The sequence below is a fragment of the Mycobacterium sp. E787 genome, assembly GCF_001668725.1.
Lineage (GTDB): Bacteria > Actinomycetota > Actinomycetes > Mycobacteriales > Mycobacteriaceae > Mycobacterium.
Map to the genome: position 1 here is coordinate 1 of NZ_LZKL01000050.1, position 56,008 is coordinate 56,008.

Consider the following 56,008-nt stretch of genomic DNA (forward strand, 5'->3'; position numbering starts at 1 on the left):
TTCTACAACCTGTACCCGGCGAGCGTCGCCAGCCGCCGCACCCCGCCGGTGCTGATGGGGGACACGGCCGGCGGCGTCGCGCTCGTGCTGGCGGGGGTCGGGTCCATGGCAGCGGCCGCGGTTGCGCGCCCGGCTGGCCGGGCGGCGGCGGTGGCGGTGGCGCCGGCGACGCGGGAGCGGGTTGGCCGCCCGGAGGTGCCGGTTGGCCGGGCGCCGGGCCGCCCTGTGGGGGCGCCTGGGCGGGTGGCTTGGGCGCGGCGCCCTGCGCCGGCATCGAGTTCAGCACCGGCCGGATGTACAGCCGCGCGGTCTGCCCGAGGTTGCGGGCCTCGCTGCCGTCGCTGCCGGGCACCGTGATCACCAGGTTGTCGCCGTCGACCACGACCTCCGACCCGGACACGCCGAGCCCGTTGACGCGGGCGCTGATGATCTGCTGCGCCTGCGCCAAGGCCTCCCGGCTCGGCCGCGAGCCGTCCGGCGTGCGGGCCGTCAGCGTGACGCGGGTGCCGCCCTGCAGGTCGATGCCCAGCTTCGGCGCGGCCCGCTTGTCGCCCGTGAGGAACACCAGCAGGTAGGCGCCGATCAGCAACAACAAGAAAACCGACAGGTAGCGGGCAGGGTGCACCGGCGCCGAAGACGATGCCACGTTCCTCGTATCTCCTTGAGATTCGGTTTCTTACCCCGACAGAGCCTAGTGTCGGCCGCCGTCCCGGTCGTCGACGCCCTCGTCGTCCAGGGTGTCGAGGGCGTCGTGCTCGGCGGGGTCGTCGGGCAGGATCTTGTCGCGCACGGCCAGTTTCATCCAGGTGGTCACGATGCCGGGCGAGATCTCCAGGTCGACGGTGTCGTCGGTGATCGCGACGACGGTGGCCTCCAGACCGGACGTGGTGTGCACCCGGTCGCCGGGCCGCAACGACTCCTGCAGGTCGATGGTGGCCTGCATCGCCCGGCGCTGGCGACGCTGCCCGAAATACATGATGCCGATCATGATGATCACGAACGGCAAGAACAGGATCAAGCTATTCATGCGGCCAGTCTGCCAGCATCGCAGGTCGCCACTTACTGACCCCGCTCACTCGCGCCCGAACGGATAGGCTTGAACGGCGACGTGACATGCGCGCCGCGGTGAGGAGGACGTCGTGGCCAGCCTCGAGCAGAGCCGCCAGCTGGTCACCGAAATCCCCGGGCCCACATCGCTGGAGCTGACCAAGCGCCGGGCCGCCGCGGTGTCGGGCGGCGTCAACATCTCCCTGCCGGTGTACGTCGCACGCGCCGGCGGCGGCATCGTCGAGGACGTCGACGGCAACCGGCTCATCGACCTGGGATCCGGGATCGCGGTCACCACCATCGGCAACTCCTCGCCCCGCGTGGTGGACGCGGTGCGCGCGCAGGTGGACGACTTCACCCACACCTGCTTCATGGTGACCCCGTACGAGGAGTACGTCGCCGTCGCCGAGCAGCTCAACCGCATCACCCCGGGCTCGGGCGAGAAGCGCTCGGTGCTGTTCAATTCCGGCGCCGAGGCGGTCGAGAACGCCGTCAAGGTCGCGCGCTGCCACACCCGCAAGCCCGCCGTCGTCGCGTTCAACCACGCCTATCACGGGCGCACCAACCTGGCGATGGCGCTCACCGCCAAATCCATGCCCTACAAGAGCGGCTTCGGCCCGTTCGCGCCGGAGGTCTACCGGGCGCCGCTCTCCTATCCCTATCGGGACGGGCTGCACGACAAGGAACTGGCCGCCGACGGGGAGAAGGCCGCCGCGCGCACCATCGGGATCATCGAGAACCAGGTCGGCGCCGACAGCCTGGCCGCCGTCATCATCGAGCCGATCGCCGGCGAGGGCGGATTCATCGTGCCCGCCGAGGGATTCCTGCCCGCGCTGCTCGACTGGTGCCGTCGCAACGACGTGGTGTTCATCGCCGACGAGGTGCAGACGGGGTTTGCGCGCACCGGCGCGATGTTCGCCTGCGAACACGAAGGGATCGTGCCTGACCTGATCTGCACCGCCAAGGGCATCGCCGACGGATTACCGCTGTCGGCGGTCACCGGCCGCGCCGAAATCATGGACGCATCGCATGTCGGCGGTTTGGGCGGCACCTTCGGCGGAAACCCCATCGCGTGTGCGGCGGCACTTGCCACCATCGCCACGATCGAGAGTGACGGACTCATCGAGCGGGCGCGGCAGCTGGAACGGCTGATCACAGAGCCGTTGTTGCGCCTGCAGGCCGCCGACGACCGGATCGGCGACGTGCGGGGCCGCGGCGCCATGATCGCGATCGAGTTGGTGAAGTCGGGCACCGCCGAGCCCGACGCGGAGCTGACCCGCAGGTTGTCCACCGCGGCCCACGCAGCCGGGGTGATCGTGTTGACGTGCGGCATGTTCGGCAACGTCATCCGGCTGCTGCCGCCGCTGACGATCAGCGACGAGCTGTTGATCGAGGGCATCGACATCCTGCGCCGCATCCTGGCCGACCTCTGATCCCGGGCCGCCGGAGGGTGCGCAACGTCACAACTTAGGTGTTCCGTTGAGGAATACCATTAGTTTAGCTAACGTTCTAGCCATCAGCACAGCGTCGCGCGATCGAGCTACTTACTCCTTAAACCAGTCAAGGGAAGCTGTATGTCGACTAACACCACCTCCGAAGAGCGGCTCGCACGCCGAGTCGACGACCTCACCGCCAAGGACCCCCAGTTCGCCGCCGCGCGGCCCGATCCCGCGGTGGCCGCGGCACTCGAACAGCCCGGTCTGCGACTGCCCCAGGTGATCCGGACCGTGCTGGAGGGTTACGCGGAGCGACCGGCGCTGGGCCAGCGCGTCGTGGAGTTCGTGAGGGACGCCAAGACGGGCCGCACCACGCTCGAGCTGCTCCCCCGCTACGAGACGTTCACCTTCCGCGAGGTCGGCGAGCGGGCCGGCGCGCTGACGCGCGCCCTGAGCCACGGCCTGCTGAGCGCCGGCGACCGCGTCTGCGTGCTGGGCTTCAACAGCGTCGACTACGCCACCATCGACATTGCGCTGGGCCTCGCCGGCGCGGTGTGCGTTCCGCTGCAGACCGGCGCCGCCGTTACACAGCTGCAGCCGATCGTCGCCGAGACGCAGCCGAGCCTGGTCGCGTCCAGCGTCAACCAGCTGCCCGAGGCCGTCGAGCTGCTCCTGAGCGGTCACGCGCCGGCCGAACTCCTCGTCTTCGACTACCACCCCGAGGTCGACGACCAGCGCGAGGCCGTCGAAGCCGCCCGCGCACGGCTGGCCGACGCCGACGTCGTCGTCGAGACCCTGGCCGACGTCCTCGACCGCGGGAGGTCGCTGCCCGACGCGCCGCTCCCGGCGCCCCAGGACGACGACCCGCTGGCGCTGCTGATCTACACCTCCGGCAGCACCGGCGCACCCAAGGGCGCGATGTACCCGGCGCGCAACGTCGGGAAGATGTGGCGCCGGTCGAGCCACAACTGGTTCGGCGAGACCCCCGCGTCGATCACCCTCAACTTCATGCCGATGAGCCACGTCATGGGCCGCGGCATCCTCTACGGCACCCTCGGCAACGGCGGCACCGCCTACTTCGCCGCCCGGAGCGACCTTTCGACCCTGCTCGAGGACCTCGAGCTGGTGCGACCGACCGAGCTGAACTTCGTGCCGCGGATCTGGGAGACCCTGTTCGGCGAATTCCAGCGCCAGGTCGACCGGCGGCTGCCCGATGGCGCCGGCCCCGACGAGCGCCGGGCCGTCGAGGCCGAGGTCCTCGACGAGCAGCGTCAGTACACCCTGGGCGGCCGGTTCATCTTCGCGATGACGGGCTCGGCGCCGACCTCACCCGAGCTGCGGAACTGGGTGGAGGCGCTGCTGGAGATGCCGTTGGTGGACGGCTACGGCTCCACCGAGGCCGGCATGGTCCTGTTCAACGGCGAGGTGCTGCGCCCACCGGTCGTCGACTACAAGCTGGTCGACGTGCCGGACCTGGGCTACTTCGCCACCGACCGGCCGTACCCGCGCGGTGAGTTGCTGCTCAAGACCGAGAACATGTTCCCCGGCTACTACAAGCGGGCCGAGACCACCGCGAACGTGTTCGACGAGGACGGCTTCTACCGGACCGGCGACGTCTTCGCCGAGGTCGCTCCCGACAAGCTGACCTACGTCGACCGCCGCAACAACGTGCTCAAGCTGGCGCAGGGCGAGTTCGTCACGCTGGCCAAGCTGGAGGCCGAGTTCGGCAACAGCCCGCTGGTCCGCCAGATCTACATCTACGGCAACAGCGCGCAGCCCTACCTGCTGGCCGTCGTGGTCCCCACCGAGGATGCGTTGCAGCGGTACGCGGTCGACGAGCTGAAGCCGCTGATCGCCGACTCGCTGCAGGGCGTGGCGCGAGACGCAGGACTGCAGTCCTACGAGGTGCCACGCGACTTCCTCATCGAGACCACGCCGTTCAGCCTGGAGAACGGCCTGCTGACCGGCATCCGCAAGCTGGCGTGGCCGAAGCTCAAGCAGCACTACGGCGAGCGGCTCGAGCAGCTCTACGCCGACCTGGCCGCCGGCCAGGCCAACGAGCTGAGCGAACTGCGCCGCAACGGCGCGGACCGCCCGGCGCTCGACACCGTCAGCCGCGCCGCGGCCGCCATGCTGGGCACCGCGGCCAGCGACCTGTCCGCCGACGCCCACTTCACCGATTTGGGCGGGGATTCGTTGTCCGCCTTGACATTCGGCAACCTGCTGCGCGAGATCTTCGACGTCGACGTGCCGGTGGGCGTCATCGTCAGCCCTGCCAACGACCTGCGGGCCATCGCCGACTACATCGAGGCCGAGCGCAAGGGCACCAAGCGGCCCACGTTCGCCCTGGTACATGGCGGGGGGCACGGCCGGGACGCCACCGAGGTGCGGGCGAGCGACCTGACGCTCGACAAGTTCCTCGAGACGTCGACGCTGGCCGCCGCGCCCGAGCTGCCCAAGCCCACCTCCGAGGTGCGCACGGTGCTGCTGACCGGCGCGACCGGGTTCCTCGGCCGCTACCTGGCGCTCGAGTGGCTCGAGCGGATGGACCTGGTCGACGGCAAGGTGATCGCCCTGGTGCGGGCCCGCTCCGATGAGGAGGCCCGAGCCCGGCTGGACAACACCTTCGATAGCGGCGACCCCGAGCTGCTCGCGCACTACCGCGAGCTGGCCGCCGGCCACCTGGAGGTGCTCGCCGGCGACAAGGGCGAGGCCAACCTCGGCCTGGACCAGGCGACGTGGCAGCGGCTGGCCGACACCGTCGACCTGATCGTCGACCCGGCGGCCCTGGTCAACCACGTGCTGCCGTACAGCGAGCTGTTCGGCCCCAACGCGCTGGGCACCGCCGAGCTGATCCGGATCGCGCTGACCAGCAAGCAGAAGCCGTACGTCTACGTGTCGACGATCGGTGTCGGCGATCAGATCGAGCCGGGCAAGTTCGTCGAGGACGCCGACATCCGGCAGATCAGCGCGACGCGGGCGGTCAACGACAACTACGCCAACGGCTACGGCAACAGCAAGTGGGCCGGCGAGGTGCTGCTGCGCGAGGCGCACGACCTGTGCGGGCTGCCCGTGGCGGTGTTCCGGTGCGACATGATCCTGGCCGACACCACCTACGCGGGCCAGCTCAACCTGCCGGACATGTTCACCCGGCTGATGCTGAGCCTGGTCGCGACCGGTGTGGCCCCCGGTTCGTTCTACGAGCTGGACGCCGAAGGCAACCGGCAGCGCGCGCACTACGACGGCCTGCCGGTGGAGTTCATCGCCGCGGCGATCTCCACCCTGGGGACGCAGGCGGACGGGTACCAGACGTACCACGTGATGAACCCGTACGACGACGGCATCGGCCTCGACGAATACGTCGACTGGCTCGTTGACGCCGGCTACCCGATCCAGCGCATCGCCGGCTACGGCGAGTGGTTGCGCCGGTTCGAGGGTGCGATGCGGGCCCTGCCGGAACGGCAGCGCCAGTACTCGCTGCTGCCGCTGCTGCACAACTATCAGCAGCCGGAGAAGCCGCTCCGCGGATCGTTCGCGCCGACCGACCGGTTCCGCGCCGCGGTGCAGGAGGCGAAAATCGGCCCGGACAAGGACATCCCGCACGTTTCGGCGCCGATCATCGTCAAGTACGTCACCGACCTGCAGTTGCTCGGACTGCTGTAAGGCACCGGCGCAATCGCCCAGCCCCCGCGGGGGCTGGGCGATCCGCTCTGGAGGCGGTTATTCAGCCCTGGGGGTGGGGCCAGCGCAGGTAGGCCGCGTTGGGCGACCCACCCTCCGGGCGCTGGCGGCGCCATCCCCGCTTCGGCTCGCCTTCCGACCCGTACCGATCCACCCGCGGTTGGGTCAGCGCACCCGAGGACACCTCGGCCGACGGCTCCGCGGGCGACACCTCGGCCGACGGCTCCGCCGGCCCCGGCGTGTACTTCGGCTCGGAATAGACCGGCTGGGCGTAAGCGGGGTCGGCGGTCCGCGCGGCACGTGCCTCGGCCACCCGCGTCAGGACCTCGACATCACGCGCGGATCGCACCGCCAGGCGCGCCACGGCGACGGCGCCCACGAAGATGATCAGCGCACCCAGACCGGAGAAATAGGAAACCTCGAGGACGGCCCGCTTGCGGTCGGATGCGGCGATCGGATCGCCGGCGGAACCGATGCGTAACATCGGGGCGACCTCGCCGCCGATCACGAACCACACGCCGGCGAGCACGGCCAGCCACCCGCCCACCATCGCGGTGATCCGGTTTCCGGAGAAGATCAGCAGCAGGCCGGCCAGCACCGCCGCGGCTCCGGGAAGCACCTCGAGCCAGCCCCGGCCGGTGGTCCATGCCCAGTCCTGGTCCGGCGTGTAGGCGAAATCGAAGTGGGGACCGACGAACGGTATCAACGCGCCCCAGGCACCCAGAACGACCAAGATCAATCCGCTGAGCGCGCCACGCGAGCGCGGCATCCACAACGCGCTGGGTCGGCCATTTCCTACGTCTGCCATCAATTTCCCCTCGATCGAAGCCGGACTACTTCAGCCCCGCAGGGGTACCCACGGCGCTGGCGGGTGTAACGCGGCCGATCGAGGTTGTGGCCAATGGGCCCGGTGTGTCTCGTGTTACCGGTAAAGCCCCAACACGACGAGCAGGATGGCGATCACCGGGAACGTGCCCTGGATGACGGCGGCCCGCGCCTTCTCCGGCGCGGACAGCAGCAGCACCACCGCGGCGGCTGCCATGGACCCGACCCCCGCCAGCACGAGCGCGACGCCGACGGCCGTGTCCCCCATCAGCACCGGCGGAATGCCGAGGCCGGTGACGATCGCCAGGAACAGGTTGTAGAAGCCCTGATTGAACGCGAGCAGCTTGGTGGCCTCGGCCTCTTCGGCCGACGTGCCGAACCTCGCGCGGGTGCGGGGCGACGTCCAGGTCAACGACTCCATCGTGAAGATGTAGACGTGCAGGAGGGCTGCCAGCGCGGCGAAGACCAACCCTGCGGTGAGCATCGCTCCTCCTCGCTCGTCGAACAGGCCCGGTTGCAGCGTCAAGAACAATACCGACCGGCGGTGGCCGGGACCGCTTGACGCGCAAAGGCGCCGGTAGCCAACCGTCGCAGCTGGGCTACCGGCGCCTTCGCGCGCCGGTCAGACGCCGGCGTGGTGGTGGCGTCGGCCGAAGAGGCCGCCACCGGCGCGCCGGCGGAACAGGCCGCCCCGGGCGGGCACGTCGGAGCGCGCCTCGCGGGGTGACTCGCTGTACATGGCCGGTTCCCCGGCGGGTGCGGCCGCCACGGGCGCCGGTTCGGTCACCACGACGTCCCGCGCGTGCCGAACCGCGGCGCGCGCCAGGGCCGCCCCGCCCAGGAACACGATCAGCGCGCCCAGGCCGGTGAAGTACGTGACCTCCAGCAGGGCCCGCTTCAGGTCGGTCGCGGCCGCCGGCTGACCGACGTCGCCGATACCCAGCGTCGGCGCGAACGCCCGGCCGACCACGAACCAGGCGCCCCCGAGGACCGCCAGCCAGCCGCCGAACACGGCGCTGCCCCGGTTCCCGGAGACCAGTAACAACAGGCCACCCAGGGCGGTGACCGCGCCGGGGAGCACCTCGAGCCAGCCCTTGGCGGTGGTCCACGTCCACGCCGGATCGCTCATGTACGCCCAATCGACGTTGGGCCCGAAGAAGGGGACCAACGCCCCCCACGCGCCCAACAGGATCAGGAGCAGCCCGCTCAGGGCGCCGCGGCTGCGTGGCATGTACGCACGCGGGCGTTCGTATTCGGGGCCTGTGTGCCTCATCAGAAACCTCCTACAGTAAGTACTGATGCAGCCTGGGGTACCCCGCCGACCGTGACGTAACACACAAGTGCCGCGGCGTAGCCGGGCGAAGCGGGTCGCCACCATGGGAACTAGTCGAAGAGGCCCTGTTGGCCCAGCCCGGCGGCGCCGGCCGGCGGGGTCAGGCCGAGGTGCGTCCACGCCTGCGCGGTGGCCACCCGTCCGCGCGGCGTGCGCGCGACCATGCCGGCCCGCACCAGGAACGGCTCGCACACCTCCTCGACGGTGGCGGCCTCCTCGCCCACCGCGACCGCCAGCGTCGAGACGCCGACCGGGCCGCCGCCGAAGCCGCGGGTGAGCGCCGACAGCACCGCCCGATCCAGCCGGTCCAGGCCCAGCTCGTCGACGTCGTAGACCGCCAGCGCGGACTTGGCGACGTCGCGGGTGATCACCCCGTCGGCGCGCACCTCGGCGAAGTCGCGGACCCGGCGCAGCAGCCGGTTGGCGATCCGCGGGGTGCCCCGCGAGCGCCGCGCGATCTCGGCGCCGGCCTCGGCGCCCAGCTCGATGCCGAGGATCCCGGCCGAGCGCGCCAGCACCCGCTCCAGCTCGGCGGGCTCGTAGAAGTCCATGTGCGCGGTGAAGCCGAACCGGTCGCGCAGCGGGCCGGTCAGCGCGCCCGACCGGGTGGTGGCGCCCACCAGGGTGAAGGGCGCCACCTCCAGCGGAATCGACGTCGCGCCGGGTCCCTTGCCCACCACCACGTCGACCCGGAAGTCCTCCATCGCCAGGTAGAGCATCTCCTCGGCGGGCCGCGCGATGCGATGGATCTCGTCGATGAACAGCACGTCGTGCTCGACCAGGTTGGACAGCATCGCGGCCAGGTCGCCCGCGCGTTCCAGCGCCGGGCCCGACGTCACCCGCAACGACGAGCCGAGCTCGGCCGCGATGATCATCGCCAGCGAGGTCTTGCCCAGCCCCGGCGGGCCGGACAGCAGGATGTGGTCCGGTGTGCCGCCGCGGTTCTTGGCGCCCTCGATCACCAACTGCAGCTGCTCGCGCACCCGCGGCTGGCCGATGAACTCCTCCAAAGTCCGGGGCCGCAGGCTGACGTCGATGTCGCCCTCACCCACGGTCAGCGCCGGGGAGACGTCACGGTCGGGGTAGTCGTCCGTCATCGCGACTTGCCCAGCAACGACAGGGCGGCCCGCAGCGCACCGGACGTCGTGGCCTCGTGTTCGGCGGCCAGCACCCTGTCGGTGGCCTCCTCGGCCTGCTTGGCGGCGAAACCCAGTCCGACCAGGGCCTCCACCACCGGGCCGCGGACCGCGTTGCCGTTGACGGCCGCGACGCCCGGGGTGGCACCGCCGGCGGGCGCCACCTTGTCCCGCAGTTCCAGCACCATCCGCTCGGCGCCGCGCTTGCCGATGCCGGGCACCCGGGTCAGCGCGGCGACGTCGCCGTCGTGCAGCGCGTGGCGCAGCGCCGCGGCGTCGTGCACGGCCAGCGTCGCCATCGCCAGCCGGGGCCCCACCCCCGACACCGACAGCAGCGTCAGGAACAGGTCGCGGGTGTCGGAGTCGGCGAACCCGTACAGCGTCTGCGAATCCTCACGGACGACCATCGCGGTGATCAGCCGGGCCTCGGTCCCGGTGCGCAGCGTCGCCAGCGTCGACGGCGTCGCGTTGACCCGGTAGCCGACGCCGGCGGCCTCGATCACCGCATGATCGAGCGCCACCTCGAGCACCTCCCCGCGCACCGAGGCGATCATCGGGTGGCCTTCAGCTCGGCCTGCAACCGCGCCCGGTAGGCGTGCCGCTGCTGGGCGGCCAGGGCCTCGGCGGCGGCCATCCGGGCGATCATCGGCGCCCGCCAGCAATGGCAGATCGCCAGCGCCAGCGCGTCGGCGGCGTCGGCCGGTGTCGGTTTGGCTTGCAGCGCAAGGATTCTGGTGACCATCGCGGTGACCTGCGCCTTGTCCGCGGCGCCGTTGCCGGTGACCGCGGCCTTCACCTCGGTGGGGGTGTGGAAGTGCACGTCGATGCCGCGGCGGGCCGCCGCCAGCGCGACGACGCCGCCGGCCTGGGCCGTGCCCATCACGGTCGTCACGTTCACCTGGGAGAACACCCGCTCGACGGCCACCACGTCCGGCTGATGGGTGGCCAGCCAGTGCTCGACGGCGTCGCTGATGGCCAGCAACCGCTTGGCCAGCGGCGCGTCCGACGGGGTGCGCACCACGTCGACGTCGAGCGCGACGACGTTGCGGCCACGACCGCTCTCCACGACCGACAGGCCACATCGGGTCAGTCCGGGGTCGACGCCCAGCACGCGCATTACCGGCTCCTTCATACGAACAGCTGTTCGAGAGCCTAGCGGGCGTGGCCGACGGGATCCGGTAGACACGCTGCGCCGGCCGAAAGCTGTTAACTTATAGCCCACGTTCGCTCCGGCACTGCGGCCGGCACTGTGGCATGGAAGGTTTGGTGTGGCAACACTCCTGCTCGTCCTCGCGGCCGTGCTGTTCATCGCCTCCATCGTGGTGCTGGTCATCGCTTTGCGGCGCCCGAAGAAGGCCGCCCGCCCCAGCGGACGCCAGGACCCCCTGTCCTTCAACGCGATGCCGCAGTTCGGGCCCCGCCAGCTAGGTCCGGGCGCCATCGTCAGTTACGGCGGCGTCGACTACGTGGTCCGCGGGTCGGTGACGTTTCGCGAGGGCCCGTTCGTGTGGTGGGAGCACCTGCTGGAAGGCGGCGACCAGCCGGTCTGGTTCAGCGTCGAGGAGGACGACGGGCGCCTGGAGCTGGCCATGTGGGTCACCCGCAAGGACCTCACGTTGCAGCCCGGCGACTCGTATGTCGTCGACGGCGTGGCGTTTCACGAGTCGGAGCGCGGCCACGCCTCCTACACCACCGAGGGCACCACCGGACTGCCGGCCGGCGGCGAGATGGAATTCCTCGACTGCACCAACGCCGACGAGACCGCCCTGCTGTCCTTCGAGCGCTGGGCCCCGGGCATGCCCTGGGAGATCTCGACGGGCAAGCCGGTGCTGACCGGCGAGCTCACCGTCTACCCCGCGCCCCCGCCCTCGGCCCCCTAGGTCGCGCACGGTGCCCCTCCATCGGCTCGCCGTGACCCCGGCGGACGTCTCCGGCGAGCGGCTGGGACTCGCGCTCAACGCGCCCGCGCCGGCGCCGCTGGCCACCTGCTGGCTGCGGCACCCCGACGGCGGCGCGCAGCGGCTCGGCGTCCTCGGCGCGTCGCACGTGGTCGCGGTCGAGCACGCGAAAGGCGGCTTCTCCGAGCAGGTCTCGTGCACGGCGCGGGCCGTGGGCGGCGACCTGCCGCGGCGGTCGGAGGCCCCCGGCTACCGCCTGCAATCCCGCACCGAAACGCACGACGAGGCGAGCTTCCGCCGGCTGGCGAGCGAACTGCGCGACCGGTGCGCGGGCCGCCCGGGTTGGCTCGGGGGCACCTTCCCCGGCGACGACGCGGCCCTGACCGCCCTGGCGGCCGAACCCGACGGCGCGGGCTGGCGATGGCAGACCTGGCACCTGTACCCGCGGCCGGGCTCCGGCGGCCTGGTGGTCCACACGGCGAGCAGGTGGCGGCCGTGAGCCGCAATCGCCTGTTCCTGATCTCCGGCGCGCTGGCCGTCGCGGCCGTCGCGTGCCTGGTGTTCGGAATCATCTTGCAGCAGAAGGACATCGGCTCGTACATCGCGGGCCACTACCACGAGTACTCGCGGGACGTGAACGGAACGCGCTACGTGTGCACCGGATCGCCCGAGCAGGTCGCCGACTCCCTCGCCGACTATCAGGAGCCCGAGGCGCGCGCCGCCAACGGCAGCAACCAGTACCTGCGCTACAGCAACAACATCGTGATCGTCGGTCCCGACGGCAACCAACCGTGCAGCATCCGCGTCGAACCCCTGAGCGCCGGATACAGCCACGGCTCGTTCATCTTTCTCGGCCCCGGCTTCTTCCCCGGATCCCCGTCGGGCGGCGCCGGCGGCACCCCGGGCGGCCCCGGCGGGACCAAGTGATGGCTTAGGCGATTAGAAAGCAAAGGAGACAACCATGTACCTCGCCGTCGAGATCGGAACCGTCGACGTCACTCCCGTCCTGAAGGGAGCGCTCGCGACGATCCTGTACTTCGCGGTCGGCATGGCCGTGCTGCTCATCGGCTTCTACATGGTCGACTGGCTGACCCCCGGAAGGCTGCGCCAACTGGTGTTCATCGATCGCCGCCCCAACGCCGTCGTCGTCGCGGGCGCCATGTACATATCGCTGACCGCCGTCATCATCAGCGCCATCACCAACAGCTACAGCCAACTGGGGCAGGGCCTGCTCGGCGTGGCGGTGTACGGGCTGATGGGCGTGATCCTGCTGGCGATCGCGCTGCTGGCGATGCACCTGCTGATCCCGGGCAGTTTCCACGAGCACGTCGACGAGCCGGAGCTGCATCCCGGATCGTTCGCGGTGGCGTTGATACTGCTCGCCGTGGGAGGGGTGACCGCCGCGGCGGTGTCATGACGGTCGTGGATGCTTCCCCGCGGTGGCGCGCCGTGCTGCTGGCCGCCGTCGCGGCGTGCGCGGCCTGCGGCATCATCTACGAGCTCGCGCTGCTGACGCTGTCGGCCAGCCTCAACGGCGGGGGCATCGTCGCCACGTCGCTGATCGTCGCGGGATACATCGCCGCGCTGGGCGCCGGGGCGCTGCTGGTCAAGCCGCTGCTGACGCACGCGGCGATCGCGTTCGTCGCCGTCGAGGCGGCCCTCGGCATCATCGGTGGGCTGTCCGCGGCGGCGCTGTACGTCGTGTTCGCGTTCCTGGACGGCTCGGTCGGCTCGACGTGGGTGCTGGCGGTCGGAACGGCGCTGATCGGCGGCCTGGTCGGCGCCGAGGTGCCGCTGCTGATGACGCTGCTGCAACGCGGGCGCACGGTGGACGCCTCCGATTCCGGCCGGGCGCTGGCCAACCTCAACGCCGCCGACTACCTGGGCGCGCTGCTGGGCGGGCTGGTGTGGCCGTTCCTGCTGCTGCCGCAGCTGGGCATGATCCGCGGCGCGGCGGCCACCGGCATCGTCAACCTCGCGGCGGCGGCCGTGGTGGCGCTCTTCCTGCTGCGGCGCGTCGTCTCGCCGCGGCAACTCGCGACGGCGCTGTGCGCCCTCACCGCCGCGCTCGGCCTGCTCGCCACCCTGCTGGCGCGCTCGGGCGACATCGAAACCACCAGCAGGCAACGGCTTTACGCCGACCCGATCGTCGCCTACCGGCACACGCCCTATCAGGAGATCGTGGTGACCCGGCGCGGCAACGACATGCGCCTGTACCTGGACGGCGGCCTGCAGTTCTCCACCCGCGACGAGTACCGCTACACCGAAAGCCTGGTCTACCCGGCGCTGGGCGGTGATTTCAACGGCGATTTCAAAGGCGCGCGCTCGGTGCTGGTGCTCGGCGGCGGCGACGGCCTGGCGGCCCGCGAACTGCTGCGCCAGCCCGGCGTCGGCAGGATCGTGCAGGTCGAGCTCGACCCCGCGGTGATCGAGCTGGCGCGCACCACCATGCGCGAAGCCAACGGCGGCGCGCTGGACAACCCGCGGGTGCAGGTGGTGATCGGCGACGCGATGACGTGGCTGCGCGGCGCCCCGGACCGGTTCGACGCGGTCATCGTCGACCTACCCGACCCCGACACGCCCACCCTGGGCCGGCTGTACTCGACCGAGTTCTACGCGCTCGCCGCCCGCGCGCTGGCCCCCGGCGGGCTGATGGTGGTGCAGGCGGGCAGCCCGTTCTCCACGCCGACGGCATTCTGGCGCACGGTCGCCACGGTCCGGGCCGCCGGCTACGCGGTCACGCCGTATCACGTGCACGTGCCGACGTTCGGCGACTGGGGCTTCGTCTTGGCGGCGCGAGGCGCCGACACCCCCGCCGCCGCGCCCGTGCCCACGATGCCGGCCGGCGCGCCCCCGCTGCGTTTCCTCAACCAGCAGGTGCTCGCGGCGGCCACCGTGTTCCCCGGTGACATCGGGCCCCGCGCCCTCGAGCCGTCGACGCTGGACAATCCGCGCGTGGTCGACGACATGCGGCGCGGCTACTACTAGGTGGCCGGGTCCGGCCGGACCGCCTGCACCACCCACGCCGATCCTCGGCCGCGGCGGTGCTCGTCCACCTGCACGCCGGCGAACCCGGCGGCGCGACACTGCGCCGCGAAGGACTCGACCTGCTGTTCGGTCCAGCCGTGGCTCGCCAAGCCCTTGGCGCCGGGCCGGACGGCGGCCCGCCCCGCATTGCCTGGGCCACAACCGATGTCGACGACGCGGTCGGTGCCCGACACGGAGGCCAGCTCGGCGGCAAAGCGCGCGTTACCGCGCCCCGTGGCGAGCATGCCGAGGGCGGCCATCAACCCGATCGCGCCGCTGAAGCCCTCGTGGTCGGCGTGATGGTTGACGATCATTCTTCGTCGAGGGCGGCCAACACCTCGTCCGAAAGGTCGACGTTGGTGTAGACGTTCTGCACGTCGTCGCTGTCCTCCAGCGCGTCGACGAGCTTGAACACCTTGCGGGCGCCGTCGACGTCGACGGGCACGCTGACCGACGGCTGAAAGCTGGCCTCGGCCGACTCGTAGTCGATGCCGGCGTCCTGCAGCGCGGTGCGCACCGCGACGAGATCGGTCGGCTCGGAGATGATCTCGAAGCTGTCGCCCAGGTCGTTGACGTCTTCCGCGCCGGCATCGAGCACCGCCGTCAGCACGTCGTCCTCGGTCAGGCCGTTCTTCTCCAGCGTGACCACGCCCTTGCGGGAGAACAGGTATGCCACCGAGCCGGGGTCGGCCATGGTGCCGCCGTTGCGCGTCATCGCGACCCGGACCTCGCTGGCGGCGCGGTTGCGGTTGTCGGTGAGGCACTCGATCAGCACCGCCACGCCGTTGGGCGCGTAGCCCTCGTAGGTGATGGTTTGCCAGTCCGCGCCGCCGGCCTCCTCGCCCGCCCCGCGCTTGCGGGCGCGCTCGATGTTGTCGTTGGGCACCGAGGTCTTCTTGGCCTTCTGAATCGCGTCGTAGAGCGTCGGGTTGCCGGCCGGGTCACCGCCGCCGGTGCGGGCCGCGACCTCGATGTTCTTGATCAGCCGGGCGAACTCCTTGCCGCGGCGGGCGTCTTTGACGGCCTTCTGGTGCTTGGTGGTGGCCCACTTGGAATGGCCGCTCATCGGTGTTTCTACCTCTTCTGTTGCTCCATAACTCGCCCAACGAGTCTACGTGTGCGCCGAGTGTGGGCCCTAAGCACGTGATCTGCATCGAATTCGTCCACAAGCCCCACGCTCGACGGGCCAGGGGTCAGGCCCCGACTAGCTGCGGCCCCTGACGATGTCGACGAACAGGTGGTGGATGCGGCGGTCGCCGGTCATCTCGGGGTGAAACGCCGTCGCCAGCATCGGTCCCTGCCGCACCGCGACGACGTGCCCGGCCGCGGTGGCCAGCACCCGCACCCCGTCCCCGGTCCGCTCCACCCACGGCGCGCGGATGAAAACGGCGCGCACCGGCTCGTCCAGGCCCGCGAACGGTATGTCGCCCTCGAACGAGTCGACCTGCCGCCCGAAAGCGTTGCGCCGCACCGTCATATCGATCGCACGCAGCGGCAGCGCCTGCCGCCCCCGGGCGCCGGCATCGAGGATCTCGCTGGCCAGCAGGATCATGCCGGCGCACGCGCCGTAGGCCGGCAGCCCCTCGGCCAGCCGCCCGCGCAGCGGCTCGAGCAGGTCCAGGTCGAGCAGCAGGTGGCTCATGGTGGTGGATTCGCCGCCGGGGATGACCAGCCCGTCCACCGCGTCCAGCTCGTCGCGGCGGCGCACCGGCATCGACTCGGCTCCCGCCTCGCGCAGCGCCGCCAGGTGCTCGCGGGTGTCGCCCTGCAGCGCCAGCACCCCGATGCGTGGCGCGCTCACGGCCGGTACCCGCGCTTGTAGCGGGTCAGCCCCTCCTGCATGACGGCCGCGACCATCTCGCCGGTCCGGGTGAAGATCTTGCCCTGGCACAGCGAGCGGCCGCCGCTGGCCGACGGCGACGACTGGTCGTAGAGCAGCCACTCGTCGGCACGGAACGCCCGCATGAACCACATCGCGTGGTCCAGCGACGCCACCTGCAGGTGCTCCCGCACGTCGAGATGGTTGACCTGCGCGGAGCCCAGCAGCGTCAGGTCGCTCATGTAGGCCAGCGCGCAGATGTGCAGCACCGGGTCGTCCGGCAACGGGTCGCGGTGGCGAAACCACACCTGCTGCTGGGAGGCCTTGCCCGGCGAGAGTTGCAGTTGCTCGCGCGGCACGATGCAGACGTCCCACTCCTCGAACTGCTTGAACCCGGCGTCGTCGAAGACCTTGATCGAGGTCAGCCCGGGCAGGCCGTCGGGGGGCGGCGCGGCCGGCATCGGGTCCTGGTGGTGGATGCCGTCCTGATCGGTCTGGAAGGACGCCCCCATGCTGAAGATGATCTCGCCGTGCTGGATGGCGTTGACGCGCCTGGTGGCGAACGAGCCGCCGTCGCGGGTGCGCTCGACGATGAAGACCGTGGGCTCGTTGGCGTCCCCGGGGCGCAGGAAGTAACCGTGCAGCGAGTGGACCTGGTAGTGCGGGTCGACGGTGCGCACGGCCGACACCAGCGACTGCCCCGCCACGTGGCCGCCGAACGTGCGCTGGAAATATCCCGACTCCGGGCTGAACACCCGACCGCGGTAGATGTTGACCTCGAGTTGCTCGAGATCGAGGATCTCTTCGATCGCCACCGACAGCCTTCGGCTTACCAGCCGCGTTCGGCCAGGCGATGCGGCTGCGGGAGCTGCTCCACGTTGATGCCCACCATCGCCTCGCCCAGCCCGCGCGACACCTTGGCCAGCACGTCCGGGTCGTCGTAGAAGGTGGTGGCCTTGACGATCGCGGCGGCCCGGTGCTCGGGCGCACCGGACTTGAAGATGCCCGAGCCGACGAACACGCCCTCGGCGCCGAGTTGCATCATCATCGCGGCATCGGCCGGCGTGGCGATCCCGCCGGCGGTGAACAGCGTCACCGGCAGCTTGCCCGCCCGGGCCACCTCGACGACCAGCTCGTACGGTGCCTGCAATTCCTTTGCCGCGACGTACAATTCGTCCTCGGACAGCGACGTCAGCCGACGGATCTCGCCGCTGATGGCGCGCATGTGGGTGGTGGCGTTGGAGACGTCGCCGGTGCCGGCCTCGCCCTTGGAGCGGATCATGGCCGCGCCCTCGCTGATGCGCCGCAGCGCCTCACCGAGGTTCGTCGCACCGCACACGAACGGCACGGTGAACTTCCACTTGTCGATGTGGTGGGTGTAGTCGGCCGGGGTCAGCACCTCGGATTCGTCGACGTAGTCCACACCGAGGCTCTGCAGGATCTGCGCCTCGACGAAATGCCCGATGCGCGCCTTGGCCATCACCGGAATGGTCACCGCCGAGATGATGCCCTCGATCATGTCGGGGTCGCTCATCCGCGACACCCCGCCCTGTGCGCGGATGTCGGCGGGCACCCGCTCCAGCGCCATCACCGCGACGGCGCCGGCGCCCTCGGCGATCCGGGCCTGCTCGGGGGTGACGACGTCCATGATGACGCCGCCCTTGAGCATCTCGGCCATGCCGCGCTTGACCCGCGCCGTGCCCGTCACGGCCTGGCCCGACTCCACTGGCTTGTTGTCTTCGTCCATTGCGCCTCCACTCTAGTGGTCGGCGACGAGCGAGTTTCCCCCTGATCAGCGGATCGACTCGAGCAGGCCGGGGTTGCGGTCGCCGTCGGCCAGCAGGTTGGCCGCGGGCAACAGTTCGCCCAGCTGCACGGGGTAGACCTGCTCGCCGGCGGCGGTCAAAACGGCGATGTCATTCGCGTCACACCAGCGGGCCGCGTGGATGTAGCTGCGTTCCAGCTCGGTCCGCCCCGCCAGGGACGGCTCGAACCGGCTGGTGCGGTGGACCAGGTAGAACTCCTCGCTGTCGATCAGCGAGCCGTTGAACTCGAAGACCTCGTCGCGCCGCCAGATCGGCCCGACCATGTCGGCCGGCGAGACGCGCAGGCCGGTTTCTTCGGCCAGTTCCCGCGCGGCCGCCTCGGCCAGCCGCTCGCCCTTGCCCACCTCGCCGCCGACGGTGAACCACCACCGGGGCGCCGCGCCGTCGGGAAACGCCGGGTTCGCCGGGTCGGACCCGCACAGCAACAGCACCGCGCCGCTCTCGTCGAGCAGCACCACCCGCGCCGAGGTGCGGTGGTCGGGCGTGCTCAAGCCCCCGTGCGCCAGCGCGTGCTGGCGCTCGACGATCTCGAAATAGCTTGGCAGCGCGGCGGTGCCGCCGAGTTTGAAGGCGCGCACCAGGGGGCGTTCGGCAAGCGCGAGGGTGTCCCGCACCGCGTCGTTGTGAAACCGGCGGGCCAGCACCACGCGGGCCTCGGCGTCGGCCAACTCGGCGATCAGGCCCGCCGGCAGCGACGCCGGATCCACCATCGCCAGCGCGGCCGAGAGCTCGTTCTCGGCGTTCTCGCGCGCCGGGCGGGGCGCGCGTTCCGCGGCGTCGGCCAGCGCCGCCAGCCGGCCGGCCTCCGGCGAACTCCCGTACGCGTCGATCGCGACGGCCCGCGCCACCACCGCGCGCCGCGCCAGCGCGCCGTCGAGCGCCTGCCACGACAGGTCGTAGCGGACATTGAGCCGGTCCAGCCGGTTGGCGGTCCGGTAGGCCCACGCGCCCAGCACGACGAGCAGGACTCCGAGCGCCGTCATGACGAGGATCGCCCACGACATCAGCTGGCCACCTGCACCTTGGCGCCCGAACCGGCGACCGTCTCGTACACCCGCATGATCTGGCTGGCCACCACCGACCAGTCGTAGCGACGCACCGCCGCCGCGGCGGCCGTCACGTAGCGCTCGCGCAGCGCGTCGTCGTCCAGCACCTCGATCAGCGCGTCGGCCAGGGCGGCGGCGTCATCGACGGGCACCAGCCGCCCGCATTCGCCGTCGCGCAGCACGCGCCGGAAGGCGTCCAGGTCGCTGGCCACCACCGGGGTGCCCGCGGCCATCGCCTCGACCAGGACGATGCCGAAGCTCTCCCCTCCGGTGTTGGGCGCGCAGTAGACGTCGGCGCTGCGCAGCGCCGACGCCTTCCCGGGGTCGTCGACCTGGCCGAGGAAGCGGATGTGGTCCGCCAATTCGCTTGCCTGAGCGCGCAATTCGTCCTCGTCACCGCGACCGACGATCAGCAGCTGCGCATCGGGGTAGCGCTCGACCACGCGGGGCAGCGCGTCGAGCAGCACCGCCATGCCCTTGCGGGGCTCGCCGTAGCGCCCGAGGAACAGCACCGTCTTGCCCGGCCGCGGGTAGCCGTCCAGCCGCGGCGCCTTTGCGAACGAGGTGACGTCGACCCCGTTGGGGATCTCCACCGCGTCGACGCCCAGCGCCTCCATCTGCCAGCGCCGCGCGAGGTCGGACACCGCGATGCGCCCGACGATCTTCTCGTGCATCGGCCGCAGGATGCCCTGAAAGACGGTCAGGGTCAGCGATTTGGTGGTCGAGGTGTGAAACGTCGCCACGATCGGGCCCTCGGCGATGTTCAGGGCCAGCATCGACAGGCTCGGCGCGTTGGGCTCGTGCAGGTGCAGCACATCAAAATCACCCAGCATGAGCCACCTCTTCACCTTGCGGTGGGTGGCCGGGCCGAACCGCAGCCGGGCCACCGACCCGTTGTAGGGAATCGGGACGGCCTTGCCCGCGGAGACGACGTAGTCGGGCAGGCGCGCGTGCGGCGAGGCCGGCGCGAGCACGCTGACGTCGTGCCCGCGGGCGCGCATCACCTCGGCCAGTTGCAGGACGTGGGACTGCACCCCGCCCGGCACGTCGAACGAGTACGGACAGACCATCCCGATCCGCATCAGGTCGCCCTCAGCCTCGCCTGCTTCGCCTCCGACAGGTCGGCCAGCCACTGCGGCTGCATCATGTGCCAGTCCTCGGGATACTCGGCGATGTTCTCGGCGAACCGATCGGCCAGCGCCTGGGTGATCGCTTGGACGTCGCCGCCGGCGCAGTCGAGTTGCGGGAACACGCGAAATCCCCATCCGTCGCCGTCGAACCAGCAGTGCACCGGAAGCAGGGCCGCCCCGGTCGCGATCGCCAGCTTCGCCGGTCCGGCGGGCATCCGGGTGGCTTCGCCGAAGAAGTCCACCTCGACACCGGTGCGGGTGAGGTCGCGATCGGCCATCAGGCAGACGAGCCGGTTGTCCCGCAGCCGGTCGCACAGCACCTCGAAGGGCGGGCGCTCGCCACCGGAGAGCGGCACCACCTCGAAGCCGAGGCTCTCGCGGTAGCGGACGAAACGCCGGTACAGCGACTCCGGTTCGAGCCGTTCCGCGACGGTGGTGAACGTGCCACGCGTCTGCGTGAACCACACCCCGGCCATATCCCAGTTGCCGCTGTGCGGCAACGCGCATATCGCGCCGTGGCCAGCGGTCAGCGCCGCATCCAGGTGTTCGGCGCCCCGGAAGGCGGCGTCGAGTTCGCCGGCCAGCGCGCGCAGGTCCATCGTCGGCAACCGGAACGCCTCCCGCCAATAGCGGCCATAGGAGGCCAGCGAGGCGCGCATCAGCGCGGCAGGCACGTCGCATGGCGCCACACCGATGACGCGGGCCAGGTTCTTGCGCAGCTGATCCGGGCCGCCGCGCCGGGCCGCATAGCGCGCGCCGGTGTCAAAGGCGTTGCGGGCCGCGAACTCCGGCAGCGCGCGCACGGCCAACCAGCCGGCCGCGTACGCCCAGTCGGTGGCCCTCCCGCCCACATCCAGGATCACGGCAGGGGCTCCGTCGCGCCGGGTGAGGTCCGCACCGTATGCAGTCGCTGCACGCAGGTGACCACGCTGGCCACCGCCAGCACCCACATCGCCACCGGCAGCGCAGGGTGCCACGCGACGTACGGAAAGTCCGACACCCCGGCGCCGACCAGCACGATGATCAGCCGTTCGGGCCGTTCGATGATGCCGCCGTCGCCGCGCAGCCCGCTGGCCTCGGCCCGGGCCTTGATGTAGGAGATCACCTGCGAGGTGACCAGGCAGATCAGCGTCGCCACCGCCAGCAGTTTGTCGTGCATGCCGAAGGCGATCCACCACAGCAGCCCGCAGAACACCGCGCCGTCGCTGACCCGGTCGCAGGTGGCGTCCAGCACCGCACCGAAGCGGGTGCCGCCGCCGCGCTCCCGGGCCATCGCGCCGTCGAGCATGTCGAAGAGCACGAAGAACCACACCACCAGCGTTCCGACGAACAGCTTGCCCATCGGGAACAGCGTCAGCGCGCCGGCCACCGCGACGACGGTGCCCAGGATCGTGACGGCGTCCGGCGTCAGCCCCATCCGCAGGCAGGCCCGGGCGGTCGGGGTGGTGAGCCGGGCGAACGCCGCCCGCGACAGGAACGGCACCTTACTCATGAGTTTCGAGCCCACTCCGTGGCCAGCAACCGCCGCGTGTCGCGCAGCAACTGCGGGATCACCTTCGACCCGCCGACGATGGTGATGAAATTCGCGTCGCCGCCCCAGCGCGGGACGACGTGCACGTGCAGATGCTCGGCCAGCGATCCGCCCGCCGACGTGCCCAGGTTGAGGCCGACGTTGAAGCCGTGCGGCCGCGACACGTTCTTGATGACGCGAATCGCCTTCTGGATGAAGGCCATCAGTTCCGCGCTTTCCGCGTCGGTCAGGTCCTCCAGCTCGGACACCCGCCGATAGGGCACCACCATCAGGTGCCCGGGGTTGTACGGGTACAGGTTGAGCACGGCGTAGACGAGTTCGCCGCGGGCGACCACCAGGCCGTCCTCGTCCGACAGCTGCGGGATGTCGGTGAACGGCTGGTCGGACTTGCCCGAAGAGTTGGAGTCGCGCTTCAGCGGCGCCTCGGCCAGGTAGTTCATCCGGTACGGCGTCCACAACCGCTGCAGGTGGTCCTGCTCGCCGACGCCCCGGTCGAGGATCGTGTCGTCGCGCTGCTCGTCAGTCACCGCCGACCACTTTCAGCGATTCCGCTGTGGGGGCGGTGTTTTCGCGGTCGGCGATCCACTTGACGATGGCGTCCACCGCGCTGTCGCGGGCCACGCCGTTGATCTGCGTGCGATCGCCGAAGCGGAAGCTCACCGCCCCGGCGGCCACGTCGCGGTCGCCGGCGAGCACCATGAACGGCACCTTCTGGTTGGTGTGGTGAACGATCTTTTTGGCCATCCGGTCGTCGCTGGCGTCCACCTCGACCCGCACACCGTGTGACTTCAACTGCGCCGCAACGCTTTCCAGGTAGGCCACGTGCTCGTCGGCGACCGGGATGCCGACCACCTGAACCGGCGCCAGCCACGCCGGGAACGCCCCCGCGTAGTGCTCGGTGAGGATGCCGAAGAACCGCTCGATCGACCCGAACAGCGCGCGGTGGATCATCACCGGGCGCTGACGGGATCCGTCCGGCGCGGTGTACTCCAGCTCGAAACGCTCGGGGAAGTTGAAGTCCACCTGGATCGTCGACATCTGCCAGCTGCGGCCCAGCGCGTCGCGGGCCTGCACAGAGATCTTCGGGCCGTAGAACGCCGCGCCGCCGGGATCGGGAACCAGCTCCAGGCCGGACTCGGCCGCCACTTCGGCCAGCGAGTTGGTGGCCTGCTCCCACATCTCATCGGAGCCGACGAACTTCTCCGGGTCCTTGGTGGACAGCTCCAGGTAGAAGTCCTCCAGCCCGTAGTCGCCGAGCAACTCGAGCACGAACCGCAGCAGCGAGGCGAGCTCGTCGTGCAGCTGTTCGCGGGTGCAGAAGATGTGCGAGTCGTCCATGGTGAACCCGCGCGCGCGGGTCAGCCCGTGCACCACACCGGACTTCTCGTAGCGGTACACGGTGCCGAACTCGAAGAGCCGCAACGGAAGCTCGCGATACGAACGCCCGCGCGCGGCGAAGATCAGCGTGTGCATCGGGCAGTTCATCGGCTTGAGGTAGTAGTCCTGGCCCGGCTTGCGCACCGTCCCGTCTTCGTTGTACTCGGCGTCGAGGTGCATCGGCGGGAACATGCCGTCGGCGTACCAGTCCAGGTGGCCCGACGTGTGGAACAGCTGCGCCTTGGTGATGTGCGGGGTGTTGACGAATTCGTACCCCGCCTCGATGTGCTTGCGCCGCGAGTACTCCTCCAGCTCCCTGCGCACGATGCCGCCCTTGGGGTGGAAAACCGCCAGGCCCGAACCGATTTCGTCGGGGAAGCTGAACAGGTCGAGTTCGGCGCCCAGCTTGCGGTGGTCGCGGCGCTGCGCCTCCTCGAGCAGCTCGAGGTGGCGGTCGAGGGCCTCCTGCGACTCCCACGCGGTGCCGTAGATGCGCTGCAGGCTGGCGTTCTTCTGGTCGCCACGCCAGTAGGCGGCGGAGCTCCGGGTCAGCTTGAACGCCGGGATGTGCTTGGTGGTCGGGATGTGCGGGCCCCGGCACAAATCGCCCCAAACCCGTTCCCGCGTGCGGGGATTGAGGTTGTCGTAGGCGGTGAGTTCGTCGCCGCCGACCTCCATGATTTCGGCGTCGCCGGACTTGTCGTCGACGAGTTCCAGCTTGTAAGGCTCGCCGGCCAGCTCGGCGCGCGCGGCGTCCTTGGACTCGTAGACGCGCCGGTCGAACAGCTGCCCGTCCTTGACGATCTGGCGCATCCGCTTTTCCAGCTTGTCCAGGTCTTCGGGCGTGAACGGCTCGGCGACGTCGAAGTCGTAGTAGAAGCCGTCGGTGATCGGCGGCCCGATGCCCAATTTGGCCTGCGGGAACAGGTCTTGGACGGCCTGGGCCAGCACGTGGGCGGTCGAGTGCCGGATGACGCTGCGGCCCTCATCGGTGTTGGCCGCCACCGGGATCACCTCGGCGTCGGCCTCGGGCGTCCAGCTCAGATCGCGCAGCTTGCCCTCGGCGTCGCGCACCACCACGATCGCGTCGGGCGCGCCGCGCCGCGGCAGCCCGGCCTCGCCGACCGCGGCGGCGGCCGTGGTCCCGGCGGGCACCCGGATCGGGGCTGCTGGGATTGGCTGTGCGGCGGCGCTCATCGGGTTGGTCTCCAACGTCTGGGTGTTTGGTCGTTGCAATGCTATCGGGGAAGGCGCACCTCAGGGCTGGCCAGGCTTGAGCCGCACGAACAGCGCGTCGGCCTCCGTCAGCACGGTGTCGCCGTCGGTCAGCCGGCCCGACACGAAGATCTTGCGCCCGTCCACCCGGTCGATTCCCGCGTCGAACTGCAATTCCTTCTCGATCGGCACGATCTGTCGGTAGTCGATCTTGAGGTAGGCGGTGCGCTGGCGGGGGTCGCCGGTGATCACCGAGGAGGTCAGCCCGAGGACGCTGTCGAACAGCATGCCCAGGGCCCCGCCGTGCACGGCGCCGTTGCGGCCCAGGTGATAGCGGGCGAAGCGCGCCCAGCCGTGGATGCGGCCGTCAGTGCCTTTGCTCGCCTTCATCGGGATGCTCAGGATGTTGCCGCGCATCGGCAGATCCATCCGGCGTCCGGACGGCGACTCCCATTCGTCGGTGTCGAAGGGAGCCAGCAACGCCGAAAGCTTCTCCAACTGGTCCGCGGCTTCGGTGATCACCTCGTCGGGCGCGTCGACGGCGCGGGCGTGGTCCTGCAGCTTGCGCACGGCGTCGATGAACCGGCCGTAGTCCGGGCCGCCCTTGCTCGTCGGATCCGGTGGGTTGAATCCCCCACCTGGGTGTCTGTGATGGTCGCCGGCCACCAGCACACCGTATTGCCCCCCGCGGCTACACCGTGCGCTGGGCTCCCGCGGCAGCCAGCGTCTCGAACTCCTCGTCGCTCAGCGCGATCTCGGCCGCGGCGACGTTCTCCTCCAGGTGCGCGACGCTGGACGTGCCGGGAATGGGCAGCATCACCGGCGAACGCTTCAGCAGCCAGGCCAGCGCCAGCTGCGACGGCGTCGCGTCGTGTTCGGCCGCGATGCGCTGCAGCGGGCCGTCGGGCGCCGCCAAGGGGCCGGCGGCCAGCGGGAACCACGGGATGAAGCCGATGCCCTGGCTGGTCACGGCGTCCAGCAGCGGCTCGGCCGCGCGCGACGCCAGGTTGTACATGTTCTGCACCGACACGATCTCGGTGACCTGCTGGGCCGCTTTAAGCTGCTCGACGTCGATCTCGGACAGGCCGATGTGGCGGATCTTCCCCTCGTTCTTCAGCTTGAGCAGCTCGCCCACCTGGTCGGCCAGCGGGAAGTTGGGGTCGATGCGGTGCAGCTGGAACAGGTCGATGGTGTCGACGCCGAGGCGGCGCAGGCTCATCTCGCATTCCTGGCGCAGGTAGCTCGGGTTGCCGAGCGGGGTCCAGACGTCCGGGCCGGTGCGCAGCAGCCCCGCCTTGGTCGCGATCACCAGGCCTTGATGAGACGAGTAGGGGTGCAGCGCCTCGTGGATGATCTCCTCGGAGATGTAGGGGCCGTAGGAGTCGGCGGTGTCGATGAAGTTGACGCCGAGCTCGACGGCGCGGCGCAGCACCCGCACGCATTCGGCGCGGTCGGCGGGCGGGCCCCAGACGCCCTTGCCGGTTATGCGCATGGCGCCGAAACCGAGCCGGTTGACGGTCAGGTCGCCGCCGAGGGTGAACGTTCCGGATGCTTCTGCAACTGTTTTTTGAGCGGTCACGCATACGACCGTACGCGCCGAAGGTGACCGCGCATCTCGGCGTGGCAAGCTGGGGCTGGTGGACTTGGAAACTCTCGAAGAACTTCCACTCACGTACAACGAGGTGGGCGCAACCGTCGACGGCGAGTTGCCCGCGGGGTACGACCATCAGCATGTCGAGCGCCGAATCGGCACGGGCCGAGAGCGTTTCGAACGGGCGGCGGACGCGGTCATGCACTGGGGCATGCAGCGGGGATCCGGGTTGCGCGTTCAGGCCAGCTCCGAGATCGCGGTCGTCGACGCGGTGCTGGTGGTGCGGATGGGCTTTCTGCCCGCGCCCTGCCGGGTGGTGTACGTCATCGACGAACCCGACATGCGCGGCTTCGCCTACGGCACCCTGCCGGGGCATCCGGAGTCCGGCGAGGAACGCTTCCTCGTGCGCCACGACCCGAACACCTCCGCGGTGTACGCGGAGGTGTCGGCGTTCTCGCGGCCGGCGGCCTGGTGGAGCAAGGCCGGTGGGCCGCTGGTGCGGGTAGCCCAGCGCGTCATCGCCCGCCGCTACCTGCGGGCGGTCTGAGGCTCGTTCACCAGCGGGCCAGCAAACGCTCCGCGCCCGCACACATCTCGTCGATCACCTCCGCCACCGACGCGTCGTCGCGGATCATCCCGACGCCCTCGCCGGCGTCGACGGGCGCGACGCGGCGATCGTCGGCGGCGATCGCGGTGGAGAGTTCGTCGCAGGCCGGCGCATCGAGGGCGTCCTCGCGGCCGGTCCAGCGCGCGACGAAGTCGTTGGCCAACACGCGCGACGGGAAACGCGCCGGCCACGGTAGCCGCTTGGCGACGTCGAAGACCCGGGTGACGACCGTGTCGGTGGCCCGGGCGGCGATCAGCGCGCGGCGGCTGCCGGCACCGGTGAGGGCCTCCGGGCACGCCGCCAGGCGGGTGCCGACCCACGCCCCGCTCGCGCCGGCGGCCAGCACGGCGGCCAGACTGCGCGGCGAGGCGATGCCGCCGCCGGCGAGGACCGGCACCGGCACGGCGTCCAGCACGGCGTCGAGCAACGGCAGCGTGCCGAGCTGCACCGCGCCGTGCCCGCCGCCCTCGGCCCCCCGCGCAACCAGGACGTCGACGCCCGCGTCGGCGGCCCGGCGGGCGCCCTCCCCGTCGTAAACCTGTGTGGCGGTGGGGATTCCGGCGTCGTGCGCCCGGGCGACCCACGACCAGTCGGTGCCGAAGCTGACCGACAACAGGGCGGGCCCGGCGGCCAGCGCGTCTTCGAGCAGACCCTCCTCGTTGCGCATCACCCAGTCCACCAGCCCGATCCCGACCCTCCCGCGCACGTGCCGCAGTTCGGCCCGCAGTAACTCTCGGCTCCCGTCGCTGCCCATGCCGACCATGCCCAGCCCCCCGGCGGCGGTGACGGCGGTGGCCAGCCGGCCGCCGGCCACCCCGCCCATCGGGGCGTTGACGATCGGCGCCCGCAGCCCGAACTCCCTCGACCAGGGCGTGGACAACATCCGGGCTAGTGGGCCGCTCCGGGCTGGCTCTTCAGCACGGTCAGCATCACCACCGAATCCTCGACCGCGTGCAGGGCATGCCGTTGCGCCGGGATCGCGACGTAGTCCCCGGCCTTGCCGTCCCAGGCGTCGCCGCCGGTCGTCAGGCGCACGTGGCCCTGCAGCACCTGCAGCGTCGCCTCGCCGGAGCTGTCGTGCTCGGACAGGTCATGGTCGGCGAGCAACGCCAGCACGGTCTGGCGCAGCTCGTGGGTGTGGCCGCCGTGAATGGTGTGCGCGGCGCGTCCGCTGTGCGACTTCCCCGCCTCGGCGAGCTTTTCGGCGGCGAGCGCGGTCAACGAGATGGATTCCATAATCGGCCCCTTCGGTTGTGACAGCCGCAATCAGACGGTCAGTAGCAGTATCCCCGCCACGAGCAGGGCCACCGTCTTGACCGCCTCCAAGCCGACGTAGGCGTAGTGGGCGTGGGACCGCGGTCCCTCGGACCCGGCGAGCACCTGATCGGACCGGCGGGTCAACCGCGGGCGCACCGCGATCAACTGGGCGGCCAGCGCGGCGATGGCGACGGCGAACGGCACGGCGGCGCGCGCGGGCATCGGCCCGCCGGGGGCCGACGCCAGGATCGCCACGATGACGAGGGCGAAGGCCACCTCGACGGTGTTGAGGGCGCGAAAGACCAAGCGCCCGATGCCGAGCCCTATCTGCAGCGTCACGTCGGGCGCGCGGAACTTCAGCGGGGCTTCCAGGAACGAGATCGCCAGCACCATGCCGAGCCAGACGAAGGTCACCGCGACGGCGATCGCCGACCCCGTGCTCACCGGCCGGCCCCGACCGGCTTGAGGTGCGCCAGGCAGAGATCCGGCTCGACGAACGCGTCGAGCCGATCGACGGTGACCGGCGCGGCCAGCGTCTCGAGGGCGCCCTGCATCAGCCCGAGGTGAATGGGACATACGACCGCGCCGCGGGTTTCGGCCAGTTCCAGAAACGGGCAATGGCGCAGCCCGACCAGTTGCCGCCCGTCGGATTCCCGGCGCTCCGGCGCGAATCCCAGCTCGTCGAGCACCCCGACGAGATAGTCGACGGCTTGCTCGGCGCTGGTGGCCCGCGCCGACGGCTGCGGGGCCGATTCCAGGTTGCGTCCCCACGCCCGGCCCGCGGCCATCGCCTTGCCGCGGGGATCGCGGTCGGCGGCCAGCGCCTCGGTCAGGATTTCGGCCAGCAGCCGGTAGTGGCGCGTCCCGCCGCGGTCCATCTGCCGGACCGCCTGGAACATCAGCGGCGGGCGCCCGGGCCCCCTGCGGCCGGGCTCGACCTGCTCGACCCGGCCGTCGCCGACCAGGCTGTCGAGATGGAAGCGCACGGTGTTGGGATGCACGCCGAGTTCTTCGGCGATCGCGATGATGCTCATCGGGGCGGCCGACGAACGCAACAACCGCAGCACCTCGCGGCGGCGATGACCGATGGGTTCTCCGACTGACGTAATCCGCCTCACGCTCCTTTGATCTCGTCGACCCCGGGCTGGCCGGCGACCAACGGTGTGTCGACACCGAGGGCACCGATCTTTGCCGCCCCGCCCGGCGACCCCAGCGGCTCGTCCCGACCGGGCAGCACTTCGGTGAAGAACGCCTCATTATCGGCCAGGTAGGGTCTCAGCTCCTCGGGCAGGTCGTCCTCGTAGTAGATCGCCTCCACCGGACACACCGGCTCGCACGCCCCGCAGTCCACGCACTCGTCGGGCTGGATGTACAGCGCCCTGCCGCCTTCGTAGATGCAGTCCACCGGGCACTCCTCGACGCAGGCCCGGTCCATCACGTCGATGCACGGCTTTCCGATCACGTACGTCATGCGATAAAGTTTACACAAAATCTTTTGTAGAAACCAAGGACTACGGAGAACCAGTGGCAGACAACGAACTTGACGTGTGCGGGCTGCGCAAGCCGGACAAGCACCCGACGATCTTTGCGGCGTTCGGCGCGCTGGCGGTCGGCGACTCCTTGGTGCTGGTGAACAACCACGACCCCAAGCACCTGCGGGACGAGTTCGACGCCGACCACCCCGGCGGCTACGGCTGGGAGTACCTCGACAAGGGGCCACGGGTCTGGCGGATCCGGATCACCAGGCTCACCTCCACCCCGTCGCCCCGAATCCTGGCCGACACCAACGACTTCGACACGAAAACCGGCCCCGACGGGCTGCGCCTCCCGCTGGAGCCGGTCGTGAAAACTTCTGCGCCACCGCCGCTCTGACGCCCGCCGCCAGGGGACCTCTGCTCGTCGAATCTGTGACAAACGGCTCTGCTGGCCGACGCGCCCGCGCCAATAGCGTCGTGCGTGAAAGACAGCCGATTGACACCGACGAACAGAGGACATGCCATGTCATCGCGCCATGCAGCTACGGGACCCATGGGGATCGTCGTCGGCATCGACGACTCTCCGGCCGCACGGGTTGCGGTGCAGTGGGCGGCACGCGAGGCCGAGCTGCGAAGAATCCCCCTGACACTCGTCTACGCGGTTTCGCCGGAGGTTTCGACCTGGCTGCGCACGCCGCCGCCGCCAGGCGTGATGCGCTGGCAACAGGATCACGGTCGCCGGCTCATCGACGGCGCGCTCAAGGTCGTCGAAGAGTCCACCGCGTCCGGCGGTCCCGCCGGCGTCCACACCGAAATCCTTTCGTCGGGCGCGGTTCCCGCGCTGGTCGACCTGTCCAAGGAAGCCGAGCTGGTGGTGGTGGGGGCACAGGGCAGCGGGCGCTGGCCCGGTCGGCTGCTCGGCTCGGTCAGTTCGGCCCTGCTGCGGCACGCGCATTGCCCGGTCGCGATCGTCCACGAGGAGGACTTGCCGGCGGCCGCCGCCGGTCAGTCGCCGGTGCTGGTCGGCATCGATGGTTCGCCGGCATCCGAGTCGGCCACCGCGATCGCCTTCGACGAAGCCTCGCGCCGCCACACCGGCCTGGTCGCCCTGCACGCGTGGAGCGACCTCGACATCTCGGAGTGGCCCGGAGTCGATTGGCCCGCAACGCAATCCATGGCCGAAGAGGTGCTGGCCGAGCGGCTGGCGGGTTGGCAGGAACAGTACCCCGACGTGCAGGTGGCGCGGGTCGTCGTGCAGGCCCAGCCCGCGCGCCGGCTCGTCGAGGCATCGCTGGATGCCCAGCTGGTCGTGGTCGGCAGCACGGGGCGCGGCGGATTCGCCGGGATGCTGGTGGGTTCGGTCGGCGAGACCGTCGCCCAGATGGCGCGGGTGCCGGTCGTCGTGGCGCGCGAGGCGCCGGCCTAGCTTTCGCGTCGAGCCGGTAAGTGCCGCGGATCCGCTGAGAATCAGTCAATCGGTGCTATGCCGCCCACGCGATCCACGAGGTCGGCGACCGCGGGATCGTTACGGACCACGTCGTGGGCGACGTCGGTCAACTTCCGGTCCTGACGACGGGCGTAGCGCCGCAACAATTCGGACGCCTCACCGACAGTGATGCGACCGCGTTCAGCCAGAATGCCTTTCGCCTGCTCGAAGCTCAGACGGTTGTTGAGCGCGGCCTGCAACTGTTCGGTCAGCAGATCCCGCTGACATATGACTCGTTGCTGCAGCAGCCCGATGGCAGCCACGTCGGTCAATGCCTGGGCAACGGTGCGTAATTGGGGATCAAGACCACCGCGCGTCTGCGTGAACAGGTTCATTCCGCCGATGACCTCCCCGCGCAACCGCATGGGCAGCGCGTGCACGGCCGCGAACCCGATGTCGAGGGCCTTCGGGACGAAATGCGGCCACCGGTCGGATTCGGTGGAAAGGTCCGGGCAATCGACGGGCCGCCCGGTCCGGTAGCAGTCCAGGCAAGGACCCTCGGCGTGTTGCAATTGGAACAACTCCAGCACGCGGGCCTGCTCACTGGATGCGGCGACGACGTTGAGGCCGCCGTGATTGTCGGCGACCAACAGCCCGACCGCCTCTACGCCCAGGGCCTGCTGCGTGCGCACCGACACCAGGTGGAAAAAGTCGACCAGGTCGAAGTCGGCGACGAGCGTGTCCGCCAGTTCGACAAACGAATCCGCGATGGCGGGCTGCGGGCCGGTCATGGCTGCACCCGGCTGCCCTGGCCCGCCGAAGGTTTCGCGTCGTCCGGCCGGAAGCGCAACCGGCGTTCCACCACGGCGCGTGCGACATCGGTGAGTCGCGCGTTGTGGCTGTAGGCGTACGCGCGCAGCCGCACCAACGCGTCGAGCACCGACGAGCCGAGTTGCACGGAGATCATGCCGGCCGCCTGGTGCACCTCCGCGTGCCACAGCACCGGACCGAGTCCATCGGGATCGTCACCGTCCACCGCGGTGGAGATGCCGCATTCGGCGTCGAGCACCAGCAGCAGCGCGGTGTCGGCGTAGACCAAGGCGTCCATCAGTTGTTCCCGGTCGAGGGGACCCGGCGTGTCGTGATAGAGGTCGAGCACTCCCACGCGGAGCGCGCCCAGCGCCAGCGGAAGGCTGTACATGGCGCGCACCCCGAGCCGACTCACGTCGGTTGCGAACATCGGCCATCGGTGGTTGCCCATCGGCGCGGCCATGTCCGCGACGAGAATCGGCCTGCCCGACTCGTGCGCGTCAATTCCCGGGCCCTCGCCCACGGTCGCTTGCAATTCTTCAACCGCACCGGCATGCGAATCGGTGACACAGAGCGGTTCGAGCGACCCCGTGCCGCTGGGCAAAATCAGGCCGGCGCCGCTGACGCCGACCGCCTCCACGCACGCCAGGCACGCGTGCCTCGGCGAGATCGTGGACCCCTCGCGCTGCGCGAGCATCGCGATCGAGGTCCAGATCCGGGAGGTGCGAGCACCGATCACCGCTGATCACCCTCCCCGACGGGCCATTTTGTTACCCGGTGATCATCGACTCGTCGCGGGCCGGGCGTAAGTGCCAAAGGTCACTTCTCAAGGGCGGCGCGCGGCCGTCAGCGCACGACGAGCACCGAGCATTCGGGGTGGCGGAAAAGTGGGTGCCCGTGCGGCCCGACGAGCCGCGCCAGCTGGTCGGCCTCGTCGCCGCCGATCACCGCGAGCAGGACCTGCTCGTCATTGGCTGTCAGGAAGCCGGAGATGGCGTCCTTCGTGGTGATCGGGTAGACGCGCACCTCGGGATGGCGCCGCCGCCAATCCTGCACACGCCGTTCGAACTGCCCGTCGGCGTGTTCGGTGAGATCCTCCGGCCGGCCCCCGAGCACGAGCATGGGCGCCCGGCGCAACTTCGCTTCCGCCACAGCGTATTTGACGACGATGTCGTTGCCGGGTGCGTCGGTCATCCGGACGACGATCCAATTGATGTCGGGCGGTGGCCGCTCGGTGCGCAGGACCGCGACCGGGCAATGCGCCTTCTCGGCGAGCTCGGTCGCCGTCGAACCCAGGATCGAGCGCGCGAAGCGCCCGATCCCCACCGATCCCACGCAGATCATCTCGGCATCCGAGGACGCCTCGACCAGCAGCGGCCCGGCGGGCCCCCGCAATATGTCGGTTTCGACGGTGACCGTGGCGCGGCCGGCCTCGATCGCGGATCGCGCCTCGCGAAGCGACTTCTCGGCGTGCACGAGGTCGCGGGCGTAGTCGTCGGTGGACGGGTGCGTCAGCTTCATGACCGCGACGAGGCGCAGCGGCGCACCACGGCTGATCGCCTCGTCGGCGGCCCACAGCGCGGCCGCGACGGCCGCCGCGGAGCCGTCGATGCCCACGATGATCGGTTTCATAAGCCCGCCAACATCTTTCGGCTCTCAGGAATGGCCTGTCAGGGCCGGTCCGGGCTGGGAGAGCCGATAGACGTCCATCAGCCGGGTGAGGTCGCTGGGCGTGACGATGCCGATCACGTCGCCGCCGTCGACCACCAGCGCGCGGCTGCGCGGGCCGACCGGTGTCATCCGCTCGAGCAGCGCCGTCAGGGGCTCCTGCGGTCCCGCGGTGGGCACCGCGTCCAGCGGCAGGGCGATGTCGACCACGTTGGTGGTGCCGCGCCGGCCCGGGGCGAGGTCGCGCAGCTGGCTCAGCGTGACCAGCCCGACGATCGACCCGTTTTGGTCGGCCACCGGGTACGCCGAGTGTCGGTCGCCCAGCACATAGCGCTGGATGAAATCGTCGACGGTGATCCACCCGGGTGCGGTGTGCGGCCGGGCGGTCATCGCGTCGGCCACGCGCACACCGGCGAAGAGCTGCTGGGTGGTTATCCGCATCTCCTCCTCGCGACTGGCGGCGAAGATGAACCAGCCGATGAACGCCAGCCAGACGCCGCCGACGACGCCGCCCGCCACGAACTCGGCCAGCCCCAAGGCGATCAGGACGAACGCGACGATCCGCCCGGCGTGCGCCGCGCCGATGCCGGCGCGCACGAGGTCGCCGTGGCGGCGCCACAGGTACGCCCGCAGGACCCGGCCGCCGTCCAGCGGGGCGCCCGGCAACAGGTTGAACAGGCCCAGCAGCAGGTTGATGCCGGCCAGCCAGGCGGCGACGCCGACGACGATCGGAGCGCCGCCGACGCTGCGCAGCGCCGCGACGAGGCCGCCGAACGTCGCGGCCAGCGCCAGGCTGGTGGCGGGGCCCGCGATGGCGATCCGGAAGGCGGCTTTGGGAGTCTTCGCCTCGCCGTCGAGCGTGGTCACCCCGCCGAACAGCCAGAGCGTCACACTGCCCACGCCTACCCCCGCGCGGCGGGCGACGATCGCATGCGCGAGTTCGTGCGCCAGCAGCGACGCCAGCAGCACCAGCGCGCCACAGGCGCCCGCGAGCCAATAGGCCGCGGTCGAATACCCTTTGGCGGTGCTCGGCAGCGTGGTCGCCAGGCTCCAGGTGAACAACCAGAGGATGACCAGCACGCTCCAGTGCACCTTCACCGGGAAACCGGCGACCCGTCCTAGCGGGATCGCGTCGTGCACTTCCAGAACCTCCAAAGTCGTTGGCCCGCGTGAGGCCACTCCACCCTGCAGCCGAAACTAAGGTGGCGCCGTGGCCGCGACTAGGGCCGTTGGACCTTGCGCCAGCGGCCAATGGACCTGCCCGGTCAGAACTCGCAGATGTGGCCCACGCAGCCGCCGCTGAAGGTGGGGTCGGCGGACACCGGCGCGTGTTCGGTAGCCGGGCCGGCATAGGTCAGCACCTGTCCGGGCCGACTGCCGTAACGGTAAACCGTGATGCCTTTGACCTTCGCTCTCCATGCGGCCAAATAGAGCGAGCGAACATCGTCGACGGTCGCATCGGCGGGCAGGTTGACGGTTTTGGACACCGCCGCATCGACGTGGCGCTGCACGGCGGCCTGCATCCGCAGGTGCCACTCCGGAGCGATTTCCGCCGCGGTCGGAAATGCGGCGCGGACCTCCGCGGGCAGGTGCGGGTACTGGCGCACGCCGCCACGGCGTGCGATCTCGGCGATCAACTCAGGACGATAGAAGCCCCGATCGCGGGCGAGCCGATCGAAGCACGGGTTGACCTCCAGGAGGCGCCGGCCGATGACCGAGCGCGTGTAGGCGATCGCGAACATCGGCTCGATCCCCGCGGTGGTGCCCGCAATCAGGGAGATCGTGCCGGTCGGGGCGATCGACGTGAGCTGGGCGTTGCGCCGCGGCGTCGAGCCCGCAAACCGGCTGTCGCCGAACGCCGGAAACGGTCCCCGCTCGTCGGCCAGGCGCGCCGACGCCGCCCGCGTCGCCTGCTCGATGCAGCGCGCGATCCGGCCGGCCAAACGGACCCCTCGCTCGCTGTCGTACGGAATCCCCAAGCCGGCCAACATCTCCGCCAATCCCATGACGCCCAGCCCGATCTTTCGGGTCGCCCGGGTGGCCGCCCCGATCTCCGCGACGGGATACCCGCTGACGTCGATCACATCGTCGAGAAAGCGCACGGCCAGCTCGGCGACCTGCGCCAGCCGATCCCAATCGACGCCGCCGCCGCTGACCATCCGGGCGAGGTTGATCGAGCCCAGGTTGCACGACTCGTACGGCAGCAATGGGACCTCCCCGCACGGGTTGGTTGCCTCGATCCGGCCCCGCGCCGGCGTGGGATTGGCGCGATTGATCGTGTCGAGGAACACCAATCCCGGGTCGCCGCACCGATGCGCGGCCGCGCAGATCGCCGTGAACAGGTCGGCGGCGGGCACTCGCGCGACCGTCTTGCCGGTTCGCGGGTTGACCAGACGGTGCTCACCGCCGCGCGTGACGGATCGCAAGAACGCGTCCGTCACGCCCACCGAGAGGTTGAACTGGGTCAGCGCGCTGTGGGAATCCGCTTTGGCGCTGACGAATTCGAAGATGTCGGGGTGTGAAACGTCCAGCACCGCCATCGACGCTCCGCGCCGCCGTCCGCCCATCGAGACGACGTCCGCCGCGGTGTCGAAGAGCCGAAGGAAAGACATCGGCCCGCTCGCCGCGCCCCCGGTGCGGGTCACCCGATCGCCCGCGGGACGTAGGTGACCGAACGCGTAGCCGGTGCCGCCTCCGGCCTGGTGGATCTCAGCGCTGTGGGCGAGCGCGAGGAAGATCGAGCGGAGCGAATCCTCAATCGGCAGAACGAAACACGCGGACAGCAGGCCCAGTTCAGTGCCCGCGTTCATCAGCGTCGGCGAATTCGGCAAGAACTCCAGGCCGCGCAGCAGCGTCGAAAACCGCTCCGCCCACTTCGCCGAGGAACCGCGCCGGAAGGTTTCTTCGGCCGCCGCGACGCAGCTGGCGACGCGGTCCATCATCTCACCGGTCGATTCGGTCGGCCTGCCGTCCTCACCGGACAGCAGGTAGCGCTCGCCGAGCACTGTCGCCGCTGCCACGCTCAACTTGAGCTCGTCGCGCACGCCCAGCAGCTCCTTGGCGGCGCGCAACTCCGCGTGGTGTTGCCGATAGACCATGTACGCGCGGGCCACGTCGTCCAACCCTGCTGCGACCAGCTGGGCCTCGACGAAGTCCTGGATCTCCTCGACCGCAGCGATCTTGGCGCGGGGCCGGCGGGCCAGCGCGTCGGCGACCGCCTTGGCGACCCGGCCCGGCGCGCCGGGGTCCCGGTGCCCGGCCTCGCGAGCGGCCCGTGCGATCGCCGCCTCGATGCGGCCCGGGTCGAAGGGCACCAGCCGCCCGTCGCGGCGCCGGACGCTCGCCGGCCACCGCGCACCGCTCGGCGGACTGCTCATCTCCCGAGTATCCCCGCCTTTCACCGAAATTCAGCAGCCGTAAACCCAATGAGGACTTGAGTCCCTATCGCCTCGGCGGCCGCGGTGGTCGGATTGAGGCGTCGTTTCTGGCAACTCACAACATTTCAGGAGAACACAATGACCAGCACCCTTCCTGCGACCCAGAAGCCACAGCATTCGCTGTTCCCCGAGTTTGCGGACTTCTTCGCGGGGTTCCCTTCGTTCGCCGGCATCCGCCCGATGTTCGACACCCGGCTGATGCGGCTCGAGGACGAGATAACCGACGGTCGCTACGAGGTTCGCGCCGAGATCCCCGGCATCGACCCGGCGAAGGACGTCGACATCACCGTCCGCGACGGTCAGCTCACCATCAAGGCCGAACGCAGCGAGAAGAAGGAATTCGACGGCCGCTCGGAATTCTCGTACGGCTCGTTCGTCCGCACGGTCTCGCTGCCGTCCGGCGCCGACGACGACGACATCAAGGCTACCTACGACAAGGGCATCCTGACTGTCTCCGTGGGTATTTCGAAGCCCGCTCCCGCCGAGAAGCACGTGCAGGTGGCCACCGGCTAGCCGAGTTCAAACCGCCGATCGGGTCGGCGTCGTCGTCTGGGACCGCTCGACCCGTCGCTTGACGCCGAGCAACAAGGCGCGGGTGCCCAGCGTGATGACCGGCCTGGCCAGTTCCATGGCGAACACCTCGCCGGGGTGGCGCAGCGCGATTCGGGCGCGGGTGAGGAGCCGGACGCGGTCTTCCCAGTGCGGCTGAATGTGGAAGGACCACACCGCATTCCAGCGCCGATCCGCTCGTGTGGCGTTGAGCACGACATATTTTTCTCCGACGAGCTCGGCGACGCTCAACGTCACCCCGTCGGGCAGGCCCATCCAGCCCTCGGGCGCCAGGCGCACGACATCGCCGACCGCGAGCTGTTCGCACTCCGAGCCGGCGTCGCGGCGCACCTGGCCGGCCCGCATCAGCTCCGCCCACACCGCGGACACCGGCGCGTCGATGTACACCGCCTCGGTCGTCTGGATCGCCGGATCCGGCACCGACCCGTCGCCGGGCAGCACCATCCGGCACTCCGCCTTGGTCGCGCCCCAATTGCGGTAATACTGTCGCGCGCCGTACAGCAGACCGAGCAGCGCCGCCGCCTCGGTGGTCCGTCTCATCGCGTAGGCCATGACGCCAGTTTCGGTGGACGGCGCCGCCGTCCGACAGGGCCAATGGTCCCTGTGCCGAGGCCAATGTGCCCCACGCGCCTTCGGGGACTTTGGACCCTATCCGCAATCTCCGCGTGACGGAATAATGACCTCGTCTGACGTAACTTAGCGTGCGGCGGTTGCGGCTGAACAAAGGAGCATGACGGTTATGGGTTTGAACCCACCGTTGTTACTGACCGATACTGACGTAGACGCCCTCGCGCGGGAATTCTTGCTCTCCCGCTACCTCGGCCCCATTTATGCCGACTGGTCTCCCGATCGGCGGCTGGACACCTTCCTGCGGCGGCGCGGCCTGTCCCGTGTCGCCGACGACGGGGACCTGTCCACGATCGTGCTGGACCGCATCATGGCCCGGGTGAGCGGCGGGTCGCGCTCCTAGCTTCGGGACCAACGGCACTACCGGCGCTCGCGGCGCGGACGCATAGTGATGCAGACCGCCGCGATCGGAGATGAGCGCCGATGGAACACCTGTCAACCATGGAGGCCAGCTTCCTGGAGGCCGAGGACGCCGACCGGCACCTGAGTCTGGCGATCGGCACGCTGGCCGTCATCGATGGGCCGATGCCCGATGTGGAGGCGTTCACCGCGGCACTGCGCGAGCGGATACGCGGCGTCCCCCGGTTCACGCAGCGGGTGCACAAGCACGCCCTCGAGCTGGCGGCGCCCGAATGGATCGACGACCCCCACTTCGACATCGCCCATCACGTGCGGCGGGCGGCGTTGCCCCAACCCGGCGACGACGCCGCGCTGTTCCGGCTGATCGCCGACCTGATGGAGCGCAGGCTGGATCGCGACCACCCGCTGTGGGAGTGCTGGGTCGTCGAGGGCCTTCCGGAGGGGCGGTGGGCGGCCCTGGTCAAGGTCCACCACTGCATCGCCGACGGGATCGCGACGGTACAGATGTTGACCAGCATGGCCGACCCGGGCGGCGCGGGTGAGACGTTCGCCGGCGACATCCGCGCCGCCAACGAGCTGCCGTCGTCGATCGTCCTTTCGGCCGGACTCAGCCGCAATCCGCTGACCTGGGCGGGCGGGCTATGGCGCGCCTCGCTGGCGACCACCGCGGTCGCCGCGCAGACGGCAAGGGGCGCAGCGGAATTCGTCACCGGGCTGGCGGTGCCGGCGGCGGGGTCGTCGCTGCGCGGCCCAGTGGCCAACATGCGGCGTTACAGCGCGGCGCGGGTGTCACTCAAAGAGGTCGAGACGGTGTGCGAGGCCTTCGGCGTGACGCTCAACGACGTGGCGCTGGCGGCGATCACCGACAGTTACCGCACCATGCTGCTGCGTCGCGGCGAGAAGCCCCGGCGCAACTCGCTGCGCACCCTGGTTCCGGTGTCGGTGCGCGCGCCGGATGCCATGAACCGCACCGACGTTCGCGTGTCGGCGATGCTGTCATCGCTGCCCGTCGACCAGCAGGACCCGGTCAAGCGGCTCAGGCTCGTGCACGCCCGGCTGGACAGGCTCAAGAGCAGCGGCGAGCGACAGGCCGCCAGCACCTTCGTCACGCTGACCAACTACGTGCCGTTCGTGTTGAGCGCGTGGGCGATTCGGCTGCTGACGCGGCTGCCGCAGCGCAGTATCGTCACCCTGGCGACCAACGTGCCGGGCCCGCGCCGGCGGCTGCAGGTGCTCGGGCGCCCGGTGGAAGAGCTGCTGCCGATACCGCCGATCGCCATGCAGTTGCGCACGGTGATCAGCATGCTGACCTACGTCGACGAACTCGTCTTCGGCGTCACCGCGGACTACGACGCCACACCCGACGTGGACGAGCTCGCCAGCGGCATCGAACTCGGCGTCGCACGGCTGGTCACCCGCGCCCTGGCGCGCAAGCCGGCGAAGCGGAGCCGTCACCCCGCCAGGCTGGCCACCTAGCGTTCTTCGGAAGGCAGGTAACGCTTTTCCACCGCCCGCACGAGCTGGTCGCGGATGCGTTCCACGTCGGCGGCCCGGTGGGCCTCCAGCTCGTCCTCCCATGCCGCCACCAGCAACGCGAAGTCTTTGTCGGCGATCGTGCCCTCGAGCCAGTGCGAGAAATCCCCGCGTTCGAGATGGTATTCGAGTGCCTGCTGATCGAGATGTCTTACCGCAGTGCAGAAGTCGTGCATGCTCGCGGCCGCGGGGATCGATTCGCCGTTGGTCGTGCGAAAGTAGAACCGCCGTTCTGGCGGGAGCCGGACGTCGGCGTACTTGTGCCGGTGCCGCACGTGTTCGGTGCGGCGGTCCGCGATGGTGAACCCGCGTGGCGGCTGCGATCCGAAACGGATGGCGGCCCTCCGTCGCGAGGCGATGTCCGCCGCGATGTCGCGATCGCCGAGCGTTATCGCGACGTCGCTGGTATCGATCTCGTGCGCGGGAAGCGCCGCCGGCGCGAACGAACACAACACGTAACCGCCGCGGCGTGCCCAGTGCGCTTCCTCGTCGCCGCCGAGCAGGTGGGCCTCGTCGTAGACGACCCAGTGCGGGAAGCCGCGCTGTTCGCGGTGCGCCTCGGCGGTCGACCGCAATCGGCGCACATAGTCGCTCTTGCTGGGCTCGGGCAGTCCCGACATGTCGACCACCACGCTGGAGTCCGGCCGCAGCGCGTTGACGACCTCGGCCGGTTCGGGCAGGTGGTGGCCCCCGTCGACAACCTGCACCTGGCTGAGCTGCTGCAGCTGCAGGTGATCACCCTCGGGGTCGATGACGAGCACGCAGTAGCCGGCCAGCACCCATTGTTCGGCCATCAGGCCGAGCAGGTAGCTCTTTCCCGAGGCGGCCGGTCCGGTCACCAGGATGCGGCCCTGGCTTCCCGGCAACCGGGTCGTGGCCCCGTCGTCGAACGTGCCGATGTCGACCCAGTGGCGTGGCGGGCACCAGCGTTGCGCCCCAGACAGATACGGCTGGGTGAGCAGCTCGGCGACACCGGCCCCGTCCGGTTGCTCCAGGACGACGTCGGCGAATCGCCGCACCGACGAGACGGCGTCGGCAACCGCGGCGCCGATCTCGGCGACGCCGAGCAACGACAAGTCGTTCTCGGCGTCCCCCACCGCCACGGCATTGTGCGGCGACAGGCTCATTCTTTCCAGGAGGGCGGCCAGCCCGGTGCCCTTGGTGGTGCCCGCCGGCAACACCATCAGCGCCGACCGGTTGCGGATGACCTGGTAGTCCATCCCCAGCTCACCGATCGCCTCGACGACGTCGGCGGTGTGCTCCTCACCGTCGATGGCGACCAGCACCTGGCCGCGCCGGCATGGGATGCCCCGCGCGGCGAGCGCCTCGTCCAGGCCGGGGTCCACCGGTTCCGCCAGCACGTGGGTGCGCCCGTCGATCACCGCCACCGCACCGTTTTCCAGTACCAGCGCATCGACGTGATCGGCGAGCCAAGGGAATTCGGCATGCAATTCTGCTGCGATGCGGCCGGTGGCCAGCACGACGGTCAGGCCGTCCCGCCGGGCCCGGTCGATCGCCGCAACGGCCGGCGGGGACAGCTTGCCGGCCGATGCAATGGTGCCGTCGACGTCGACTGCGACGACTTTAAAGAATGCCACAGCCTTTCCTATCTGCGTTTCCCCGCCCCGAAGCCAAGGCGGGCGGTATGGGTCTTTGCAGGGCCTTTTGGCATGCGCACGGCCGCGCTCAATCCACGCTCACGATGGATTCCAGCTCGGTCAGGCACTCCTCGGTGAGCGGGATCAGCGTGTCGATGTCGGGCACCAGGTCGGCGCCCGCGACGTAGCCGAAGCCGATCCGGTCCGCGTAGGAACACGTCGTCACGTTGAAGGCCATTCCGTCGAACACCGTCGACACGGGATACATGTCGTCGACATGGGCCCCGTTCCAATACATTTCGGCGTCCGGACCGGGCACGTGCGAGATGGGCAGGTTGTAGCCGGTGCGCACCTTGGGCGCGAACGACAGCAGGGGGACGACCACCGTCGCGGCGATGCTCGGCGCGGTGGTCAGCAGCGATACCGCCGACCCCCGCTTGGCAACCGAGCGCTTTCCTTCCGACATCGACCGGTGGATCAGATCCAGCCGGGCGGCCGGGTCGTCGACATCGGTGCCCAGCGGACACAGCCAGAGGCCGAACATGTTGCCATGGTTGTCGTTCGCCGCGTCGTACTCGCGAGCGCGCACCGTGATCGGGCAGATGGCCACCAGCGACTGTTTGGGCAACTCCCCCCGCTCGAGCAGCCAGCGGCGCACCGCCCCGGCCACCATCGCGGTCACCACGTCATTGCCGGTGGCCCCGGTGGCCCGTTGCACCGCCTGGATGCGGTCCTTCGCCCAGCTGCCGGCCGCGACGACGCGTTTCGGCCCCAGGCGGCCGTTGAACCGCGTGTAGGGCGCCTCGAACGGCAACACGGTGGTGTGCCCGACGAGCGTGTCGAAGACGTTCGAGATCTCGCCCGTGACGGCCCGCCCGATGAGCCCGACGCTCGATGTCGCGGCGCCCAGCAACGAGCGCACCGGGGCCACCACGCGTGACGCCAGCCCGCCCGCCGCCGCGCGGGGCGAGGAGGCATGACGGCGGTCGGCGTAGAAGGGCGGCATCGACCGGCGTTGCGGGTCGGTGCTCAGCGCGTCGGCGATCATCTGGAAGCCGGCCACGCCGTCGATGACGGTGTGGTGCACCTTGATGTAGAACGCGAAGCGGCCACCGTCGAGGCCGTCGATCAGGTACGACATCCACATCGGCCGGCACCGGTCGAGCCGCTCGGCGTCCAGCTCGCCGATGAGCCGCCAGAACTCGTTGCGGTCCGCCGACACGGTCCTGCGCCGGCAATGTTGGCTGAGGTCAAGATCTTCCGCCTGGCGCCAGACCCACACGCCGCCGGTGTCCACGCCGCGGTGCGGGTACCGGCACAGCCTGGGGTCGATCGGGTCGTTGCCGGCGAGCGCCTCACGGTACAGGGCGTCGACGTAGTCCGGGCCCGCGTCCTGCGGCGGCGTCAGGATCAGCACGGCGCCGACGTGCATCGGGCTGGCCACCATCTCCGCGGCCATCATCGCCACGTCCAGCGGGTCCAGCGGATCCATTTCCGGGCGCCTAGGCCGGGCGGTCGCGCCGCGTCGACGGTTCGTCGAGGAGTCCGGACTGCCGCAGCGCGTCCCGGACGAAGTTCTGCACCGGGCGCGACCGGAAGAATCCGGTGTGACCGCCGGGATACCAGACGATTTCGGGTTTACCCCAGTGTTCCCAGAGGCGCACCACCTGCTCACGCGGATGCACGACCCGGTCGGCGACGCCGGCGTAGATGAACCGGCCCCGCCTCGGCACGAGTGGCGTCAGCGACAGCGGCGACGTCATCCGGCCGATGGGTTCGGCCAGTTCCATCGTGCGCCGGCGCGGGTCGTGCTCGCTGAGGCCGGAATGGCGCCCCAGCAGCTGCACCAGGTCCGCCACCGGCACGCCGAGGATCGCGCACGTGAGGCCCTTTTCGAGGCTCGCGACCAGCGCCGCGATGTAGCCGCCGAGCGAAAGGCTGTTCAACCCGATCGGCGACTCGGGCTCCTGCAACCGGATCCAGGACAGCAGCCGCCGGATGTCCCACACCGCCTGACCGGTGGCGTGCACGTCGTCGAGGATGTCCTCGCCGGGAAAGATGGCGCTCTTGGGCAGGCCGCGGGCCCGGGGGCCGTGCATCGGCAGAACCGGCATCACGACGTTCAGGCCGAGGTCGTCGTGCAGCTTCCAGGACCGAAACAGCGCGAGGTCCAGCGCGGCCCGACCCATTTCCGTGCCGTGCACGCACACCAGCCAGGGCCGCGGTTCGGGGTGGCGGAGCACCAGGGCGTATTCGCGGTCGTTCGAGGTGTAGCTCATCCACCGCTGCGCGCCAGGTTCGCCCGGCCGCGGCAGGTACCCGCTGTCGAAGGAGATTCGATAGAGAGATCGGGTGCGCCCCTTCACCTTTCGGACCGTGACGTCGGAGAGCGGCGGCGGCGCGCCGAAGAATCGCTTCGGGTGATCGAGCCATCCCCGCTTGCCGTAGAACTCCAGCCCCGCGAGCACCTCACCGGTGATGCGCTCGAACACCTCGGGCCGGCTGACCGGGCGGCGGGCCTTGAGACCCATCAGGACGATCTCGTCACGAAACGCCTGTGCGGCCAGGGCGAGGGTGGGGCGTGCGATGGGAAGTTCGCCGGGTGTCCCGTCGAGGTAGTCGCGCCACGACTGCGCGACGTACCGACCGGTGCCGGTGAGCGGTTCGACGGCCTTGCCCAGGCCATTGACGACCGGCGGATTCCAGCGCGGAGCGCCCGGTCCGCCGGGACCATGGCTGTCGGGTGTGGCCATGGCGGCACGCTAACACCCGGCCGATCGGGCGCGTTAGGGACCTACGGCCCGGCCGAAGGCGCGAAAGTCCTTGACCGGCAGGCGCAGATCATCGGGCGGTTCGGGACGAATGAAGGGGCGCGCAGGGACTTTAGTCACTCGTGCCGGTGGCCTCAGCGTCGTACGGTCGGTGCGTCGGCGCAGCGCCGACGACCGCCCACCAGGACCTCAAACCAGGACCTCAAACCAGGAGTTGACCATGACAGCACCCGAAAAATCCGAGCCGCGCTGGGCAGAACTCTCCGACGACGTGCTCGAATCCGTCGACAGCGGCCGCAAGCAGGCCATCGAGGCCGTCCGCAAGTTCGTCGACCAGATCAGTCCCGTGCTCCCGGAGCAGTCGCGCCGCAAGACCGTCGTCGACGCCGCCCTGGACCTGGCCGAGGAGTTGAGCGCGGCCCGCATCGAGTTCTTCCGCAGCGTGGTGCACAGCGCCGGTCAGGCGGTAAGCAAGCACGGCGAGTGAACCGGCGTCTCGACGACGGTTCAACCATGGCCGGGCGGCTGCGACGAGGCACCGCCCGGCCATTTGGTTTTCTGGGTGTGGATCATTCGACGTCCGCCTCCCCCGACAGATCCAGGACGACCTTGCGCGCGGCGCGCTGCAAGCCGACCGCAGCCGTCCAGTCAGCGCCCGAAGACCGGATCGGCCCGGCAACCGCGATGTCGACGGCTCCCCTCCGCGGAAAGTGGTGTTCCGGCCGCAGTATCGTCCGGGTTCCGCGGATGGCCATCGGGACGACGGGCACGCCGGTTTGGGCGGCCACCGCGAACGCCCCCATGTGGAAAGGCCGCAAACCTGGCGCACGGGCCAGCCGGCCCTCGGGGAAAATGACGAGCGACTGCCCGGCTCGCACCAGGGCGGCGAGCCGGCCGACGTCGGCCACCCCGTGTTCGCGCTCATGTCGCTCCACGAACTGGTGGCCGAGCCTCCTGAGCACGAATCCATTGAGCCCCTGGTGTTCAAGCACTTCAGCCGCGACGAACCGGTACCGCTCCGGCAGCACCGACGCCAGTGCCAGCGGGTCGATCCAGCTGGGATGGTTGGCCACCGCGATGGCGGTGCCCGCGGGCAGGTGGTCGAGGCCGTGCACGGTGATGGCCGTTCCGGTGAGCCGGGCCAGTAGCCGCACCGCCGCCCGGGCCACCTTCCAGCGCGACCGCGGCCGCGGCAGCACCAGCAACGACACGACCACCGCCAAGCCGAGGACCGTGTATACCGCCCACGCGTAGGCGGCGAAGCACATGGCACCCGCGGCGCGCCCGGCGCGGCGCATCGAAGGCGCCGCGCCGCGCAGCCGAAGGCGGGCCAATTCCCACCACACCGCTCGCGGGCGCGCGCCCACCTTCCCAGCCTGATAGAGCTGCCGGCTCGCCGCCCGCCGGATCTTGCCGCTCGAGGTCTTCAGCACCGTGCGCGGCGGCGCCAGTACCACGTCGTCCGGTGCCACGCCCAGCAAATCGACCGCGGTGGAGGCGATTTCGGAGCGCAATGCGGCGCGGGCGTCGTCCCCGACGGCTCGGGTCTCGGCCATGACGACCAGGCGTTCGGCGCCCCCCGCCGAGTCCGGCGAAGCGAACACCGCGACGCACCCCTTGCGGACGCCCGCCAGGTTGCCCACGGCCTCTTCGAGCTCCGCCGGGTGCAGGTTGCGCCCGGCCCGGATGATCACGTCCTTGACCCGGCCGGTGATGTAGAGGTCGGCGTCGGCCATGTACCCGAGGTCGCCCGTGTCCAGCCAGTCGTCGTGGAACAGCGCCCGCGTCGCGGGCGTGTTGTTGAGATAGCCGGCGGTGGCCGACGGACCGCGGAACTCGACGCGGCCTTCGCGGCGGTCGCCCAGCTCGTTGCCGGCGGCGTCGACGACGCGGATCTCGTGGCCCGGCAGGGGCCGGCCGCACGCGACAAAACGCAAGTCCCGCTCGCCCGGCGTCGCCGGCTCGGCCCGCCCGGAGCGCACGAACGCGTCCCGACGGATTCGGTCGATCAGCGGGCCGCGCCCCAACGGCGGGAAGGCCAGCCCCACGGAGGACTCGGCCAGCCCGTACACGGGTGTCATGGCCTCACGGCGAAAACCGTAGGGGGCGAACCGATCACCGAACCGCTCGATGGTCGTGGCGCTGACCGGCTCGGCGCCGTTGTAGGCCAATCGCCACGAGCTCAGATCGAGCCCGTGGATCTCGTCGTCGCGGATCTTGGTGAGGCACAGCTCGTAGGCGAAGTTCGGGCCGGCCGACATGGTCGCCCGGTTGGCGTGGATCTGCCAGAGCCACCCCGAGGGTCGGATCAAAAACGACTGCGGGCTCATCACCACCAGCGGGACGCCGAAATACATGCAACCGAGCCACGCGCCGATCAGACCCATGTCGTGATACAGCGGCAGCCAGCTGACGAAAGTGTCCGACCCGGAAGCCGCCGCGGCCCGACCCATCACGCGGATGTTGGCCAGCAGGTTCCGATGCGTCAGCGCGACCCCCTTGGGCGCTCCGGTGCTGCCCGAGGTGTACTGCACCAGCGCAAGATCGTCGGGCCGCGGCGCCGGGAAGGACGGGAGCGGGTCTTCGCCTGCGCCGGAGAGCGATTCGGGGACGACGACGTGGCGCAGGCTTTCGACGTTCGCGCGCAACAGGTGCCCGAGGGTGACTGCCTCCGGCACGGTGACCAGCAGGGTGGCGCGGGCGTTGGCGAGGATGCCGGTCGTGCGCCGCAGGTGGTCGGCCAGCTGCGAGGGCCGCGCCGGTGGGTAGACGGGAACCGGGACGGCCCCCGCGAGCACCACCCCGGCGAAGGTGACGAAATACGCGCGGCACGTGGGCAACATGATGGCCACCGTCTCGCCCGGCATCACCTCGTGCGCGATCAGGCCGGCCGCCAGGGCAGCCGCCTCCCGGTACAGCGCGGCATAGGTGACGTCGGTGCCGTTCGGGGGGCCGTCGGCGTCGTCGAGGACGCGGATGTGCGTGCGGCCCGGAGTCGCGCCGACGTGCCAGGCCAGGGCCTCGTTCAGGGTCGCCGCCGTTTCGGGCAGCAGGCCGGCCGGCCCGGTGACCGGCGGTGACACCGGGCCCCGGTCCGTTTCCGCGGCGGGGCGGCTCCGCGCCACGGCCGCCACGAGGTCACGCGGCGTCTCCGCGGTCGCCAGGATGTGCGGCGGCAGCACCACCCCGAACTTGTCCTGCACGCGCAGCAGCAACTCGCCCAGCTCCAGGCTGCCGATGCCCAGGTTGTCGAAAGCGCTGTCGAGCGTTACCGGGGGCGGTGTGGCGTGCGGGTGCACCTCGGCAACGAGGCCGCGCACCAACGCGAGGATGTCAGCGGGGCACTCTTGAGTTGCCATCGGTCACGACGCGGCGGCCGACCCCCCGGCCCGTTCGCGCATGCGGGCCGCGAAGGCCGCGGCCCGATCCAGGTCGTGGTCGTTCGGCCGTCCCCTGTTGATCCCGCCGATGAAGCCGAACGGCCCGACGGTGTCGAAGCCCCGGCAGGAAAACGAACCGATCACCTCAAAGCCCTTGGCTTCCAGGTGGTTCCGCACCGGCTTGTGGTAGTCCAGCAGCGGGATTTCCCGGGCGCCGCTGGTGAAGAAGGTGAACGCGCGCACGCCTGCGACGGTCGGCAGGCGTCGCATCAACTTGCGCAGCCTGTCGTCGACCGCCATGTAGTAGATCCCGGAGCCGAAGCCGACGAGGTCGTATTGGTGCAGGGCTTCGGGGTCCACCGACTCCGGTTCGACGACCTCGGCGTCCAGCACCTCAGCCATCCGCTCGGCCACGCGGCGGGTGTTGCCGTGCGATTTGGACACGCAGACGATGAGCGACTTCATAGGCCCATGCTGGCCGCGCACCGCACCGCCCGGAAGGGCGCAAAGGCACGAAACGCGCGGGGCATAAGTCACCTCGGGGTCACCCGGTCGCCTCAGTCGAACGCGTGGATCACCTGGCGCGCCACGCGCTGAATCTTCAGGCGCGTCTGCCGATCGAGGGGCAACCGTGCGGCGTCCGGAATTTTGCCGGTCGTGGTGATCACCCCGGGTTCCTCATGCTCCCACCGGGCGTTGACCTTGTCGCCCAACACCCGCGCGGGCGGGTTGTCGGCGAGCACCCGGGCGTGAAAGCGCTCGATGCCGTCGACCCGCGCGGCGACCGCCAGCGCGACGAGCAGCAGAGTCCCGATCCCGCGGTTCTGATAGGCGTCCGCCACCGTGAGCGCGACCTCCGCCGAGGTCGGGTCGTCCTCGTCGCGGATGAAGCGGGCGTCGGCGACGACCGGCCCGTCCGCGCAGGTGGTGACGACCCAGACGAAATGGTCGAGGTAATCGACCTCGAACAGGTAGGCCAGCCCCGACGCGCTGGGGGCGCCACCCTGGTAGCGCCGGTACAGCGTCTCCCGCGAGAATGCGCCTTCGCTGGTGAACCGCTCGGCGTCGCCCGGCAGCACGGGGCGCAGCAGGAACCCGGTGCCGTCTTTGGCCGACACCGGGATGGGGTCGATGTAGGCGATCAACCGCTGGCGCGCCGTGCGCACCATCCGGTCGGCGACGACGGGCGTGGCCAGCATGCGCTCGAAGGCGCCGTGATAGCCGATGTAACCCCGCACATCGTCCTTCGCGATCACCGTGGCCGTCCTGGGTTTGCCTCGCAGCAAAGCGATTTCGCCGATGATCGTCCCGGGTGACAGCTCGGCGACCGTCACCTGGCCGCGCGGTCCGGCGTGCCGGATCTCCACCCGGCCCGACGTGATGATCGCGAACGACAACGCGTTTTCGCCCTGGCGCATCAACACCTCGCCGGCGGACGCGCGCAGCGGTTGCAGCTGAGCGGCCAATGGCGCGAGGTCCCGCGCCGGAATGCCGGCGAACACGTCCAGCTCCGACAACTCCCCGCGGCCCGTCATCACCCCGATGTACGGTACGCGACCGGCGCCGCGCCCGCCCGGGCAATTCGCGGGTAAGCGCGGTGACAAAAGGCCCTGTCGCGCCGGGACTTCGGCAAGTCCCACGCGAGACCAAAGCACCGCGGCAGTCGTGCTGTTGGCCTCTAGGGCGCGGCCATGCGCGGTGGTCGGATGGACCGATACGGCTAAGCCGGGGAGACGACGGAGACGACGGGGAGACGACGATGTACGCAGCGACATGGCGGCCCCATTGGCCACAGCGCAGGCCGGCGAGCACGGTCTATCAGCTGACCGATTGCCTGCACGACGGGCATACCGCACGGGTGGCCGCCGACGAGATCACGAGCACGGTCTCCGGGTGGTTGGCCGAACTGGGCGCCCACAGCCCGTTGGTCGACGACCTCGAGCGCGCGGTGCGCGGCGGCGATTGGGCCGGCGCGAGTGCCATCGGTGAGCGCTTGTCCATTCGGGTCGCTGTCGCCGGCTGAGCGCCCCGCCGGCGAGCCACCATTCCGGGACTTTCGACACTATCCGCGACACACGGGCCCACAGCAGGATCGGGGGTTGACACCATGAACACGCCCCTCGCCTCGCTGGAGAGGCCCGACCTCAGCAAGATCGAGAACCGCGCGCCTTCGGTGGCGCACCTGTTCCTCGACCGCGTCTCCGCGACCCCGGACGCGGAGGCGTTTCGCTATCCGCAGGACCACAGCTGGGAGAGCGTGACCTGGCGGCAGGTCGGTGACCGCGTCCACAACATCGCCGGCGGGCTGATCTCGCTCGGGATCGCCTCGGAGGATCGGGTGGCGCTGGCGTCGTCGACGCGCTACGAGTGGGTGCTCGTCGATTTCGCGGTGATGTGCGCCGGCGCGGCGACCACCACGGTGTACCCGACCACCAACGCCGGCGACGTCGCGTACATCGTCGCCAATTCGGGAAGCCGGGTGGTGGTCGCCGAAAACCAAAGCCAGGTCGACAAATTGCTGCAGCACCGCGCCGAACTGCCCGACGTGGGCAAGGTGGTGATCATCGACGGCAACGGCGACGGCGACTGGGTGATGACGCTGGCCGAACTGGAGCAGATGGGCAAGCAGCTGCTGGCCGACTCCCCCGATGTCATCGACGAGCGCGTCGCGACCATCGGTCCCGACCAGCTCGCCAGCCTCATCTACACCTCCGGGACCACCGGGCGGCCGAAGGGCGTGCGGCTCACCCACGGCGCCTGGACGTACACCGCGGCGGCCATCGACGCGCTGGGCATCCTCGGCCCCGACGACCTGAACTTCCTGTGGCTGCCGTTGGCGCACGCGTTCGGCAAGGTGATGCTGGCGCTGGCGCTGCAGATCGGCTACGCGACCGCGATCGACGGCCGCGTCGACCGGATCGTCGACAACCTGGCGACGCTGCGGCCCACCTTCATGGGCGCGGCCCCACGCATCTTCGAGAAGGCACACGCCCACATCGAGGACATGGTCGCCCGGCGGGGCAGGCTCAGCAAGCAGGTGTTCGACTGGGCGATCGGGCTGGGTGTGAAGGTGTCGGAAACCCGGCAAGCCGGCAAGAAGCCGTCGGCGCTGGCCGCGCTGGCCTACCAGGTGGCCGACCGGGTGTTCTTCTCCACGATCCGCGAGCGGTTCGGCGGCCGGCTGAGGTTCTTCGTCTCCGCGGCCGCCGCCCTGGACCGTGACGTCGCGCGATGGTTCGACGCCGTCGGCATCATCGTGCTGGAGGGCTACGGGCTGACGGAGACCGCGGCGGCGTCATTCATCAACCGCCCCCACGCGTACCGGTTCGGAACCGTCGGATGGCCGTTCCCGGCCACCGAGGCCAGGATTGCCGACGACGGCGAAATCCTGCTCAGGGGGCCGGGTTTGATGACCTCGTACCACGATCTCCCCGACGCCACCGCCGAGGCGCTCGACGCCGACGGCTGGTTTCACACCGGCGACATCGGCGAGATCGACGACGACGGCTACCTGCGGATCACCGACCGCAAGAAGGACATGTTCAAGACCTCACAGGGCAAGTACGTGGCACCGTCGGCGATCGATGCGAAATTCAAGGGCCTGTGCCCGTACGCCAGCGAACTGCTCGTCTACGGCGAGGGGAAGCCATATTGCGTCGCGCTGGTCAGCCTCGACGGCGAAGCGATCGCCGAGTGGGCAGCAAGGAACGGCCTGGCCGGCAAGTCGCTCGCCGAGATCGCTTGCGACGACAAGACGCAGGAACTGATCGCCGGCTACGTCGATGCCCTCAACCTGGAGCTGAACCGCTGGGAGCAGATCAAGAGGTTCACCATCCTCGACCGCGAGCTCACCGTCGAATCCGGCGATCTCACGCCGAGCCTGAAGCTTCGCCGCAAGGTCGTCATCGAAAAGTTCGAGGACCGCCTCAGCGACCTCTACGACCGCCCGTCGGGATGAGCAACCGCGCGCCCGACGAACCGGAGCGCTTTTCCGCCCTGTTCACCGACCTTTACGAGGTCACCATGGCACAGGCCTACATGGCCGAACGCATGACGGGAACGGCCGTCTTCGAGGCCGTGTTTCGCAAGCTGCCGCCCGGGCGATCGTTCGTGATGGCCGCCGGCCTGTCCGATGTGCTCGACTTCCTCGAAGCGTTCCGGTTCCAGCCGGAGGACATCGACTACCTGCGCGGGTTGGGCTTGTTCGCCGACGAATTCCTCCGCTGCCTCGCGGCGCTGCGTTTCACCGGCAACGTGTGGGCGGTGCCGGAAGGGACGATCGTCTTTCCCAACGAGCCGATCGTGCAGGTGATCGCCCCGATCGTGGAGGCTCAGCTCGTAGAAACGTTCGTGGTCAACCAAATTCACCTGCAAAGCGTCATCGCGAGCAAGGCCGCCCGCGTGTTCGAAGCGGCCCGCGGCCGGCAGGTGGTGGATTTCGGTGCGCGGCGCGCGCACGGCACCGACGCGGCGCTCAAGGCGGCGCGGGCCGGCTACCTCGCCGGCATGGCGGGCACGTCGAACCTGCTCGCGGCCCGTAGGTACGGAATCCCGGCGTTCGGCACCATGGCCCACAGCTTCATCCAGGCGTTCGACAGCGAGCCCGACGCGTTCGAGGCGTTCGCCCGGCTCTACCCGGACACCACGCTGCTCGTCGACACCTACGACACGTTGCGCGGCGTGGACCGGGTCATCGAGCTGACGAGGAAGCGGGAGCGCCTCCCCATCGCCGGGATCCGGCTCGACTCCGGGGATCTCGGCGCGCTGTCGCGGGCGGCCCGGGAAAAGCTCGACGCGGCGGGATTGACCAGGGTCGAGATCCTCGCCTCCTCGGGTCTCGACGAGTACCGCATTGCCAAGCTGCTCGACGACGGCTGCCCCATCGACGCCTTCGCGGTCGGCACCAAATTCGTTGTGGCCCAAGATGCCCCCGCCCTCGACATGGCGTACAAGCTGGTGGAGTACGACGGCGTGGGGCGGACCAAGTTCGCCAAGGGCAAGGTGATCTATCCGGGGCGCAAGCAGGTGCGGCGGCTCAATCACGGGACCTTCGGCGGCGACACGATCGGGCGGGCCGACGAAGACCTCCCCGGCGAGCCGCTGCTGGTGCAGGTCATGAAAGACGGCCGGCGCGTTCACGATGCCGGGCTGCAGGCGGCGCGAATCTGGGCACGCTGGCAGCTCGACCGGCTGCCGCCCTACCTTCGTTGGCTGGACGCCACCGGCTGGTCCTACCCCGTGGACGTCAGCCCCGGGATCGCGTCCGAGCTGACACGGCTCCGCCGCGCCGCCTCGGTGACCTAAGACCCGCAGCTGGGGGCTAATGACCCTGCCGCGGGCCGCGGTGGGTTCATACGGTTGCCAGCATCGTGGCGCGACGGCGAAAGGGATGGCATGCGATCGGATCGCCTCAAGTGGCTGGTAAAAGCGCAGGGGCCGTTTGCCTCGGTCTATTTCGACGACTCGCACGACACCCAGGATGCCGTCGAGCAGCTCGAGACCACCTGGGACGACATCCGCAAGCAGCTCGAGGACCTGGGCGCGGCCGCGGCGCTCATCGACAACATCGAGGGGGCCGTGCTGCACAACCGACCGGCCGTCGGCCGGCGCGGCCGCGCGGTGATCGCGACCGGCGATGAGGTGCTGATCAACGAGCCGCTCGACGGGCCGCCGCCGGCGATGGTGGTTCGCCTGTCCGATTACCCGTACGTCGTGCCGCTGATCGAGTTCGAGATGCAGCGCCCCACCTACGTTTTCGCCGCCGTCGATCACACCGGCGCCGACATCACCCTCTATCAGGGCGACACCGTCAGCTCGACGAGCGTCGAGGGCGACGGGTATCCGGTGCACAAGCCGGCCAGCGCCGGCTGGAACGGCTACGGCGACTTCCAGCACACGACCGAGGAAGCCATCCGCATGAACTGCCGCGCGGTCGCCGACGAACTCACGCGACTGGTGGACGGCGCCGACCCCGAGGTGGTGTTCCTGTGCGGCGAGGTCCGTTCGCGGGCGGACGTCATCGCGCAGTTGCCACGGCGGGTGGCCGACCGGATTTCGGAGTTGCACGCCGGGTCCCGCAAGAGCGGAATCGACGAGGATGAGGTCCACCGGTCGACAGCCGCCGAGTTCGCTCGGCGCCGCGAAGCCGGGCTGGCCGGGCTCGCCGATCGGTTCCAGGCCGAACTCGGCCGCGGCTCGGGCCTGGCCGCCCAGGGCGTTGCCGCCGTGTGCGCGGCGCTGCGCGAGGGCGACGTCGACACGCTGCTGATCGGCGAACTGGGCGACGCGACCGTCGTCTCCGGCCGGGCGCTCACCACCGTGGCGCCCGATGCCGACGCGCTGTCCGACTTCGGCGAACCGGTGCAGCGGGTGGCGCGGGCCGACGAGGCGTTGCCGTTCGCCGCGATCGCGGTGGGTGCCGCGCTGGTGCTGGCCGGCGACCGGATCGGGCCCGCGGAAGGCGTCGCCGCGTTGCTGCGATATGTCGCGAGCGACGCGGTCGGCCGCCGGGGCGCATGACTTCCTTTGGAACAGACTTCCTTTGGGAACAGAGCAGTGTCAGGAGCGTGCAATGACTCAACGTGACGAAGAAATCCAGGTGAGCACGGGGCCGGTCTCCGTGGCCGGCCACCTCGTCATCCCTGAGCATCCCAAGGGTGTCATCGCCTTCGCGCACGGCAGCGGAAGCAGCCGGCACAGCCCGCGGAATCGATTCGTCGCCGAGGTCCTCAACAAGGCCGGATTCGCCACCGTGCTCTTCGACCTGCTGACGCCCGGTGAGGAACGCGACCGCGCCAACGTCTTCGACGTAGGGTTGCTTGCGCGCCGACTGGTCGACGTCACGGCCTGGCTGGCGGCCCAACCCGACACCGCGTCACTGCCGGTCGGCTACTTCGGGGCCAGCACCGGCGCGGGCGCGGCGCTGGTGGCGGCCGCACACCCGGGGGTCAAGGTGGCGGCCGTGGTATCCCGCGGCGGGCGGCCCGATTTGGCCGGTGAGGCGCTGCGCAGCGTGCATGCCCCGACCCTGCTGATAGTGGGCGGACACGACCAGACGGTGCTGCGGCTCAACCGGCAGGCGCAGGCCGTGATCCCGGGCGAGTGTGAGGTCGCCGTCATTCCGGGTGCCACCCACCTCTTCCAGGAGCCGGGCGCGCTCGGGCGAGTGGCCGCGCTGGCCAGCGACTGGTTCACCGACCGCCTGGCGGTACAGGTTCAGGTTTAGGGCGGCGGTCCCGGATGGGGGGGTTTTCCGGGACCGCCGCGGCTCGGGAGTGGCTCCTCAGTCGGCCGGTGTGATCAGGCCGTAGTGCCCGTCGTAGCGGTGATACAACACGGTGCCGCGGTCCCGGGCGGCGTCGACGAAGAACAGGAACGGCAGGCCGAGCAGGCCTATCCGCTCGATCGCCTCGTCCACGGTGAGCCGCGGAGCCGGCTGCGGGCTGATGGTCAGCGGCAGGTCGAACGGCGCCAGTTCGTCCGACAGTTCCGGAATCACCTGCGCCAGGCGATATTCCGTGGGACCGTGCCGGTACAGCACACTGTCCTGCTGGCTGCCGCGCTCCGTGAAGAGGTGGAAGTCGTAGTCGAGCAGCTCCATCTCGAGCGCGGCCTCGTCGATGGTGCAATCGGGGAGGCTGTACGACTTGTGCCGGATGATGCGGCGTTCGCTTTCGGGCCTCGGAAAGTAGTTCGGCCGGTGGGTGGGTTCGGATTCATGGCGCCATTCGTGCGGGGCGGCCTTGGGCATGCCGCCTCGCCTGGCTTCCCAGTTCTCGGCGGCGCGTTCGAGTCGACGACGCAGCCGCGCCTCGAGCCGATCGATCGCCTCCCGCTCGGTGACGCCCTCCACCTGGGCGCGGATCGGCCGGCCGTTGACGTCGAGGTTCGCCTGCGCGATGACGCGGCGGGCCACCGCCGGATCGCCGTGCTCGCTCAGCCGCACGTGCGCGTGCAGCACCGGTTCATGGGCGAAGCGTCCGAGCTCGCCGATCTTCGTCCGCGCGTAGTCTTCGGCCTCGGGCAGCTGACCATGCGTCGTCACCTCGACATCCAGGACGGCCGGTAAATCGGGTCGGTGTCTCATGATTCGTTGCTACGCTCCTTCCAAATCGTTGCTGTAGGGCCGAAGGTCACCGCGGGCGCGGTACTCGGTCGCACGTTCAGCGGTGCAGACCGGTGACCGGCTGGTGGGTGTTGGCCTGGATATCGGTGGAAGTCAACGCCATTAGCTGATTGGACAAATCCGACAGGGCTCGGGCAATCGCCAGTTCGTCGCCGATCCGGGCCACCGGCTCGTCGGCGGGGTCAAGTCGCGCCAAACCGATCCCGACGAAATCCTTGCCAGCCCACGACAGCCGGGCCTTCGCCCGGGTGCGCTCTTCGTGCTCTTCGATCAGCACATCGATCCGGCAGGTCTTGCCGCCGTCGTCCTTGCCCGTCATCGCCGGTCTCCTTGTCTTGGCGATTGATTTGCCCGATTAGATGCGACCATCACGTGCCGGTCGGTAAGTAGGGGCGAAAGTCATCAGGTTCCGGGCAAAGGAAACCGCCAGAGGCCGAAGCGCGCCG

57 protein-coding genes and 2 pseudogenes are annotated in these 56,008 nt (G+C 70.0%); 19 read left to right on the plus strand and 40 right to left on the minus strand.

Going from position 1 to position 56,008, the window contains the following annotated elements; genetic code table 11:
- Window positions 1-646, minus strand: a pseudogene (locus A5705_RS09945) (protein translocase subunit SecD); the annotation flags it as partial.
- Window positions 647-691: 45 nt separating this feature from the next.
- Window positions 692-1,027 (minus strand): preprotein translocase subunit YajC, encoded by a 336-nt coding sequence (gene yajC, locus A5705_RS09950; protein ID WP_068277201.1) that lies wholly within the window; start codon window positions 1,025-1,027, stop codon window positions 692-694.
- A 112-nt stretch (window positions 1,028-1,139) separates the two neighbouring features.
- Here yajC and gabT point away from each other — a divergent pair, with 112 nt between their 5' ends.
- Window positions 1,140-2,480: a 4-aminobutyrate--2-oxoglutarate transaminase gene (gene gabT / locus A5705_RS09955; RefSeq protein WP_068277205.1), complete on the plus strand. Its 1,341-nt coding sequence runs from the start codon at window positions 1,140-1,142 to the stop codon at window positions 2,478-2,480.
- Between the two features lie 141 nt (window positions 2,481-2,621).
- Window positions 2,622-6,146, plus strand: coding sequence for a carboxylic acid reductase (car, locus tag A5705_RS09960; RefSeq protein WP_068277208.1), 3,525 nt, complete (start codon window positions 2,622-2,624; stop codon window positions 6,144-6,146).
- Between the two features lie 61 nt (window positions 6,147-6,207).
- On the opposite strand, the gene A5705_RS09965 is transcribed toward car, so the two are convergent.
- The 6 genes from A5705_RS09965 to ruvC form a co-directional block, all read right to left on the minus strand.
- Window positions 6,208-6,972, minus strand: coding sequence for a hypothetical protein (locus A5705_RS09965; RefSeq protein ID WP_067882129.1), 765 nt, complete (start codon window positions 6,970-6,972; stop codon window positions 6,208-6,210).
- Between the two features lie 114 nt (window positions 6,973-7,086).
- A complete protein-coding gene (locus tag A5705_RS09970; protein WP_067882134.1) occupies window positions 7,087-7,473 on the minus strand; it encodes a DUF1304 domain-containing protein in 387 nt (128 codons plus the stop codon).
- Window positions 7,474-7,611: 138 nt separating this feature from the next.
- Window positions 7,612-8,262 (minus strand): hypothetical protein, encoded by a 651-nt coding sequence (locus A5705_RS09975; RefSeq protein WP_067882137.1) that lies wholly within the window; start codon window positions 8,260-8,262, stop codon window positions 7,612-7,614.
- A 110-nt stretch (window positions 8,263-8,372) separates the two neighbouring features.
- On the minus strand, window positions 8,373-9,419 hold the full coding sequence (ruvB, locus tag A5705_RS09980) for a Holliday junction branch migration DNA helicase RuvB (RefSeq protein ID WP_068277216.1): 1,047 nt from the start codon (window positions 9,417-9,419) through the stop codon (window positions 8,373-8,375).
- The gene (ruvA, locus tag A5705_RS09985; RefSeq protein WP_068277219.1) at window positions 9,416-10,012 is read right to left on the minus strand and encodes a Holliday junction branch migration protein RuvA; all 597 of its coding nucleotides are present in this window, start codon (window positions 10,010-10,012) and stop codon (window positions 9,416-9,418) included. Before ruvA ends, ruvB begins: the two co-directional genes overlap by 4 nt.
- Entirely contained in the window at window positions 10,009-10,575 is a 567-nt protein-coding gene (gene ruvC, locus A5705_RS09990; protein ID WP_067882156.1) for a crossover junction endodeoxyribonuclease RuvC, read from the minus strand. Before ruvC ends, ruvA begins: the two co-directional genes overlap by 4 nt.
- Before the next feature lie 151 nt (window positions 10,576-10,726).
- On the opposite strand from ruvC, the gene A5705_RS09995 reads away from it, so the two are divergent.
- From A5705_RS09995 to A5705_RS10015, 5 genes are read left to right on the plus strand one after another with little or no spacing between them, the layout of a single operon-like run.
- Window positions 10,727-11,338: a DUF4178 domain-containing protein gene (locus A5705_RS09995; RefSeq protein ID WP_067882159.1), complete on the plus strand. Its 612-nt coding sequence runs from the start codon at window positions 10,727-10,729 to the stop codon at window positions 11,336-11,338.
- A 10-nt stretch (window positions 11,339-11,348) separates the two neighbouring features.
- Entirely contained in the window at window positions 11,349-11,855 is a 507-nt protein-coding gene (locus A5705_RS10000; RefSeq protein ID WP_068277222.1) for a DUF2617 family protein, read from the plus strand.
- Window positions 11,852-12,283, plus strand: coding sequence for a DUF4247 domain-containing protein (locus A5705_RS10005; RefSeq protein ID WP_068277388.1), 432 nt, complete (start codon window positions 11,852-11,854; stop codon window positions 12,281-12,283). The genes A5705_RS10000 and A5705_RS10005 overlap by 4 nt, the downstream gene beginning before the upstream one ends.
- Before the next feature lie 34 nt (window positions 12,284-12,317).
- Window positions 12,318-12,773, plus strand: coding sequence for a DUF350 domain-containing protein (locus A5705_RS10010; RefSeq protein ID WP_067882164.1), 456 nt, complete (start codon window positions 12,318-12,320; stop codon window positions 12,771-12,773).
- Window positions 12,770-14,344: a polyamine aminopropyltransferase gene (locus tag A5705_RS10015; protein ID WP_068277225.1), complete on the plus strand. Its 1,575-nt coding sequence runs from the start codon at window positions 12,770-12,772 to the stop codon at window positions 14,342-14,344. The genes A5705_RS10010 and A5705_RS10015 overlap by 4 nt, the downstream gene beginning before the upstream one ends.
- On the opposite strand, the gene A5705_RS10020 is transcribed toward A5705_RS10015, so the two are convergent.
- The 13 genes from A5705_RS10020 to A5705_RS10080 form a co-directional block, all read right to left on the minus strand.
- Complete coding sequence (locus tag A5705_RS10020; RefSeq protein ID WP_068277227.1) at window positions 14,341-14,697, minus strand: hypothetical protein; 357 nt, start codon at window positions 14,695-14,697, stop codon at window positions 14,341-14,343. The two genes, A5705_RS10015 and A5705_RS10020, sit on opposite strands and share 4 nt — an antisense overlap.
- Window positions 14,694-15,449 carry a YebC/PmpR family DNA-binding transcriptional regulator gene (locus tag A5705_RS10025; RefSeq protein ID WP_067882173.1) on the minus strand — a complete coding sequence of 252 codons (756 nt, stop codon included), beginning with the start codon at window positions 15,447-15,449 and terminating at the stop codon, window positions 14,694-14,696. The genes A5705_RS10020 and A5705_RS10025 overlap by 4 nt, the downstream gene beginning before the upstream one ends.
- A 138-nt stretch (window positions 15,450-15,587) precedes the next feature.
- Entirely contained in the window at window positions 15,588-16,184 is a 597-nt protein-coding gene (pdxT, locus tag A5705_RS10030) for a pyridoxal 5'-phosphate synthase glutaminase subunit PdxT (protein ID WP_067882176.1), read from the minus strand.
- Window positions 16,181-17,017: an acyl-CoA thioesterase II gene (gene tesB, locus A5705_RS10035; RefSeq protein WP_067882179.1), complete on the minus strand. Its 837-nt coding sequence runs from the start codon at window positions 17,015-17,017 to the stop codon at window positions 16,181-16,183. The genes pdxT and tesB overlap by 4 nt, the downstream gene beginning before the upstream one ends.
- A 14-nt stretch (window positions 17,018-17,031) precedes the next feature.
- A complete protein-coding gene (gene pdxS, locus A5705_RS10040) occupies window positions 17,032-17,949 on the minus strand; it encodes a pyridoxal 5'-phosphate synthase lyase subunit PdxS (protein WP_067882182.1) in 918 nt (305 codons plus the stop codon).
- 45 nt (window positions 17,950-17,994) lie between these two features.
- Window positions 17,995-19,032, minus strand: a complete 1,038-nt coding sequence (locus A5705_RS10045; protein ID WP_067882185.1) for an NUDIX domain-containing protein — start codon at window positions 19,030-19,032, stop codon at window positions 17,995-17,997.
- Window positions 19,032-20,156, minus strand: a complete 1,125-nt coding sequence (locus A5705_RS10050; RefSeq protein WP_067882190.1) for a glycosyltransferase family 4 protein — start codon at window positions 20,154-20,156, stop codon at window positions 19,032-19,034. Before A5705_RS10050 ends, A5705_RS10045 begins: the two co-directional genes overlap by 1 nt.
- Complete coding sequence (locus A5705_RS10055; protein ID WP_067882191.1) at window positions 20,156-21,067, minus strand: phosphatidylinositol mannoside acyltransferase; 912 nt, start codon at window positions 21,065-21,067, stop codon at window positions 20,156-20,158. The genes A5705_RS10050 and A5705_RS10055 overlap by 1 nt, the downstream gene beginning before the upstream one ends.
- Window positions 21,064-21,696, minus strand: coding sequence for a phosphatidylinositol phosphate synthase (gene pgsA, locus A5705_RS10060; protein ID WP_067882194.1), 633 nt, complete (start codon window positions 21,694-21,696; stop codon window positions 21,064-21,066). The genes A5705_RS10055 and pgsA overlap by 4 nt, the downstream gene beginning before the upstream one ends.
- Window positions 21,693-22,262 (minus strand): HIT domain-containing protein, encoded by a 570-nt coding sequence (locus A5705_RS10065; RefSeq protein WP_067882197.1) that lies wholly within the window; start codon window positions 22,260-22,262, stop codon window positions 21,693-21,695. Before A5705_RS10065 ends, pgsA begins: the two co-directional genes overlap by 4 nt.
- Window positions 22,255-24,309: a threonine--tRNA ligase gene (thrS, locus tag A5705_RS10070; RefSeq protein ID WP_067882246.1), complete on the minus strand. Its 2,055-nt coding sequence runs from the start codon at window positions 24,307-24,309 to the stop codon at window positions 22,255-22,257. Before thrS ends, A5705_RS10065 begins: the two co-directional genes overlap by 8 nt.
- A 60-nt stretch (window positions 24,310-24,369) precedes the next feature.
- Window positions 24,370-24,993, minus strand: coding sequence for a PaaI family thioesterase (locus A5705_RS10075; protein ID WP_369803366.1), 624 nt, complete (start codon window positions 24,991-24,993; stop codon window positions 24,370-24,372).
- A 25-nt stretch (window positions 24,994-25,018) separates the two neighbouring features.
- Window positions 25,019-25,906, minus strand: coding sequence for an aldo/keto reductase (locus tag A5705_RS10080; protein WP_067882200.1), 888 nt, complete (start codon window positions 25,904-25,906; stop codon window positions 25,019-25,021).
- A gap of 58 nt (window positions 25,907-25,964) precedes the next feature.
- Here A5705_RS10080 and A5705_RS10085 point away from each other — a divergent pair, with 58 nt between their 5' ends.
- Window positions 25,965-26,465 carry a DUF1990 family protein gene (locus tag A5705_RS10085; protein ID WP_067882203.1) on the plus strand — a complete coding sequence of 167 codons (501 nt, stop codon included), beginning with the start codon at window positions 25,965-25,967 and terminating at the stop codon, window positions 26,463-26,465.
- A 7-nt stretch (window positions 26,466-26,472) separates the two neighbouring features.
- On the opposite strand, the gene A5705_RS10090 is transcribed toward A5705_RS10085, so the two are convergent.
- Genes A5705_RS10090 through fdxA form a run of 5 tightly spaced genes read right to left on the minus strand, consistent with a single transcriptional unit; the run spans window position 26,473 to window position 29,253 of the window.
- Window positions 26,473-27,408: a nitronate monooxygenase family protein gene (locus A5705_RS10090; RefSeq protein WP_068277233.1), complete on the minus strand. Its 936-nt coding sequence runs from the start codon at window positions 27,406-27,408 to the stop codon at window positions 26,473-26,475.
- Window positions 27,409-27,413: 5 nt separating this feature from the next.
- Entirely contained in the window at window positions 27,414-27,761 is a 348-nt protein-coding gene (locus tag A5705_RS10095) for a cupin domain-containing protein (RefSeq protein ID WP_067882209.1), read from the minus strand.
- Window positions 27,762-27,791: 30 nt separating this feature from the next.
- Entirely contained in the window at window positions 27,792-28,226 is a 435-nt protein-coding gene (locus tag A5705_RS10100) for a hypothetical protein (RefSeq protein ID WP_067882211.1), read from the minus strand.
- Window positions 28,223-28,900: a metalloregulator ArsR/SmtB family transcription factor gene (locus tag A5705_RS10105; protein WP_067882213.1), complete on the minus strand. Its 678-nt coding sequence runs from the start codon at window positions 28,898-28,900 to the stop codon at window positions 28,223-28,225. The genes A5705_RS10100 and A5705_RS10105 overlap by 4 nt, the downstream gene beginning before the upstream one ends.
- The gene (gene fdxA / locus A5705_RS10110) at window positions 28,897-29,253 is read right to left on the minus strand and encodes a ferredoxin (protein WP_067882216.1); all 357 of its coding nucleotides are present in this window, start codon (window positions 29,251-29,253) and stop codon (window positions 28,897-28,899) included. Before fdxA ends, A5705_RS10105 begins: the two co-directional genes overlap by 4 nt.
- A gap of 53 nt (window positions 29,254-29,306) precedes the next feature.
- Here fdxA and A5705_RS10115 point away from each other — a divergent pair, with 53 nt between their 5' ends.
- A complete protein-coding gene (locus A5705_RS10115) occupies window positions 29,307-29,654 on the plus strand; it encodes a DUF2249 domain-containing protein (RefSeq protein WP_067882218.1) in 348 nt (115 codons plus the stop codon).
- A gap of 126 nt (window positions 29,655-29,780) precedes the next feature.
- A complete protein-coding gene (locus tag A5705_RS10120) occupies window positions 29,781-30,683 on the plus strand; it encodes a universal stress protein (protein WP_067882221.1) in 903 nt (300 codons plus the stop codon).
- A gap of 41 nt (window positions 30,684-30,724) precedes the next feature.
- On the opposite strand, the gene A5705_RS10125 is transcribed toward A5705_RS10120, so the two are convergent.
- From A5705_RS10125 to A5705_RS10145, 5 genes are all read right to left on the minus strand, one after another.
- A complete protein-coding gene (locus A5705_RS10125; RefSeq protein ID WP_067882224.1) occupies window positions 30,725-31,474 on the minus strand; it encodes a GAF and ANTAR domain-containing protein in 750 nt (249 codons plus the stop codon).
- Window positions 31,471-32,232 (minus strand): GAF and ANTAR domain-containing protein, encoded by a 762-nt coding sequence (locus A5705_RS10130; RefSeq protein ID WP_082956396.1) that lies wholly within the window; start codon window positions 32,230-32,232, stop codon window positions 31,471-31,473. Before A5705_RS10130 ends, A5705_RS10125 begins: the two co-directional genes overlap by 4 nt.
- Window positions 32,233-32,339: 107 nt before the next feature.
- Window positions 32,340-33,125 (minus strand): universal stress protein, encoded by a 786-nt coding sequence (locus tag A5705_RS10135; protein ID WP_067882227.1) that lies wholly within the window; start codon window positions 33,123-33,125, stop codon window positions 32,340-32,342.
- 24 nt (window positions 33,126-33,149) lie between these two features.
- Window positions 33,150-34,301, minus strand: coding sequence for a site-2 protease family protein (locus A5705_RS10140; protein WP_067882255.1), 1,152 nt, complete (start codon window positions 34,299-34,301; stop codon window positions 33,150-33,152).
- A gap of 125 nt (window positions 34,302-34,426) precedes the next feature.
- Entirely contained in the window at window positions 34,427-36,538 is a 2,112-nt protein-coding gene (locus A5705_RS10145) for an adenosylcobalamin-dependent ribonucleoside-diphosphate reductase (protein WP_067882230.1), read from the minus strand.
- A 138-nt stretch (window positions 36,539-36,676) separates the two neighbouring features.
- Here A5705_RS10145 and A5705_RS10150 point away from each other — a divergent pair, with 138 nt between their 5' ends.
- Entirely contained in the window at window positions 36,677-37,111 is a 435-nt protein-coding gene (locus A5705_RS10150; protein ID WP_067882233.1) for an Hsp20/alpha crystallin family protein, read from the plus strand.
- 6 nt (window positions 37,112-37,117) lie between these two features.
- Here A5705_RS10150 and A5705_RS10155 read toward each other — a convergent pair whose 3' ends face one another.
- The gene (locus tag A5705_RS10155; RefSeq protein ID WP_067882235.1) at window positions 37,118-37,720 is read right to left on the minus strand and encodes a hypothetical protein; all 603 of its coding nucleotides are present in this window, start codon (window positions 37,718-37,720) and stop codon (window positions 37,118-37,120) included.
- A gap of 211 nt (window positions 37,721-37,931) precedes the next feature.
- Here A5705_RS10155 and A5705_RS10160 point away from each other — a divergent pair, with 211 nt between their 5' ends.
- Together A5705_RS10160 and A5705_RS10165 are read left to right on the plus strand one after the other, a co-directional pair.
- On the plus strand, window positions 37,932-38,138 hold the full coding sequence (locus tag A5705_RS10160) for a hypothetical protein (protein WP_197517014.1): 207 nt from the start codon (window positions 37,932-37,934) through the stop codon (window positions 38,136-38,138).
- A gap of 80 nt (window positions 38,139-38,218) precedes the next feature.
- On the plus strand, window positions 38,219-39,631 hold the full coding sequence (locus A5705_RS10165; RefSeq protein WP_067882238.1) for a wax ester/triacylglycerol synthase family O-acyltransferase: 1,413 nt from the start codon (window positions 38,219-38,221) through the stop codon (window positions 39,629-39,631).
- On the opposite strand, the gene A5705_RS10170 is transcribed toward A5705_RS10165, so the two are convergent.
- The 3 genes from A5705_RS10170 to A5705_RS10180 all read right to left on the minus strand — a co-directional run bounded on the left by A5705_RS10170 (window position 39,628) and on the right by A5705_RS10180 (window position 44,039).
- Window positions 39,628-41,286, minus strand: coding sequence for an HAD hydrolase family protein (locus A5705_RS10170; protein ID WP_067882240.1), 1,659 nt, complete (start codon window positions 41,284-41,286; stop codon window positions 39,628-39,630). The two genes, A5705_RS10165 and A5705_RS10170, sit on opposite strands and share 4 nt — an antisense overlap.
- Before the next feature lie 88 nt (window positions 41,287-41,374).
- The gene (locus A5705_RS10175; protein ID WP_068277238.1) at window positions 41,375-42,778 is read right to left on the minus strand and encodes a wax ester/triacylglycerol synthase family O-acyltransferase; all 1,404 of its coding nucleotides are present in this window, start codon (window positions 42,776-42,778) and stop codon (window positions 41,375-41,377) included.
- Window positions 42,779-42,788: 10 nt separating this feature from the next.
- Entirely contained in the window at window positions 42,789-44,039 is a 1,251-nt protein-coding gene (locus A5705_RS10180; RefSeq protein ID WP_067882264.1) for a S9 family peptidase, read from the minus strand.
- Window positions 44,040-44,277: 238 nt separating this feature from the next.
- On the opposite strand from A5705_RS10180, the gene A5705_RS10185 reads away from it, so the two are divergent.
- Entirely contained in the window at window positions 44,278-44,544 is a 267-nt protein-coding gene (locus tag A5705_RS10185) for a hypothetical protein (protein WP_067882267.1), read from the plus strand.
- An 82-nt stretch (window positions 44,545-44,626) separates the two neighbouring features.
- Here A5705_RS10185 and A5705_RS10190 read toward each other — a convergent pair whose 3' ends face one another.
- The 3 genes from A5705_RS10190 to A5705_RS10200 all read right to left on the minus strand — a co-directional run bounded on the left by A5705_RS10190 (window position 44,627) and on the right by A5705_RS10200 (window position 48,981).
- The gene (locus tag A5705_RS10190) at window positions 44,627-47,377 is read right to left on the minus strand and encodes an AMP-binding protein (RefSeq protein WP_231982400.1); all 2,751 of its coding nucleotides are present in this window, start codon (window positions 47,375-47,377) and stop codon (window positions 44,627-44,629) included.
- 42 nt (window positions 47,378-47,419) lie between these two features.
- A complete protein-coding gene (locus A5705_RS10195) occupies window positions 47,420-47,902 on the minus strand; it encodes a flavodoxin family protein (protein ID WP_067882273.1) in 483 nt (160 codons plus the stop codon).
- 92 nt (window positions 47,903-47,994) lie between these two features.
- Complete coding sequence (locus tag A5705_RS10200; protein WP_369803370.1) at window positions 47,995-48,981, minus strand: GNAT family N-acetyltransferase; 987 nt, start codon at window positions 48,979-48,981, stop codon at window positions 47,995-47,997.
- Window positions 48,982-49,196: 215 nt separating this feature from the next.
- Here A5705_RS10200 and A5705_RS10205 point away from each other — a divergent pair, with 215 nt between their 5' ends.
- The 5 genes and pseudogenes from A5705_RS10205 to A5705_RS10225 form a co-directional block, all read left to right on the plus strand.
- The gene (locus A5705_RS10205; protein WP_067882279.1) at window positions 49,197-49,460 is read left to right on the plus strand and encodes a hypothetical protein; all 264 of its coding nucleotides are present in this window, start codon (window positions 49,197-49,199) and stop codon (window positions 49,458-49,460) included.
- 84 nt (window positions 49,461-49,544) lie between these two features.
- The gene (locus A5705_RS10210; protein WP_068277250.1) at window positions 49,545-51,395 is read left to right on the plus strand and encodes a long-chain fatty acid--CoA ligase; all 1,851 of its coding nucleotides are present in this window, start codon (window positions 49,545-49,547) and stop codon (window positions 51,393-51,395) included.
- The gene (locus A5705_RS10215; protein ID WP_067882284.1) at window positions 51,392-52,741 is read left to right on the plus strand and encodes a nicotinate phosphoribosyltransferase; all 1,350 of its coding nucleotides are present in this window, start codon (window positions 51,392-51,394) and stop codon (window positions 52,739-52,741) included. Before A5705_RS10210 ends, A5705_RS10215 begins: the two co-directional genes overlap by 4 nt.
- Before the next feature lie 90 nt (window positions 52,742-52,831).
- Entirely contained in the window at window positions 52,832-53,956 is a 1,125-nt protein-coding gene (locus A5705_RS28095; protein WP_067882287.1) for a Vms1/Ankzf1 family peptidyl-tRNA hydrolase, read from the plus strand.
- 61 nt (window positions 53,957-54,017) lie between these two features.
- A pseudogene (locus A5705_RS10225) lies at window positions 54,018-54,662 on the plus strand (dienelactone hydrolase family protein); the annotation flags it as partial.
- A gap of 57 nt (window positions 54,663-54,719) precedes the next feature.
- Here A5705_RS10225 and A5705_RS10230 read toward each other — a convergent pair.
- Together A5705_RS10230 and A5705_RS10235 are read right to left on the minus strand one after the other, a co-directional pair.
- Window positions 54,720-55,523 (minus strand): HPF/RaiA family ribosome-associated protein, encoded by an 804-nt coding sequence (locus A5705_RS10230; protein WP_067882293.1) that lies wholly within the window; start codon window positions 55,521-55,523, stop codon window positions 54,720-54,722.
- 76 nt (window positions 55,524-55,599) lie between these two features.
- Complete coding sequence (locus A5705_RS10235; protein WP_067882296.1) at window positions 55,600-55,881, minus strand: DUF1876 domain-containing protein; 282 nt, start codon at window positions 55,879-55,881, stop codon at window positions 55,600-55,602.
- Window positions 55,882-56,008 lie beyond the last annotated feature (127 nt).

Excerpts from the sequence above, each read along its gene's own strand:
- yajC (WP_068277201.1), bottom strand. The coding sequence starts at position 1,027 with ATGAATAGCTTGATCCTGTTCTTGCCGTTCGTGATCATCATGATCGGC.
- car (WP_068277208.1), top strand. The coding sequence starts at position 2,622 with ATGTCGACTAACACCACCTCCGAAGAGCGGCTCGCACGCCGAGTCGAC.
- A5705_RS09965 (WP_067882129.1), bottom strand. The coding sequence starts at position 6,972 with ATGGCAGACGTAGGAAATGGCCGACCCAGCGCGTTGTGGATGCCGCGC.
- A5705_RS09970 (WP_067882134.1), bottom strand. The coding sequence starts at position 7,473 with ATGCTCACCGCAGGGTTGGTCTTCGCCGCGCTGGCAGCCCTCCTGCAC.
- A5705_RS09975 (WP_067882137.1), bottom strand. The coding sequence starts at position 8,262 with ATGAGGCACACAGGCCCCGAATACGAACGCCCGCGTGCGTACATGCCA.
- ruvB (WP_068277216.1), bottom strand. The coding sequence starts at position 9,419 with ATGACGGACGACTACCCCGACCGTGACGTCTCCCCGGCGCTGACCGTG.
- ruvA (WP_068277219.1), bottom strand. The coding sequence starts at position 10,012 with ATGATCGCCTCGGTGCGCGGGGAGGTGCTCGAGGTGGCGCTCGATCAT.
- ruvC (WP_067882156.1), bottom strand. The coding sequence starts at position 10,575 with ATGCGCGTGCTGGGCGTCGACCCCGGACTGACCCGATGTGGCCTGTCG.
- A5705_RS10010 (WP_067882164.1), top strand. The coding sequence starts at position 12,318 with ATGTACCTCGCCGTCGAGATCGGAACCGTCGACGTCACTCCCGTCCTG.
- A5705_RS10015 (WP_068277225.1), top strand. The coding sequence starts at position 12,770 with ATGACGGTCGTGGATGCTTCCCCGCGGTGGCGCGCCGTGCTGCTGGCC.
- A5705_RS10020 (WP_068277227.1), bottom strand. The coding sequence starts at position 14,697 with ATGATCGTCAACCATCACGCCGACCACGAGGGCTTCAGCGGCGCGATC.
- A5705_RS10025 (WP_067882173.1), bottom strand. The coding sequence starts at position 15,449 with ATGAGCGGCCATTCCAAGTGGGCCACCACCAAGCACCAGAAGGCCGTC.
- pdxS (WP_067882182.1), bottom strand. The coding sequence starts at position 17,949 with ATGGACGAAGACAACAAGCCAGTGGAGTCGGGCCAGGCCGTGACGGGC.
- A5705_RS10045 (WP_067882185.1), bottom strand. The coding sequence starts at position 19,032 with ATGTCGTGGGCGATCCTCGTCATGACGGCGCTCGGAGTCCTGCTCGTC.
- A5705_RS10050 (WP_067882190.1), bottom strand. The coding sequence starts at position 20,156 with ATGCGGATCGGGATGGTCTGTCCGTACTCGTTCGACGTGCCGGGCGGG.
- pgsA (WP_067882194.1), bottom strand. The coding sequence starts at position 21,696 with ATGAGTAAGGTGCCGTTCCTGTCGCGGGCGGCGTTCGCCCGGCTCACC.
- thrS (WP_067882246.1), bottom strand. The coding sequence starts at position 24,309 with ATGAGCGCCGCCGCACAGCCAATCCCAGCAGCCCCGATCCGGGTGCCC.
- A5705_RS10090 (WP_068277233.1), bottom strand. The coding sequence starts at position 27,408 with ATGTTGTCCACGCCCTGGTCGAGGGAGTTCGGGCTGCGGGCGCCGATC.
- A5705_RS10095 (WP_067882209.1), bottom strand. The coding sequence starts at position 27,761 with ATGGAATCCATCTCGTTGACCGCGCTCGCCGCCGAAAAGCTCGCCGAG.
- fdxA (WP_067882216.1), bottom strand. The coding sequence starts at position 29,253 with ATGACGTACGTGATCGGAAAGCCGTGCATCGACGTGATGGACCGGGCC.
- A5705_RS10120 (WP_067882221.1), top strand. The coding sequence starts at position 29,781 with ATGTCATCGCGCCATGCAGCTACGGGACCCATGGGGATCGTCGTCGGC.
- A5705_RS10125 (WP_067882224.1), bottom strand. The coding sequence starts at position 31,474 with ATGACCGGCCCGCAGCCCGCCATCGCGGATTCGTTTGTCGAACTGGCG.
- A5705_RS10135 (WP_067882227.1), bottom strand. The coding sequence starts at position 33,125 with ATGAAACCGATCATCGTGGGCATCGACGGCTCCGCGGCGGCCGTCGCG.
- A5705_RS10145 (WP_067882230.1), bottom strand. The coding sequence starts at position 36,538 with ATGAGCAGTCCGCCGAGCGGTGCGCGGTGGCCGGCGAGCGTCCGGCGC.
- A5705_RS10150 (WP_067882233.1), top strand. The coding sequence starts at position 36,677 with ATGACCAGCACCCTTCCTGCGACCCAGAAGCCACAGCATTCGCTGTTC.
- A5705_RS10155 (WP_067882235.1), bottom strand. The coding sequence starts at position 37,720 with ATGGCCTACGCGATGAGACGGACCACCGAGGCGGCGGCGCTGCTCGGT.
- A5705_RS10165 (WP_067882238.1), top strand. The coding sequence starts at position 38,219 with ATGGAACACCTGTCAACCATGGAGGCCAGCTTCCTGGAGGCCGAGGAC.
- A5705_RS10175 (WP_068277238.1), bottom strand. The coding sequence starts at position 42,778 with ATGGATCCGCTGGACCCGCTGGACGTGGCGATGATGGCCGCGGAGATG.
- A5705_RS10180 (WP_067882264.1), bottom strand. The coding sequence starts at position 44,039 with ATGGCCACACCCGACAGCCATGGTCCCGGCGGACCGGGCGCTCCGCGC.
- A5705_RS10185 (WP_067882267.1), top strand. The coding sequence starts at position 44,278 with ATGACAGCACCCGAAAAATCCGAGCCGCGCTGGGCAGAACTCTCCGAC.
- A5705_RS10195 (WP_067882273.1), bottom strand. The coding sequence starts at position 47,902 with ATGAAGTCGCTCATCGTCTGCGTGTCCAAATCGCACGGCAACACCCGC.
- A5705_RS10205 (WP_067882279.1), top strand. The coding sequence starts at position 49,197 with ATGTACGCAGCGACATGGCGGCCCCATTGGCCACAGCGCAGGCCGGCG.
- A5705_RS10210 (WP_068277250.1), top strand. The coding sequence starts at position 49,545 with ATGAACACGCCCCTCGCCTCGCTGGAGAGGCCCGACCTCAGCAAGATC.
- A5705_RS10215 (WP_067882284.1), top strand. The coding sequence starts at position 51,392 with ATGAGCAACCGCGCGCCCGACGAACCGGAGCGCTTTTCCGCCCTGTTC.
- A5705_RS28095 (WP_067882287.1), top strand. The coding sequence starts at position 52,832 with ATGCGATCGGATCGCCTCAAGTGGCTGGTAAAAGCGCAGGGGCCGTTT.
- A5705_RS10230 (WP_067882293.1), bottom strand. The coding sequence starts at position 55,523 with ATGAGACACCGACCCGATTTACCGGCCGTCCTGGATGTCGAGGTGACG.
- A5705_RS10235 (WP_067882296.1), bottom strand. The coding sequence starts at position 55,881 with ATGACGGGCAAGGACGACGGCGGCAAGACCTGCCGGATCGATGTGCTG.